The organism is Acidovorax sp. KPB24-07, assembly GCF_057543315.1.
In genome coordinates this window covers 1-43999 of the sequence record NZ_BAAJYS010000011.1, presented here as the reverse complement: position 1 = coordinate 43999, position 43999 = coordinate 1, and the positions used below count along the sequence as shown (strand labels likewise).

At 66.8% G+C, this 43999-nt stretch carries 45 protein-coding genes and 2 pseudogenes; 15 read left to right on the top strand and 32 right to left on the bottom strand.

Features of this window, described 5'->3' with window-relative positions; genetic code table 11:
• The 9 genes and pseudogenes from AC27IQ_RS03325 to apaG all read right to left on the bottom strand — a co-directional run.
• A pseudogene (locus AC27IQ_RS03325) lies at nt 1-436 on the bottom strand (AIR synthase related protein); the annotation flags it as partial.
• A gap of 36 nt (nt 437-472) precedes the next feature.
• Nucleotides 473-874 carry a GreA/GreB family elongation factor gene (locus tag AC27IQ_RS03320; RefSeq protein ID WP_487088185.1) on the bottom strand — a complete coding sequence of 134 codons (402 nt, stop codon included), beginning with the start codon at nt 872-874 and terminating at the stop codon, nt 473-475.
• Nucleotides 875-1285: 411 nt separating this feature from the next.
• A complete protein-coding gene (locus tag AC27IQ_RS03315; protein WP_284413396.1) occupies nt 1286-1636 on the bottom strand; it encodes an RNA-binding regulator in 351 nt (116 codons plus the stop codon).
• Between the two features lie 100 nt (nt 1637-1736).
• Nucleotides 1737-1946, bottom strand: a complete 210-nt coding sequence (locus tag AC27IQ_RS03310; protein WP_317353765.1) for a hypothetical protein — start codon at nt 1944-1946, stop codon at nt 1737-1739.
• A gap of 290 nt (nt 1947-2236) precedes the next feature.
• Nucleotides 2237-2758, bottom strand: a complete 522-nt coding sequence (locus tag AC27IQ_RS03305; RefSeq protein WP_487088182.1) for an O-acetyl-ADP-ribose deacetylase — start codon at nt 2756-2758, stop codon at nt 2237-2239.
• 23 nt (nt 2759-2781) lie between these two features.
• Nucleotides 2782-3906 carry a YbdK family carboxylate-amine ligase gene (locus tag AC27IQ_RS03300; RefSeq protein ID WP_487088180.1) on the bottom strand — a complete coding sequence of 375 codons (1125 nt, stop codon included), beginning with the start codon at nt 3904-3906 and terminating at the stop codon, nt 2782-2784.
• Entirely contained in the window at nt 3896-5155 is a 1260-nt protein-coding gene (locus AC27IQ_RS03295) for a cation:proton antiporter (protein ID WP_272565687.1), read from the bottom strand. Before AC27IQ_RS03295 ends, AC27IQ_RS03300 begins: the two co-directional genes overlap by 11 nt.
• 190 nt (nt 5156-5345) lie before the next feature.
• Nucleotides 5346-7325: a site-specific recombinase gene (locus AC27IQ_RS03290; protein ID WP_317353772.1), complete on the bottom strand. Its 1980-nt coding sequence runs from the start codon at nt 7323-7325 to the stop codon at nt 5346-5348.
• Entirely contained in the window at nt 7322-7729 is a 408-nt protein-coding gene (apaG, locus tag AC27IQ_RS03285) for a Co2+/Mg2+ efflux protein ApaG (protein WP_487088177.1), read from the bottom strand. Before apaG ends, AC27IQ_RS03290 begins: the two co-directional genes overlap by 4 nt.
• Before the next feature lie 69 nt (nt 7730-7798).
• Between apaG and rpe the strand changes: the two genes are divergently transcribed.
• Nucleotides 7799-8479 (top strand): ribulose-phosphate 3-epimerase, encoded by a 681-nt coding sequence (rpe, locus tag AC27IQ_RS03280; RefSeq protein WP_487088175.1) that lies wholly within the window; start codon nt 7799-7801, stop codon nt 8477-8479.
• 38 nt (nt 8480-8517) lie between these two features.
• Here the strand turns inward: rpe and AC27IQ_RS03275 are convergent, their stop codons facing one another.
• The 3 genes from AC27IQ_RS03275 to AC27IQ_RS03265 all read right to left on the bottom strand — a co-directional run bounded on the left by AC27IQ_RS03275 (nt 8518) and on the right by AC27IQ_RS03265 (nt 10579).
• Nucleotides 8518-8934 (bottom strand): hypothetical protein, encoded by a 417-nt coding sequence (locus AC27IQ_RS03275; protein WP_487088173.1) that lies wholly within the window; start codon nt 8932-8934, stop codon nt 8518-8520.
• A 202-nt stretch (nt 8935-9136) separates the two neighbouring features.
• Nucleotides 9137-10180, bottom strand: coding sequence for an NAD(P)H-dependent flavin oxidoreductase (locus AC27IQ_RS03270; RefSeq protein WP_487088171.1), 1044 nt, complete (start codon nt 10178-10180; stop codon nt 9137-9139).
• A 66-nt stretch (nt 10181-10246) separates the two neighbouring features.
• On the bottom strand, nt 10247-10579 hold the full coding sequence (locus tag AC27IQ_RS03265; RefSeq protein ID WP_487088169.1) for a hypothetical protein: 333 nt from the start codon (nt 10577-10579) through the stop codon (nt 10247-10249).
• 158 nt (nt 10580-10737) lie between these two features.
• Here AC27IQ_RS03265 and ku point away from each other — a divergent pair, with 158 nt between their 5' ends.
• The 4 genes from ku (at nt 10738) to gph (ending at nt 13870) form a co-directional block, all read left to right on the top strand.
• Nucleotides 10738-11655, top strand: coding sequence for a non-homologous end joining protein Ku (gene ku / locus AC27IQ_RS03260; RefSeq protein ID WP_487088167.1), 918 nt, complete (start codon nt 10738-10740; stop codon nt 11653-11655).
• A gap of 36 nt (nt 11656-11691) precedes the next feature.
• Nucleotides 11692-12504 (top strand): exodeoxyribonuclease III, encoded by an 813-nt coding sequence (locus AC27IQ_RS03255; protein ID WP_487088165.1) that lies wholly within the window; start codon nt 11692-11694, stop codon nt 12502-12504.
• Between the two features lie 88 nt (nt 12505-12592).
• On the top strand, nt 12593-13069 hold the full coding sequence (locus tag AC27IQ_RS03250; RefSeq protein WP_487088163.1) for an RDD family protein: 477 nt from the start codon (nt 12593-12595) through the stop codon (nt 13067-13069).
• Nucleotides 13070-13147: 78 nt separating this feature from the next.
• Complete coding sequence (gph, locus tag AC27IQ_RS03245; RefSeq protein ID WP_487088161.1) at nt 13148-13870, top strand: phosphoglycolate phosphatase; 723 nt, start codon at nt 13148-13150, stop codon at nt 13868-13870.
• Between the two features lie 30 nt (nt 13871-13900).
• Here the strand turns inward: gph and AC27IQ_RS03240 are convergent, their stop codons facing one another.
• The 6 genes from AC27IQ_RS03240 to AC27IQ_RS03215 all read right to left on the bottom strand — a co-directional run bounded on the left by AC27IQ_RS03240 (nt 13901) and on the right by AC27IQ_RS03215 (nt 17908).
• Nucleotides 13901-14542, bottom strand: coding sequence for an NrsF family protein (locus AC27IQ_RS03240; RefSeq protein ID WP_487088159.1), 642 nt, complete (start codon nt 14540-14542; stop codon nt 13901-13903).
• Nucleotides 14539-15147 (bottom strand): sigma-70 family RNA polymerase sigma factor, encoded by a 609-nt coding sequence (locus AC27IQ_RS03235; RefSeq protein ID WP_487088157.1) that lies wholly within the window; start codon nt 15145-15147, stop codon nt 14539-14541. The genes AC27IQ_RS03240 and AC27IQ_RS03235 overlap by 4 nt, the downstream gene beginning before the upstream one ends.
• 113 nt (nt 15148-15260) lie before the next feature.
• On the bottom strand, nt 15261-15545 hold the full coding sequence (locus AC27IQ_RS03230) for a pentapeptide MXKDX repeat protein (protein ID WP_487088155.1): 285 nt from the start codon (nt 15543-15545) through the stop codon (nt 15261-15263).
• 92 nt (nt 15546-15637) lie between these two features.
• Complete coding sequence (locus AC27IQ_RS03225) at nt 15638-16429, bottom strand: molybdopterin-dependent oxidoreductase (protein ID WP_487088153.1); 792 nt, start codon at nt 16427-16429, stop codon at nt 15638-15640.
• A complete protein-coding gene (locus tag AC27IQ_RS03220) occupies nt 16426-17046 on the bottom strand; it encodes a cytochrome b/b6 domain-containing protein (RefSeq protein ID WP_487088151.1) in 621 nt (206 codons plus the stop codon). The genes AC27IQ_RS03225 and AC27IQ_RS03220 overlap by 4 nt, the downstream gene beginning before the upstream one ends.
• 265 nt (nt 17047-17311) lie before the next feature.
• Nucleotides 17312-17908, bottom strand: coding sequence for a chalcone isomerase family protein (locus AC27IQ_RS03215; RefSeq protein WP_284426249.1), 597 nt, complete (start codon nt 17906-17908; stop codon nt 17312-17314).
• Between the two features lie 342 nt (nt 17909-18250).
• On the opposite strand from AC27IQ_RS03215, the gene trpE reads away from it, so the two are divergent.
• Complete coding sequence (gene trpE / locus AC27IQ_RS03210; protein ID WP_284431023.1) at nt 18251-19750, top strand: anthranilate synthase component I; 1500 nt, start codon at nt 18251-18253, stop codon at nt 19748-19750.
• Nucleotides 19750-20085: a chorismate mutase gene (locus tag AC27IQ_RS03205; RefSeq protein WP_284426251.1), complete on the top strand. Its 336-nt coding sequence runs from the start codon at nt 19750-19752 to the stop codon at nt 20083-20085. The genes trpE and AC27IQ_RS03205 overlap by 1 nt, the downstream gene beginning before the upstream one ends.
• Nucleotides 20086-20128: 43 nt before the next feature.
• Here AC27IQ_RS03205 and AC27IQ_RS03200 read toward each other — a convergent pair whose 3' ends face one another.
• The gene (locus AC27IQ_RS03200; RefSeq protein ID WP_284426252.1) at nt 20129-21556 is read right to left on the bottom strand and encodes a helix-turn-helix domain-containing protein; all 1428 of its coding nucleotides are present in this window, start codon (nt 21554-21556) and stop codon (nt 20129-20131) included.
• A gap of 634 nt (nt 21557-22190) precedes the next feature.
• Here AC27IQ_RS03200 and AC27IQ_RS03195 point away from each other — a divergent pair.
• On the top strand, nt 22191-22904 hold the full coding sequence (locus AC27IQ_RS03195; RefSeq protein WP_272565656.1) for a winged helix-turn-helix domain-containing protein: 714 nt from the start codon (nt 22191-22193) through the stop codon (nt 22902-22904).
• 311 nt (nt 22905-23215) lie between these two features.
• Here AC27IQ_RS03195 and AC27IQ_RS03190 read toward each other — a convergent pair whose 3' ends face one another.
• The 9 genes and pseudogenes from AC27IQ_RS03190 to AC27IQ_RS03150 all read right to left on the bottom strand — a co-directional run.
• Nucleotides 23216-23671, bottom strand: coding sequence for a type III secretion system chaperone family protein (locus AC27IQ_RS03190; protein ID WP_272549503.1), 456 nt, complete (start codon nt 23669-23671; stop codon nt 23216-23218).
• Entirely contained in the window at nt 23668-24672 is a 1005-nt protein-coding gene (locus tag AC27IQ_RS03185) for a hypothetical protein (RefSeq protein WP_487088147.1), read from the bottom strand. Before AC27IQ_RS03185 ends, AC27IQ_RS03190 begins: the two co-directional genes overlap by 4 nt.
• A complete protein-coding gene (gene sctS, locus AC27IQ_RS03180) occupies nt 24669-24932 on the bottom strand; it encodes a type III secretion system export apparatus subunit SctS (RefSeq protein ID WP_284431025.1) in 264 nt (87 codons plus the stop codon). The genes AC27IQ_RS03185 and sctS overlap by 4 nt, the downstream gene beginning before the upstream one ends.
• A 16-nt stretch (nt 24933-24948) precedes the next feature.
• Entirely contained in the window at nt 24949-25620 is a 672-nt protein-coding gene (gene sctR, locus AC27IQ_RS03175) for a type III secretion system export apparatus subunit SctR (RefSeq protein ID WP_272565652.1), read from the bottom strand.
• Nucleotides 25617-26471 carry a type III secretion system cytoplasmic ring protein SctQ gene (gene sctQ, locus AC27IQ_RS03170; protein WP_487088144.1) on the bottom strand — a complete coding sequence of 285 codons (855 nt, stop codon included), beginning with the start codon at nt 26469-26471 and terminating at the stop codon, nt 25617-25619. Before sctQ ends, sctR begins: the two co-directional genes overlap by 4 nt.
• A gap of 191 nt (nt 26472-26662) precedes the next feature.
• Nucleotides 26663-27427, bottom strand: a complete 765-nt coding sequence (locus tag AC27IQ_RS03165) for a type III secretion HpaP family protein (RefSeq protein ID WP_317353822.1) — start codon at nt 27425-27427, stop codon at nt 26663-26665.
• Nucleotides 27428-27438: 11 nt separating this feature from the next.
• The gene (sctV, locus tag AC27IQ_RS03160; protein ID WP_284406609.1) at nt 27439-29493 is read right to left on the bottom strand and encodes a type III secretion system export apparatus subunit SctV; all 2055 of its coding nucleotides are present in this window, start codon (nt 29491-29493) and stop codon (nt 27439-27441) included.
• A gap of 26 nt (nt 29494-29519) precedes the next feature.
• Nucleotides 29520-30008 (bottom strand): EscU/YscU/HrcU family type III secretion system export apparatus switch protein, encoded by a 489-nt coding sequence (locus AC27IQ_RS03155; RefSeq protein WP_487088187.1) that lies wholly within the window; start codon nt 30006-30008, stop codon nt 29520-29522.
• Between the two features lie 79 nt (nt 30009-30087).
• Nucleotides 30088-30594, bottom strand: a pseudogene (locus AC27IQ_RS03150) (EscU/YscU/HrcU family type III secretion system export apparatus switch protein); the annotation flags it as partial.
• Nucleotides 30595-30841: 247 nt separating this feature from the next.
• Here AC27IQ_RS03150 and AC27IQ_RS03145 point away from each other — a divergent pair.
• The 5 genes from AC27IQ_RS03145 to AC27IQ_RS03125 all read left to right on the top strand — a co-directional run bounded on the left by AC27IQ_RS03145 (nt 30842) and on the right by AC27IQ_RS03125 (nt 37541).
• Nucleotides 30842-31378 carry a type III secretion protein gene (locus AC27IQ_RS03145; protein ID WP_487088142.1) on the top strand — a complete coding sequence of 179 codons (537 nt, stop codon included), beginning with the start codon at nt 30842-30844 and terminating at the stop codon, nt 31376-31378.
• A gap of 7 nt (nt 31379-31385) precedes the next feature.
• Nucleotides 31386-32249: a type III secretion system export apparatus subunit SctT gene (gene sctT, locus AC27IQ_RS03140; RefSeq protein ID WP_487088140.1), complete on the top strand. Its 864-nt coding sequence runs from the start codon at nt 31386-31388 to the stop codon at nt 32247-32249.
• A 320-nt stretch (nt 32250-32569) separates the two neighbouring features.
• Entirely contained in the window at nt 32570-34618 is a 2049-nt protein-coding gene (locus AC27IQ_RS03135) for a pectate lyase (protein ID WP_487088138.1), read from the top strand.
• Nucleotides 34619-34870: 252 nt separating this feature from the next.
• Nucleotides 34871-35326, top strand: coding sequence for a hypothetical protein (locus tag AC27IQ_RS03130; protein WP_284431029.1), 456 nt, complete (start codon nt 34871-34873; stop codon nt 35324-35326).
• Between the two features lie 49 nt (nt 35327-35375).
• Nucleotides 35376-37541: a hypothetical protein gene (locus tag AC27IQ_RS03125; RefSeq protein WP_487088136.1), complete on the top strand. Its 2166-nt coding sequence runs from the start codon at nt 35376-35378 to the stop codon at nt 37539-37541.
• Between the two features lie 150 nt (nt 37542-37691).
• Here AC27IQ_RS03125 and AC27IQ_RS03120 read toward each other — a convergent pair whose 3' ends face one another.
• Nucleotides 37692-39155: a leucine-rich repeat domain-containing protein gene (locus tag AC27IQ_RS03120; RefSeq protein WP_284431031.1), complete on the bottom strand. Its 1464-nt coding sequence runs from the start codon at nt 39153-39155 to the stop codon at nt 37692-37694.
• 294 nt (nt 39156-39449) lie between these two features.
• On the opposite strand from AC27IQ_RS03120, the gene AC27IQ_RS03115 reads away from it, so the two are divergent.
• Both AC27IQ_RS03115 and AC27IQ_RS03110 read left to right on the top strand, forming a co-directional pair.
• Nucleotides 39450-40109, top strand: a complete 660-nt coding sequence (locus AC27IQ_RS03115) for a hypothetical protein (protein WP_487088134.1) — start codon at nt 39450-39452, stop codon at nt 40107-40109.
• Nucleotides 40106-40834, top strand: coding sequence for a metal-dependent hydrolase (locus AC27IQ_RS03110; protein ID WP_284431033.1), 729 nt, complete (start codon nt 40106-40108; stop codon nt 40832-40834). The genes AC27IQ_RS03115 and AC27IQ_RS03110 overlap by 4 nt, the downstream gene beginning before the upstream one ends.
• Before the next feature lie 34 nt (nt 40835-40868).
• On the opposite strand, the gene sctN is transcribed toward AC27IQ_RS03110, so the two are convergent.
• From sctN to AC27IQ_RS03095, 3 genes are all read right to left on the bottom strand, one after another.
• Nucleotides 40869-42191, bottom strand: a complete 1323-nt coding sequence (sctN, locus tag AC27IQ_RS03105) for a type III secretion system ATPase SctN (RefSeq protein ID WP_284406600.1) — start codon at nt 42189-42191, stop codon at nt 40869-40871.
• A complete protein-coding gene (gene sctL / locus AC27IQ_RS03100; RefSeq protein ID WP_487088131.1) occupies nt 42184-43326 on the bottom strand; it encodes a type III secretion system stator protein SctL in 1143 nt (380 codons plus the stop codon). Before sctL ends, sctN begins: the two co-directional genes overlap by 8 nt.
• Nucleotides 43320-43999 (bottom strand): type III secretion protein HrpB4 (locus AC27IQ_RS03095; RefSeq protein WP_487088129.1); only part of this gene is annotated, 680 nt, incomplete at its 5' end. The genes sctL and AC27IQ_RS03095, both read right to left, overlap by 7 nt.

The window sequence follows — 43999 nt, the reverse complement described above, 5'->3', positions numbered from 1 at the left end:
GCGCGAGCCGCTGCGCAGCAGGGCCTGGCCGGCGGGCACTTCGCCGAACACGGTGATGCAGATGTTGAGCGGCCCGCCCGTGGTGTCGCCGCCCACCAGCTCGCAGCCGTGCGCATCGGCCAGCGCCAGCAGCCCGCGCGAAAAAGCGCTCCAGCCAGTCGCTGTCGGCCCGCGGCAGCGACAGGGCGAGCGTGAAGGCCAGCGGCCGGGCGCCGCACGCGGCCAGATCGCTCAGGTTGACCGCCAGCGCCTTGTGGCCGAGCGCCTCGGGATCGACGTCGGCGAAGAAATGGCGGCCCTCCACCAGCATGTCGCTGGAGACGGCCAGGTGCATGCCCGGCGCGGGCGCGAGCAGCGCGCAGTCGTCGCCCACGCCCAGTGCGGCACGGCGCACGGGGCGCTGGAAGAAACGGCGGATCAGATCGAATTCACCCATGGCAGGAGCATACGGTGCGGCAGGCCACGGCCCGCGCTACGTCTGGTAGTCGCCGCTGGCCTCGGGCTGAAAGAGGATGGCGACGACCTGCGCCGCGCAGGCGTCGCCGTTCGGCGTAAGCCACTTCGCGACGTCCCCCACCTTCAGGCCCAGCAGGCTGCTGCCCACCGGCGAGAGCACGGAGATGAAGCCGGCCGTGGGCTCGGCATCCCGCGGATAGCAGACCGTGAGCGTCTGGCGCCAGGCGGTCTGCACATCGACCAGCTCCACGCGCGAGTACATCGTCACGACATCGCCGGGCACGGCGCGCGAGCCCGTCACCTCGGCGCTGGCCAGCAGCGCGGCCAGGGCGGGGGGGAGTTCGCGCCCGGGCAGTTTGCTCAGGCGGGCGAAATCAAGTTCGGTGAGCGTGCGCTCGCCGTGAATCGTTGCATGCATCGACACACTCCATCGAATGAATGCGGGCAATGCCCAAAAGAGGGTGCGCCCGCGGCCGCGCGAGGCGGGGGCCCGGCGGCGGAGGGTTGCGCTGAAAGAAGAGGAGAGGGGAGCGGACCGCCGGGCTCAGGAAGGTGCGGGGGGCACTGGCCGATGCGCTCTCTTGGCGGCCGCGTACGCGCCGGCCGCTGCGCGGGGCAGTGCGGCCAGAGTGGCGTGGGGGCCGGAGAGGGGGAGGGGCATGCGGGCAGTGTAGGCCGTCATGCGGGCGGCACCCGCAATGGCCTCACGCCCTTTGCCAGATTGGGTGCCCCCTCGCGCTGCGGCGCGCGCCCAGGAGCGGCATGCAGGGCGGCCAGGCAAAAAAAAACCGGCCCAGGAGGGCCGGCTTTTCGCGGAGTGCGGCAGGGCTCAGTAACGGCCACCGCCGAAACCACCCGTGCCGTAGCCCACGTCGGAGCGCTTGTTCGCGCCGTAGCCCGCTGCGCTGTAGCCGCCCGAGCCGCCGCCTTCTTCGCGGGGGCGGGCCAGGTTCACAACGATCGAGCGGCCGTCGACGGACATGCCGTGCAGTCCGGTGATGGCGGCCTGCGCGACTTCGGCGGACGCCATTTCCACGAAGCCGAAGCCCTTGGAGCGGCCGGTTTCACGGTCCATCATGACCTTGGCGGAGGAGACGTTGCCGAACTCGGCAAAGTTGCTTTGCAAGATCGCATCGGTCACGGAGTAGGGCAGGTTGCCCACGTAGATTTTGCTGCTCATGGAAAGAGCCTTTCTGAAAGAGGTGCGCAACGAATGGCGCGCCGTTGGAGGACGGTGGTGCGAAGGGGGAAAAGGGAGCTGCCTTGGCAGACCCTTGGCCTCAGCACGCCGGAGGATGCGGCATGCTCGTTTGCAGCCAGCCCTGGGTGATGGCAAAGAGCCGGGCGGCTTCGCGGGATGCAAAGGCTTTGTCGAAACGGAATACGCGGCAGTAGCTGCCGTTACCCTGGGATCGATGGACCGAGAAGGAGGCACGGAAGCGGCCACAGTCGGTCGGGTGTGTCGAGGGCGAGACGACGTATGGGCCCATGGGAATGGCGGTCTTGGAAATCTAATTCATTCAGGATCGCAGGCGGGAGAGGGCCTGCGTGAGCATCGAGGAACTCGGTCGGCTGCAGCTCGGCAGATCGACAGGGCGACGAAGGTCGCAAAAGGCGGCCTGCCGGGGGCCGATGGCCGGTTCCCAGCAAGCGTTGCGGTGACGGCACGGGTCAGGCGCCAAGACTGCAACAAAGGGCATTATATCACCATTGAGAATTTAAAAGTCAATTAATATTCTCGATGGTTTTAAAGGGGGTGCCTCCCAGCCACCCCTCGGGGCTATTCGGCCGCCTGCCCAAGCACCGCCCGGTATACGGACAGGTCCTGCTCCGAGAAGCAGCAGAAGGTCACCTCCCGAATACCGGGCGTCTGCGCGAGGGTGGCATGCACCGCATCGACGGCCACCACCGCCGCCTGCTCGATCGGGTAGCCGTAGATGCCCGTGCTGATGCAGGGAAACGCCACCGTCCTCGCCCCGCGTTCGCTCGCCAGCAGAAGCGACTTGCGATAGCAGGAGGCCAGCAGGCCCGCCTCGCCGTTCGCGCCGCCGCGCCACACCGGACCGACCGTGTGCACGATGACGGAGGCCGCCAGCCGGTAGCCCCGGGTGGCTTTCGCATCCCCGGGCTTGCAGCCGCTCAGCAGCCGGCATTCGTGCAGCAGTTCCGGACCGGCCGCGCGGTGGATGGCGCCATCCACCCCGCCCCCGCCGAGCAGCGACGAATTGGCCGCGTTGACGATGGCATCCACCGCCAGCTGGGTGATGTCGGCGCGCAGCGCGCGAAGCGTGGCGTTCGCCATGGGCACGGCCTGCCGTCGGCCCGTCAGGACACCGCGCCCCGAAAGCGCTGCGCCGCCTGCCGGCTCACCTCGCCCAGCAACTGCTCGTTGCGCTGGCGCTCGCGCAGCCAGCGCGCGTCGTTCTGGCCGGCGTCGGCCTCGCTGCGCAGCATGTGCAGGGCGCTCGACGCCCCGGTAACGCCCGCGTGCCGCGCGATGTGGTCGATCGTCTGCAGGATGTGGTCGCGCAGCGGCATGTGGCCGCCCGTGGCCGGGTCCACATAGACCGCGTCCATGCCGAAGCGGCAGGCCTGGAAGCGGTTGTAGGTGTAGACGAGGTAGTCGTCCTCGGTCGGCATGAAGGGCTGCTCGGCCAGGAACCACGCACCCAGCGACTGCACGAAGCCGGCGAGCGCGGCGGCGCGCTCCACGGTGAGCGGCGTGTCGAACACCCGGATCTCGATGGTGCCGAACTCGGGCTTGGGGCGGATGTCCCAGTAGAAGTCCTTCATGCTCTTGACCACGCCCGTGCGCGTCATCTTGTCGAAGTAGTGCTCGAAGTCGGTCCAGGTGAGCGCCATGGGCGCGCGGCCGGACAGCGGGAACGCGAACACCGAGTTGAGCCGGGCGGAATCGAACGCCGTGTCCTGCCCCTGCACGTAGGGGCTGGAGGCCGACAGCGCGATGAAGTGCGGGATGTAGCGCGACATGCGGTGCAGCATCAGCAGCGCCGCGTCGGCGTCCGGGCAGCCGATGTGCACGTGCTGCCCGAAGATCGTGAACTGCTTGGACAGGTAGCCATACAGCTCCGACAGCTCGCGAAAGCGCGGCTTGTCGTAGATGCGCCGCTCGTGCCATTGCTGGAACGGGTGCGTGCCGCCGCCGGCCACGGCGATGTTGAGCTTGTCCGCGCTCTTGACCAGCGCATCGCGGATCTGCGTGAGCTGGCCCAGCACCTCGCTGCTGCTGTGGCACACGCCGGTGGAGATCTCGATCATGCTGTTGGTCATCTCGGGCACGACGCTGCCGGGCAGCGGCGTCTTGTGCATGAGGCGCAGCATGTCCTCGGCATAGGGCGCGAGGTCGTAGTCGTGCGTGTTGACGAGCTGCAGCTCCAGCTCGACGCCCAGCGTCAGGGGCTCGGAATGGTGGAAGGCTTCAAGACTCACGGCTGTTGTCTCCGTTGGCGGCGCGCGAGAGCGGCGCCCAGGGTTTCGAACTCTCGCCCGCGCGGTAGATGGCGACGGTGGCGATCACGGCCCCGAGCACTTCCATGACCAGGATGGCCGGCAGCGCCACGCGGGCGATCAGCTGGCCGGTGGAGGCCGAGGCCACCACGAACTGCGATGCGATTAGCAGCGCGATGGACGACATCGGCGTCATCGCGCAGCCCACCCACAGGGCCTGGCGCCAGCTGGCGCCGCTGCCCACGTTGCCCACCGCCACGCCCAGGGCCTTGGCCGCCAGGCGCACCACGATCAGGGCCAGCACGACGCCGGCCACCGGGCCGCTCCAGTCGGCCTGCGCCGCCACGGTGGAGACCAGCACGAACATCAGCATGGTCAGCAAAGACGAGGCCGTGCCCATCTGGCGCGGCCAGGCCCAGGGGCGCGGATTGAGCTGCTTGAGCAGCATGCCGGCCAGGAGCGCGGCCAGCGGCGCGGAGCCGCCCATGTGCGCCGCGACGGCCGTGCCGGCGGCGATGAGGGTGAGCAGCAGGAACGAAGTGTTCTCGCTCGTGGGGCTCATGAAGCGCAGCGCCATGCGCAGCACCAGGGCCAGCACGGCGCCGACGATGATCGAGACGCCCAGCACCACCATGACCGGGTAGATGGTGTCCATGATGCGCGCGGCGGGGCGGTTGATCAGCTCTGCCGTGGCGCTGCCGAGCGTCAGGGCGTACAGCGTGGAGAGCGTGGCCAGCACCATGGCGCGGTCGGTCACCGGGCCGGCGGCGCGCGTGTCAGCCACCACGCGGCTGAGCACCGCGGGCGAGGCGGCCAGGGCCACCAGGGCGAGCGGGCCGGCAGCGCGCTGGGGCACGTCCAGCCACATCAGCACGTAGTACACGGCGAAGTAGGTCAGGGCCGATTCGGCGATGCTCTGCACCAGCACCATCGGGTTGTGGCGGAACCAGCGCAGCGGAATGCGCCCGCCCGCCTCGAACAGCACCAGTGCGATGCCCAGCTCCAGCAGGAACAGGCTGATGCCCTGCAGCGGCCACACGGCGCCGGTGAAGCCCAGCAGGCCGGCGATGGTGCCGACCAGGGTGTAGCCGACCACCTTGGGCAGGCCGATATGGCGTTGGAAAAGGTAGCCCGATACCGCGGCCACTGCGAGCAGCAGCGACCATTGCACGGTGGGCAACCCGGCCGAAGGGCGCAACCATTGCGCCCAGAAGCTCAGGATTTCATCCATTCTTTGTATGTCCTCTTCGCGCAGGCGCCAGGCCTGCAGGGTTGGGTCGGCCTTCGCGAAGCCCCCTCGGCGCGCAGCGGCCCGACCCCGGGGTCGCCCGAATTTACCCGCTGGGGTGGCCCCACCCTGTAGGACGGAGGCCTCCATTCCGGGGCGTATCGGGGCGGCGGAAAAGACCTTTTAACAGGGCTCAGGCCGCGCGCCGGGCGGGCATGAAAAACTCCAGCGGCGCGCGCCGCAGCCGCGAGCGCAGGGCCGCATAGACGCGGGCCCGCTCCACCCCCGTCACGCTGTGCGCGCGCAGGGCGAGCCGGAAGGCCAGGTAGAAGCTGACCGACACGTTCAGCGCGCCCAGCAGCGGGATCGTGGCCACGGCCCACCAGAACTGCGGCATGTGCAGCACCTGCAGGCCCAGCGCCGTGCTGGCCGCGCCCAGCTGGCCTGACGACAGCGTGACGTGGCGCACGTCCAGCCCGAGCCCGAAGAACGAGGCGATGGGCGGCACCAGCCCCAGCATGAAGCCCAGCGAGATGTTGGCGGCGAAGCCGGACAGGTTCTCGCGCAGGAAGTGCGCCCAGCGCGCGGCGCGCGCCGTGCCCAGCAGCCGGGTGATGCGCGGGTTGTACTGCACGGCCGAATCCAGGCGGTGCAGCACGAACCAGTTCTCCGCCCAGCCCGCGATGATGCTGGAGGCGAACAGCAGCACGCCGGTGAAGGCCGCGAACAGCAGCGAGGGCCCCAGCAGGTGCAGCGACTCCAGCACGTGGTGGGCCTGGGCCGTGCTGATGGCCGTCTGCCCGGTTCCCTTGGCGATCAGCAGCGTGATGCCGATCACGGTCGGGAACACCACGAGCACGTTGCCCAGCACCGCGGCCACCTGCGACCGCACCAGGTGCGTGACCTCGTCCACGAAGGACACCACGGCCTCGTCGGAGTGCAGGTCCTTGAGCTTGGCTGCCATGGCCGGCGCGGTCATCGCGGGCTGCTTGGTGGCCACCGTGAAGTGCAGCAGCAGGATCAGCACGAAGCTCACCGAATAGTTCACGCCCGCCCAGAAGCCGCCCCAGAAGGCCGACAGCGCCAGTGCCGCCAGGCCGAACTTCATGAGGGTGGTGAAAGCCATCACCAGGCCGCCGCCCGCGGCCTTGCCGACCATGGCGCGGTACTCGGCGCCGGTGCGCGTGATGTAGTGCTCGCCCGTCTCGGCGCTGCGCTCGGCCACCTTGGCCGCCAGCAGCGACGAGTTGGACGCCAGCAGCGCGCGCAGGCTGCGCCGTTCGCGGCCCACGGTGACCAGCCGCGCCATCAGGCGGGCGGCGGTGGGGGCGGGCGTGGGCGAGAGCAGGCAGTCCAGCAGCTCGCGCACGCGCAGGATGCGCTCGCGCAGCTGCCGCAGCCGGAACACCAGGCCCACCGAAATGCCGTTGTCCTCGAAGTGCGAATACACGGTGGCCGCGGCGGCGCGGCAGGCATCGAGCCGCTCGCGCAGGCGCTGCACGGATTCGTCGAGCCGGTCGGTGGTGCGCAACTGGTGCATCACCTCCACGCGCACGCTCTCCACGTCGCGGATCAGGGCGTGGAACGGCTGCGCGTCGCGCGCGGCTTCGCTCATGCGCAGGCGCAGTTCGGGCGCGAAACCGGTGGACAGGATCTGCCCCGCGCAATAGGTGATGGCGTCCAGCAGGGCGCGCTGCCAGCGGGTGGCGCCCGGCGCCTCGGCCGGGGCCATGGCCGACAACAGCCGAACGAGCAGGGCCTCGTCCAGGGCCGCGAGCCACAGCGCATCGAAATCGTAGGGCAGCGCCAGCATGAACAGCTCGGACGCGTCGATGGTCTCCGGGCTGCCCGGAAGCAGCTTGTAGCGCAGGCGCTCTGCCACCTCGCTGGCGAGGGCCGTGCGCGGCGCGAAGCCGAAGTCGGCCAGCAAGGTGGTGATGTCCACCGTGCCGACGAGCGCGCTCCACCAGTCCTGCAGGCGCTGGCGCGCGGCATCGTCCTTTTCGATGGCCTCCACGAACAGCTGCATGCGGCCGACCGCGGCCTCGACCGAGCGGCGGTTGCCCCGCACCCAGTCCAGCAGCGCAATCAGCCAGAGGTGGCGCTGCGCCAGCGGCGCGCCCGCATCCAGCTGGGCCAGCAGGTGGCCCAGGTCATTGGCGTGGCGCTTCAATGCAGCACTCTGCCGTTCAGGGGGGCGCCCGAGGCGTCGCCGGACACGGCTTCCAGCACGAACAGCGCAATGGGGCATTCGAACGGCTCGCCGTCCTCGGCCACGCAGAAATAGCGGCCGTGCATGCTGCCGCTGGCCGTGCGCAGGCGGCAGCCGCTCGTGTACTGGAAGGATTCGCCGGGCTTGAGCAGCGGCTGCTGCCCGACGACGCCCAGGCCCTTGACCTCTTCGGTGTGGCCGCGCGCGTCGCTGATGACCCAGTGGCGGGAGATCAACTGGGCGGGGATGTCGCCCATGTTCGTGATGGTGATGGTGTAGGCGAAGCCATAAAAGCCCTCGTCGGGCGTGGATTGCTCGGGCAGGTACTGGGAATGCACCTCGGCCTGGAACTGGTACTTCGGCATGGGCGCAATGGTACCCGGGCCGGCGGGCAAGCCTTCCGGATCGCCGCGGGCTGCTGCGACAATCGGGGGATGAGCCGCACCTACCGCATCGCCCCCTCGATCCTGTCCGCCGATTTCGCCCGCCTGGGCGACGAAGTGAAGAACGTCATCGCCGCTGGCGCCGACTGGATCCACTTCGATGTGATGGACAACCACTACGTGCCCAACCTGACGTTCGGGCCCATGATCTGCCAGGCGCTGAAGCCCCACGCCAAGACCCCGGACGGCCAGCCCGTGCCGATCGACGTGCACCTGATGGTCCAGCCCGTGGATGCGCTGGCCGCCGCTTTCGCCGATGCCGGCGCCGACTACATCAGCTTTCACCCCGACGCCTCGGCCCACGTGCACCGCAGCGTGCAGGCCATCCGCGCCAAGGGCGCCAAGCCCGGCCTGGTGTTCAACCCCGCCGAACCGCTCGACGTGCTCGACTGGGTGATCGACGACATCGACCTCATCCTCATCATGAGCGTGAACCCGGGCTTCGGTGGCCAGAGCTTCATCGACTCCGCCCTGCGCAAGATCGAGGCCGTGCGCCGGCGCATCGACGCCTGCGGCAAGGACATCCGCCTCGAAGTGGACGGCGGCATCAAGACCGACAACATCCGCCGCGTGGCGGATGCGGGCGCGAACACCTTCGTGGCGGGCAGCGCGATCTTCGGCAAGCCCGACTACGCCGGCGTGATCGGCGCCATGCGCACGCAACTGGCCTGACGCGGCCCGGCCGCAGTCTGGGCCTGCATTCACATCGATCAGCGCGCTGGTGGCGCTGGGGGCGGTGGCACGATGGTGGTCGTGGTGCTCTCGCGCAGCACGCCGCCCGCGGCGGGCGAGCCGGACACGGCACTCGGGCCCTTCACGCGGTCCAGGCAGGCGGAACGCTCTTCGGGCGTCTTGAACACGGCGCAACGGTCCACCGCATTGCTCTGCTCGGCCTGGGCGCCCGGATTGGTCAACTGGCCGGTGCGCGACGATTCCAGGGCCGCACCCGTTTCCTGCAGGCACACGGCCTGGGACTGCTGCGTGTTGCCGCTCAGGCAGGCCTGGCGGTCGCGCTCGTAGCGGGCCCGGGCGGATTCGTCCGGCGCGGCGTGCGCGGTGGCGGCGGCTGCGGCCAGCAGGGCGGTGGTGACGAGAACGGAAAAGCGGCGAAGAGAAGACATCGGCATGGTGATCCTTTGGTATGCGAACAGCCCCTGGCAGCCGGGCGAAGGCCCGGCCGGGGCAAGGTTTGCAGACTAGGCGTACACCGAGGGAGCGTCTGTCGGACGGTGCGCAGCCGCCGTGCGGGCCGTTCGCCCGCCACAGGGCGGCCGAGGCCCCCGTCCCCGATGAAAAGCGGGAGGCGCAGCGACCGAAAAGGTCGGCCGCTTACCGCAAACCCTGCGCCAACGCGCGCGTCAGGTCGGCCGCGGGCGCCTCCCGGCAGCCGCTCGCGTTCTGTCCGGACCACAGTGGTGAAAAGTCGCTGCGCGCCAAGGCTTCCGCCTTGGCGCGCAGCGGGGCCAGCGCGGCCGTCGCGAGAGGGAACTCCGGGGCCGCGGGGTTCAGTGGCCCCAGTTCGTGCATGACGCGGTTCATGATGCCGCGGGCAGGGCGGCCGGTGAACAGGTGGGTGAGGGCGGTGTGGCGCGCCGCGTCGCTTTGCAATGCGGCGCGGTGCACTGCGCTGGTGGTGGCCTCGGTGGCCAGCATGTAGGCGGTGCCGACCTGCACGCCCGAGGCCCCCAGCGCCATGGCCGCGGCCACGCCCCGGGCGTCCGCGATGCCCCCGGCCGCGATGACCGGGCACTGCACGGCGCCGACGATCTGGGGCAGCAGCGCGAAGGTGCCGGATTGCTTGGTCAGGTCGTGCGACAGGAAGTGCCCGCGGTGCCCGCCGGCCTCCAGGCCCTGCGCGATGACCGCGTCCACGCCCCGCGCCTGCAGCCAGAGCGCTTCTTCCACCGTGGTGGCCGACGCGAGGACTTTGGAGCCCCAGCTTTTCACCTGCGTCAGGAGGTCGTCCGGCGGCAGCCCGAAATGGAAGCTGACCACCGGCGGCCGGAACTCCGCCAGCAGGCCGGCCACCTCGGCGTTGAACGGATGGCGTCCCGCACCGGCGGGGATGTCCTCCGAACGAAGGCCGAATTCGGCGTAATAGGGCGCCAGCGCCGCACGCCATGCCGCCTCCCGCTGCGGATCGGGCTGGGGCGGCGTGTGGCAGAAGAAGTTGACGTTGTAGGGCCGGCGGGTGGCCGCGCGGATGGCCGTGACTTCCTGGCGGATCAGGTCGGGCGTGAGCCCGGCGCAGGGCAAGGAGCCCAGACCCCCGGCTTCGCTCACGGCGATCACCATGGCGCTTCCCGACACCGCCACCATGGGCGCCTGGATGAGGGGAAATTCGGTGCCGAGGAGGTGTTGGAGCGTGGTCATCGGTGGGGCCTGTAGGGACGTGGTGGGCATTCTGCACCACCTCCTCCAGCCGCCACGCGCGGCGGTTCAGCGGGCGGGGCCGAATCCGAACAGGGAGGGTTTGGAGGGGGCCGGGGGATCGGCTGGCGGGCGCTCCGTCTGGGGCGCATCGTGCGATGGCGACACCCCTTTCGCGGCCCGCTTCACGGCAAGGCGAGGGCCGATGTCCAGGTCTTCGATCATGGCTTGCAACACCCGAAGCCCATCGGCCAGGGCCTGGTGGTAGGTGCCCGTGGCCGACGCGGACCGTTCCATCTCCGCCCAGGCGCCGCCGCCTTCGCGCTCCATCAGCACCCAGCGGAAGTCCCCGGGAGACGGCTCTTGCACATGGATGGCGATGGGGCGGAGGGGGGAAGGCATCACTCCAGCATAGGGGATCGCGGGGGATGGACCAAGGCCGTGCCGCCACCCGATTGGCAGGCAATGCCTACCGATGCGGCAAGCGGCCGCCTACAAGGGTGGCAGACCGATCGACGCAGACTGGGACGCACGGGGTTTCCCCTTCGGAGAAAAGTCACATGGCAACTGGCAGTCGCACGCTCTGGAAGGGCGCCATCACTTTCGGCCTGGTCCACATCCCTGTCGGGCTGCACACGGCGGCGACGGAGCAGGGCGTGGACTTCGACTGGCTGGACAAGCGGTCCATGGACCCGGTGGGCTACAAGCGCATCAACAAGAAGACCGGCAAGGAAATCGACAAGGACCACATCGTCAAAGGGGTGCAGTACGAAGACGGCAAGTACGTCATCATCAGCCCGGAAGAGATCGAGGCGGTGTTCCCCAAGACCACGCAGACCATCGAGATCGAGCGCTTCATCGACGCGAACGACATGCCGTTCATCTTCCTGGAGCGGCCGTACTACGTGGCACCCGTCAACAAGAGCGACAAGGTCTATGCGCTACTGCGCGAAACCCTCATCGCGACGGGCAAGGTTGGCCTCGCGAAGGTCGTCATTTCGACGAAGCAGCACCTGGCCGCGCTGGTGCCTTCGGGACCGGCGCTGGTGCTGAACCTGCTGCGCTGGGGCGACGAGGTCAAAACGCTCGACTCGCTCGAACTGCCGGCCGCCGGCAAAAAGAGTGTGAGCGCCGCGGAACTCAAGATGGCCAGGCAGCTGGTCGAGGAGATGTCCGGAAAATGGGACCCCGCCGACTTCAAGGACGAGTTCCGCATCCAGGTGATGAAGCTCGTGGACAAGAAGGCGAAGGCGGGCGAAGGCCACACGGTGATGGACCCGGAGGAAGAAGCGCCGCAGACCGGCGAAGTGATCGACCTCACGGCCCTGCTCAAGCGCAGCCTCAAGGGTGGCTCCGCGCCTGCGCGCAAGGCGGCGGGCAAAACGGCCGGCAAGGCGGGGGCCAAGGCGCCTGCCAGGAAGGCCGGTGCCAAAAGCGCCGCCGCCAGGAAGAGCGCACCGGAAAGAAAAGCGGCGTGAGCGATTGCTCGCCCGCGTGTTCAGACCGGTGATGCCATGCGCGTCGCCACGTGGAACATCAACAATGTCAACAAGCGGATCGACCGGCTGGTCGATTGGCTGCAGCGCACGCGGCCCGATGTGGTCGCGCTGCAGGAACTCAAATGTCCCACCGCGCAGTTCCCGCATGAGGCGCTGCGCGCGGCGGGCTACCGCGGCATGGCCGTCGGCCAGCGCACCTGGAATGGCGTGGCGCTGCTCGGCCGCGGGCACGATCCCCTGCCCGTGTTGACCGCGCTGCCGGGCGACTCGGCCGACAAGGAGGCCCGCTACCTCGAAGCGGCGATCCACGGCGTGCTCTATGCCTGCCTGTACCTGCCCAACGGCAACCCGCAGCCCGGTCCCCGATTCGATGCCAAGCTGCGTTGGTTCGAGCGGCTGAACCGCCGCGCCCAGGCGCTCTGGGCGTCTGGCCATCCCGTGGTGCTGATGGGCGACTGGAACGTCGTGCCGACGGATGCGGACATCTACCGGCCCGACACGTGGGCGGACAACGCCCTGTTGCAGCCGGCGCCCCGGCAAGCCTATGCCGACCTGTTGGCCCAGGGGTGGACGGATGCCATCGCCACGGTGCACCCGAAGGACGTGCCGTTCACTTTCTGGGACTACCGGCGCCGGCGCTGGGAGCGCGATGCGGGACTGCGCATCGATCACATCCTGGTGAGCCGCATGCTCCGGGTGGCGGATGCCGGCGTGGACCGGGACGAGCGCGGCAAGGCCAACGCCAGCGACCACGCCCCCGTCTGGGCGGAACTGACGGTGGCGAAGGCGCCCGCGCGGCGCCGGGCGGCCAGGCCGGCCGGCGTTTGAAGCGCCCCACAGGCCGGTGATCGCTGCCAGAATGCAGGGTGCCTCGACCCTTGGGGTTGCAAGCGTGCTTCACAAGGACAATGCTTTCATGAACGATCCCGGCGGCTTTCCCGATCTCGAATATGTCGGCTTCTGGGCGCGCGTGGGCGCGACGCTGATCGACACCCTGCTGCTGATCGTCGTGACGGTGCCGCTGCTGGTGGCGTTCTATGGCTGGGCGTATTTCGAATCCGAGCGCCTGGTCTTGGGGCCTGCGGATTTCGTCATCTCCTGGGTGCTCCCGGCCGTGGCGGTGGTGCTGTTCTGGCTGAGCCGGCAGGCCACGCCGGGCAAGATGGCCATCGGCGCCCGCGTGGTGGATGCCGCCACCGGCAAGCCGATGACCCCCGGGCAGTCCGTGGGCCGCTACGTGGCGTATTTCGCCTCCGCGATTCCGTTGGGCCTGGGCCTGCTGTGGGTGGCGTTCGACAGCCGCAAGCAAGGCTGGCACGATAAGCTGGCGGGCACGGTGGTCGTGCGGCCGAAGCGGCGTGGGACGCAGGCGGTGGGTTTTCCGCAGGGTTGAAGACCTTCTCCCCCCACCAGGACCGCCACGGCGCCACCCGCCTTCATTCACTGCACGCCTGTTTTCATGGCCATGACGATGCAATCTGCCCCCTTTTCAGACTGGATTCCGCTGCCCCCCGCACAAGCCGATGCCGCGATCGTGGACCTGGACGGCACCATGGTGGACACGCTCGGCGATTTTTCCGAGGCGATCAACCGCATGCTGCGCGAGCTGGGGCTGCCCGGCATCGCGGCGCCCGACATCGAACGCATGGTGGGCAAGGGCTCGCAGCACCTGATTCATTCGGTGCTCAATCACGTTCTGGCGCATGATTCACTAGGGCGTATTGCTATCAAAACAGAAGCAATCTATCCGCAGGCCTGGGAAAGCTACCAGCGCCATTACGCCGCCGTCAACGGCCAGTTCGCCGCGCTGTACCCCGGGGTGGTCACCGGACTGCAGGCGCTGCGGCGGCAAGGCGTGCGCCTGGCCTGCCTGACCAACAAGCCCACGGCGTTCGCCGTTGCGCTGCTGGAGGCCAAGGGGCTGGACGGCTTCTTCGAGAAGGTGTTCGGCGGCGATGCCTTCGAGCGCATGAAGCCCGATCCGATGCCGTTGCTCCGGACCTGCGAGGCGCTGGGCACCGTGCCCGCGCGCACGCTGATGATCGGCGACTCCAGCAACGATGCCCGGGCGGCCCGCGCCGCCGGCTGCCCCGTGGTGCTGGTGACCTACGGCTACAACCACGGGCAACCCGTGCGCGAGGTGGATGCCGACGGCTATGTCGATTCGCTGGAGGCGCTGCGGCCCGGCCCCTGACGCGCCCCGCAGCGGCGGGGCGATGGCCCGCTACCAGCGCAGCAGCCGAGGCCCCAGCACGGCACCAGCGGCCACCGGCAGCGACATGCCCAGAACGTACCAGATGGCAATGAACGGTGCGGCCAGCTCCGGGCAGTGCAGCGCATAGACCGTGGCGCCGGCCGCGCCGCCCAGGGCGCCGGCCCCTGCGCCGGCCCAGGCCGGGCGGACGGGCGCCATGCCCCGCAGCACCCAGATCGCGGCCAGGAACACCGGCAGCGACAGCATCGCGATATTTTCCGCGCACACGCGCCAGGTGCGGCTGAGCACCAGCTCCGGCAGTTGTGCCGCGGGGGCCTGCCACACCGCCATCAGCCCCAGGGCCCATACCAGGCCGATCGGGGTGGCCCAGCCCAGCCATGCGAGGCGGGTGACAGAGCCCGGCTTCCCGAGCCGGGCGACCAGCGGCAACGCGGCCAGTGCCATCAGCAGCGGAGCGCCGAATTTCACCCAGAACATGGGCAGGGTGGCGTACTGGCCGAGCGCTGGATTGAGCCCGAGCCCATACCCCATCAGCCAGCCCGAAACCGGCACCGACAGGAGAAGGCCGAGCGCCAGGCGCTTCGCTGCGGCATGGCGAGGGACCGGCACCGTGTCGGCGGCCAATAGATGGATCAGATCGTCGGTTTTCATGGGAAGGCCTTTGGCTTCGCCGTGGGTGGGGACGAAGACGCGATGCGGCTCGCCAGCGCCTTCAGGCCCTGGTGGATGCCGATTTTCACGGCGGATTCCGTCATGCCGGTTTCCTGGGCCACGTCGGAGACCGACCGGCCATGCAGCTTGACCTGCTCGATGGGCAGGCGCTGGCGGTCGGGCAGGGTGGCGAGCAGTCGCCCGAGATCGCGCCGGGCCTCGGCGGCCGTGTCCTCGGTGTGATCGAAGAGGCCGGTGGCATCGTCGTCCAGAGGGTCGTGCAGCGCTTCGCGCGCCTGGCGCGCGCGCAGCAGATCGATGGTCTTGTAGCGCGCGATGGCGTGCACCCAGGCCGTGAGCGGCTCGGTGTGCTGGTAGGTATGGCGCTGGTTATGCAGGGCCAGCAGGGTGTCTTGCACAAGGTCCTCCACGTCGTCGGGCCAACCGGACAGCCGCCGGCGGTAGAAGGACCGCAGGCGGGTTGCCATTTGCTGCAGGAATTGCCGGTACGCCGCCGCATCGCCCTCCAGCCCGGCGAGCATCAGGCTTCGCAGGCGCTGTTCGGTCTGGAGGTGCGCAATATCTCGAGGCGGTCGGGGTGCCATGGCCGCCTCAGGGTACACGGCATCGGCGCCACTCGCGCGCATCGCGCGATGGCGTGGGACACGGCCTGCGCTGACGGCCTGCATGGACCCGTTGCGTGCAGGCATGCCGTGGCTTATTTCTTCATCTCGTCCTTCTTCATCTCATCCTTCTTCATCTCATCCTTCTTCATCTCATCCTTCTTCATCGCGTCCTTTCCCATGGAATCCTTGGCCATGGTGTCGTGCTTCATGCCGTCTTTCTTCATTGCATCCTTCTTCATGCCGTCGTGTTTCATGGCGTCTTTCGGCATGCCGTCCTTGGCCATGGGGTCCTTTTTCATCATGTCGTCCGCCGCCATGGCGGAGACGGAGGCCGCGGTCAGGCAGGCGGCGAGCAGTGCGGTCGTGAGCTGGTTCATGTCGAAAGTCCTTTTGTAGAGGGAAGAGAAAAATTGCGCCGCACCCGGGAATCGGGCACGGCCGCGCCGTCTGCGGCGCCGAGCCCGATCGCTCAGCTGCCGCCGAACCAGTTGTAGCCCTGGTCTTCCCAGTAGCCGCCTGGATAGGTGTTGGTCACGGACATCGCCATGACGTGTTTCGGGTTCTTGTAGCCCAGCTTGGTCGGTATGCGCAGCTTCAGCGGAAAGCCGTATTTCGGTGGCAATGGCTCGCCGTCGCAGGTCAGCGCGAGCAGCGTCTGCGGATGCAGCGCGGTCGCCATGTCGATGCTGGTGTGATAGTCGTCGGCACATGCGAAGCCGATGTACTTCGCGCTCAGGTCGGCGCCGATGCGCCGCAGAAAATCGCCGAAAGGCACGCCGCCCCACTTTCCGATGGCGCTCCAGCCCTCCACGCAGATGTGGCGGGTGACCTGCTCCTGCTGCGCGAGGGCGCGCAGCGCCGCAAGGGTCCAGGGGCGTTTTTCGGCCACCAGGCCGGCCACTTCGAGCCGGTAGCCTTCCTCTTTCACGATCCGGACTTCGTCTTCGCCGTAGTACGCATTGAAGGGAAACGGCCGGACGATCATGGATTCGGGATAGGTGGGTGCCAACCGGCCGGGGTCGAACAGCCATCCCTGGGCCCGGTCGTTCCAGCGCGAGATGCGCTGGAGCATGGCTTCCACATCCTCGTTGTCGCTGATGCTGCAGCCGGCCAGCAGGGACAGTCCGCCCAGCGTCAGGCTGCCGCGCAGGAAATGGCGGCGCGCGGCGGGCGCCATGCGGCGCTCAAGGAGCTTGCGCGCGTCGGCCACGGCCAGGTCCGCATCGGCATTGGACAAGCTCCGGCGTCTGAAGAGGTTCATGCCGCACTCCCTTGGCGACCGGCGCTCAGCATGGTGAGCAGCGTGCGCGGCACCAGGGCCACCATCACACCGTGCAGGGCAATGAACCCGACCAGCAACCCCATGGCCACGAAATGGATGCGGCGCGAGAACTCGTAGCCCCCCAGCCATTCCCGCAAGACGGGGAACTGCACGGACTTGAACAGCACGAGCCCGGACAGCACCAGGACGAGAAGGTCCAGCATCACGAACAGATAGGCCAGCCGCTGCACGCTGTTGTACTGGCGCGCATCCGTGTGGGCGAGCTTTCCGCGCAGGGCGTCCATGGCATCGCGCAGCACGGCGCGCGGCCAGACCGGAAAGAACCTGCGGGCCAGCCGGCCGCTGGCGAGGTTCATCACCAGATAGAACAGGCCGTTGGCGGCCAGCAGCCACATGGCGGCGAAATGCCACTGCAGTGCACCTCCGAGCCAGCCGCCGAGGGTCAGCGCGTTGGGCAGCGTGAAAGGGAAAAACGGCGCCGCGTTGTAGATGCGCCAGCCGCTGGCGATGAGGATCAGCACCGCCAGGGCGTTCAGCCAGTGGCTGATGCGTATCCACAAGGGGTGGATGGGCTGTGGTTTCGCGGATGCCGCCATGAGTGCTCCTGAAAGAGGGCCCGGCGATCGGGCCTCGTCCAGTAGTTCGGGCGGAATGCGCCGCGGGTTACAGGCGGGTGAAAAAATTCCTGGAATTCAGGTGCCGTGCCGGCATCGCGGTTTTCTTCAAAGCGGTCAAATCATGCTCTGGCGCAATATGTACTAGGGCATGTAGCTATAAAATCAATAGCATCCGGGTTGCGAGGCGGGTAAAGCAGGGGCCGGACGCCGTGCGCCGCCAGCCGGAGGGCCGCGAACACCTGGGTCAGCCGCCCGCCTTGCCCAGCAGGGCGTCCTTGAGTTTCCAGTCCGCCGGCCGCTCGCCCAGCCAGATGCCCATCAGGGCATCGAAGAATTCGGGCTCGCGGAACGGCTCGCCCTGCGCCACGCCCTTGACGCTGATCACGGTGCCCGTGCCGGGCAGCCAGTCCACGGTGAAGGTGTCGCCGGCCGAGAGCTTCTTGTGCTGGGAAAAGATCTCGCTCATGCGCAGCACGCCGGGCACCAGGCGGGAGAACGAGGCCTTGTCCATGTTGTCTTCCATGCCGCGCGAAAACAGCTTGCCCAGCTCGGCCGATTCGATGTCGCGCAGCATGGTGATCGACAGCCGCTTGGGACCGCGCAGGGCGGCCACTTCCTGCGGCGTGCCCGCCTTGCGCTCCAGGTACAGGCCCGCCGTGTACACCTTGAACACGGCCTTGTAGCGGATGCCCGCACCATTGAGCAGCAAGGGGCTGCCTTGCAGTGGCAGGGCGGTGGCGTACTTCACATCGGCGACGGTCACGACCTGGGCCCAGGCGGCCCCCATGGTCACAAGAAGGCCGGCGAGGGTGGCTGCCAGCCACCGCTGCAGAAACATCATGGCAACTCCCAAAAAAAGAACGATCGTTCGTTTCTGATTGTTGCCGCGTGTCCGGGCGCGCACAACAGGGTTTTCAGCAAGGATTGCGGCAGGGCCCCTGGTTCGCCGGCCGCGGCGGGCGGGCGCAGGCGCTTTGCTACACTTTCTCCCCATGTTCATTCACCACGTGTTCATCACAGGTTGCAGCGACCGGGGAGCCTGGCCCTGGCGCAAGCCAGCCGCATCGAACGCCTGATGGCACCTGGGGCAATCCCAGCTGCACCCGTGGCCCTGACGGGCCGAACGCAATGAACTGCGGCGCCCCACGTCCTTGTGCTGGCGCTGCCCGACTGGGAAATTCCCGTGATTACAGAACTTGAATTCAAAAGCCTGGCCAGCGAAGGCTACAACCGCATTCCGCTCATCGCGGAGGCCTTCGCCGACCTGGAGACGCCGCTTTCGCTGTACCTGAAGCTGGCCTACAGCAAGGACGGCGGCAAATACAGTTTCCTGCTCGAATCGGTCGTGGGGGGCGAGCGGTTCGGCCGCTACAGCTTCATTGGCCTGCCGGCGCGCACCTTGCTGAGGGCCAGCGGCTTCGGGGCCGACGCCAAGACCGAGGTGGTCACCGATGGGCAGGTGGTCGAGACCGCCGCCGGCAATCCGCTGGACTTCATCGAGGCGTACCAGAAGCGTTTCAAGGTGGCGCTGCGCCCCGGCCTGCCGCGGTTCTGCGGCGGCCTGGCGGGGTACTTCGGCTATGACGCGGTGCGTTACGTCGAAAAGAAGCTCGAAGCGAGTTGCCCGCCCGACACGATGGGCATGCCCGACATCCTGCTGCTGCAGTGCGAGGAACTGGCGGTCATCGACAACCTCTCGGGCAAGCTGTACCTCATCGTCTACGCGGACCCGGGCCAGCCCGAGGCGTATTCCAGGGGCAAGCAACGCCTGCGGGGTTTGAAGGACCAGCTCAAGTATTCGGTGGCCGCGCCGGTCGTCAAGCCGACGGAGAGCCATCCTCCCCAGCGCGACTTTGCCAAGGCCGATTACCTGGCGGCGGTGGATCGTGCCAAGGAGCTGATCGCCGCGGGCGACTTCATGCAGGTGCAGGTGGGCCAGCGCATCCACAAGCGCTACACCGAATCGCCGCTCTCCCTGTACCGCGCGCTGCGGTCGCTGAACCCCTCGCCCTACATGTTTTACTACCACATGGGCGACTTCCACATCGTCTCGGCGTCGCCGGAGATCCTGGTGCGGCAAGAGAGCACCCCGCAAGGCCAGAAGGTCACGATCCGGCCTTTGGCCGGAACGCGCCCGCGCGGCAACACGCCCGAGCATGACAAGGCCACGGAAATCGAACTGGTCAACGACCCCAAGGAGCGCGCGGAGCACGTGATGCTGATCGACCTTGCGCGCAACGACATCGGGCGCATCGCCAAGACGGGCTCGGTGAAGGTGACGGAGGCGTTCGCCGTGGAGCGCTACAGCCACGTGATGCACATCGTGAGCAACGTCGAGGGCCTGCTCAATGACGGCATGACCAACATGGACGTGCTGAAGGCGACGTTTCCGGCAGGCACGCTCACCGGCGCGCCCAAGGTGCATGCGATGGAGCTGATCGACCAGCTGGAGCCCGTCAAGCGTGGCCTGTATGGCGGGGCGTGCGGCTATCTCAGCTACGCCGGGGACATGGATGTGGCCATTGCCATCCGCACCGGCATCGTGAAGGACGGAACGCTCTATGTTCAGGCCGCGGCCGGCGTCGTGGCCGACTCGGTGCCCGAGCTGGAGTGGAAGGAAACGGAACACAAGGCCCGCGCTCTGCTGCGCGCTGCCGAACTGGTTGAGGAAGGACTCGAATGATGACCCGGGCGATCGACAAGGTGGAGCGCTGCAGCAGCATGGCGCAGGTGCGTGCGCGCATCGACGCGCTGGACGACATCCTGGTGCCGTTGCTGGTGGAGCGCGGCGGCTACATGACCCAGGCCGCATTGAACAAGCAGCGCGAGTCCCAGGTGCGGGACGAAGGCCGCATCGAATTCATCGTGCGCCGGGTGCGCGAGCGTGCGCTGGCCGAAGGCGGCCAGCCCGAGGTGATCGAGGCCATCTACCGCAGCATGATGGAGACCTACATCGCCTACGAACATGAAGAGTTCGCGCGGCTGGTCGAGCAAGGCGCCAAGACCTCCGTGAAGTGACGGCAGGGCGGCGGGCGGCTGTCGCGTCCCGCCAGCCGTGATATCAGTGCGCATCGGCGGGACGCCCGGCGGACAGCTTGAAGGCGTTGGCCAGCGTGGACCGGTTGCAGATGCCCCAGCGTGACGCGACGTCCAGCATGTGGGCCCGTCCGCCGGTTTCGCTCATCTCGCGCAGTTCGTCCTCGATGCGCTTCACGCGCTCGGTCCGGATCAGTTCGGCAGGCGTCATGCCCAGGTGGTTGCGGAACGCCAGTTGCAGGGCGCGTTCGGTGACCCCCAGGCGGCCTGCGATTTCACGCACCGAAAGGTTGGCGTCGTGCAGGTGCTCGACGATGTAGCGGTAGGCCGCGCGGTAGCGGGGCGGCAGGCGCAAGCCGGTCGTGTCCTGGGCCTGGGAGGGCAGGGTGGACGCGGCGCTGTTCATGCGCGCCAGCACCGTGTTGTGCACCACGCGCATGGCCTGGGCCACGTGGCGCTTGTACTGGCGCAGTGACTCGCCCAGCCGCCCTTCTTCCATGTGGATCTTGGACAGGCAGTATTGGATGTCCGACGCGTAAGGGTGCCGATCGACCTCGCGTTCGACGCTGGCCAGCGGCTGGATCACATCGCGGGCACCCGTGGCCGCCTTGTCGGTCAGCAGCGCGAGGCAGGCTTCCACCCGCACTTGCGATTCCAGGCCCGCCAGTTCGTGTTCGCGCAGCCAGCGCACGAAGCTCGCCACCGCCTCTTGCCGGCTGGCAGGGTGGTGTCCCAGCAAGCCGCAGCGCAGGTAAGCCAGGCGGGCCCGCAGCAGTTCGGGCGCGTGGGGGCTTGACTCGAGCGCCGCCAGTTCGGCCACCATCTCTGCCTCGGTCGGCAGATCGCGTGCCAGTGCCATTGCGGACTCCGACAGCGCATGGTCTGTCAGTTCTTCATGGCGCAGCAGGTGCACCCGGGCCAGCACCTCCAGGCGGATCGCCCTGGCGTGCGGCTCCAGCATGGCTGCGGGAGCTGACTGGCAGAGCGCTTCCGCCTGGCGTGCGGTGGCCAAGGCTTCGGCATGCTGGCCCAGGGCCTGCATCGACAGCGCCTTGCCGCAATGGCCTTCCACACGCAATTCGAGCGGGGCTTCGTGGTCGCTGGCCACGATCGACCAGCAGGCCACGGCACGGGCGGGCTTGTTCAGATGATGAAAGAGCCAGGCCTGGTCCAGTGCCGACTGCCAGCGCACGTTGCTGCGCGATACCTGGTCATAGGCCTTGAGCTGCTGGTGGAACACTTCGCTGGCGGCCTCTTCCATGCCAACCAGCAGCAGGCTGCGCCCGAGCAGCGCGCCTTCCTGCGGCGTGCCCGTATCGCGGCCATTGCGCTCCAGGCGCCGGCGGCCGATGCCCGCCGCGTCCTTGACGCGCATGGCGTGAATGAGATTGGAAAGCTCTGGCGCCTGGGCTTGGGCGCGCTGGCAGGTCAACGACAGAAGTGTGAGCAGCATGGGTCTTCGCGGTGTTGCCGCGCCTTTGATTGATGACCAGTCAATGCTAGGAACGGGCGTCCGGGCAATGCTCAACTTCCTTACGTTCAATCCTCAACTTTTGCTAATTGCCACGTTTTATGGTGAGTGCCTTCGGATACCTTTGCACGCGTTGCCTGAAGCTATTGGCAGCACATCCGCTCCCCTGTTCATCCAATGTTCATCGGCAAGTCATCGGTTTTTCATGAAGGGCTGCTTCGTCGTTCATGCGAGGTGCTTAGAGTGAAATCAGGCCGTCGAGGACGGGATTTGCAGCGAGAGAGGGGAGGGCGGCGAATTCAGAACGGCCAGTAAAAAAAACAGGGACTGCTGCGCCAGCCAATTGAGCGCACAAAGCCTGGACCGGAGACTGATAAGGGACTGCTATGGCGTCGAATAGTTATTGCCTATAAGCAATTGACCTATCGAAAGGGCATACTGCAGAGAATATTTCGCTGATTCTGTTCCGCGGAAGGTTGGGAAAAAATTGCAAAATCTGTGACTATGTGTAGCAACCGGATGGCGCTTTTTTGGCACCCACGGTCCAGCTGAACAGGCCAAGGGGGCAGCGTGATGCGCCGCCATTTGTCGATATAAATTTGCGTCGAGGGATTCCATGAACATTGCTCTTCTTTCGCGTCGATCGACGGTGAACCAGTTCCTGGTGGACCTGCTTTCCCGTGGCGGAATTCAAGCCATGCTGCACGTCAGCATTGCGGCTTTTCGCATGCAAGTGAGACAGCAGGCCTTTGATGCCGTGATCCTTGAAGACTGCGGAGGCACTTTGGCGGAAGATCTGGGACTGATCAAAACCTGCGTCTCCGATCAGGTTCCCGTCGTGGTGGTGGGGGCCGAGTTGCACGCCGGCTTCGGCGTGGCCCTGGCCTGCGGTGCGGTGGACTACATCAGCCTTTCCCGCGTCGGGCATGACGAACTCAAGACCCGGCTGCGCGGCCACATGGAAGCCCAGGCGTTCCAGGCCGCCCACCCGATCGATGTCGACGGCTGCCGGCTCGACCCCGCCAGGCTTTGCCTCGTTCATGGAGACAAGACAGTGGGCCTCACGCACCGCGAATGTGAACTGGCCTGCCTGCTGTTTTCCAAGCCCAACCAGGTGGTGTCCTTGCCTACGATCATCGCCAAGGTGTGGGGGCGCTCGGTCGAGTCCAACAAACGCACCCTGGAGCAGCACATCTACAAGCTGCGCACCAAACTGCGAGAGGCCGGTTGCCAGTTGCGCGTCCAGGCGGCTTATGGACGGGGCTACCGGCTGCTGTCCCATGAGGGGACGGAGGCGGTCGGCAACGAATACACCGCGCTTTACTGGTAACGGCAGCAGGACCGTGCTCAATGTCTTTTTCGGGCCGTGCAGGTGACGTTTCGCAATCGGGTGCAAAGCGTGGTGCGCCACCCATTGCCTCGGACTTCGGCCAGCGCCACCACGCAGGCCGCTTGAAAAGGCATGGGTCCCGCGGGTTGGAGCGCAACTGGATGACGCAGCGTTCCGGCGGCTTGCGTGGGCACCCGCCCATGCGGTGCCACGGACCCCCACCCCGTCCAATTGCGTGCCAGCACGTGCTCCAAAAAAGACCTTGAACACGTTCTAGCCCGATCGGGGCATGGGCGGCGGGGGCCTGGGTTTCACACCTTGAGCCAGATGTAGTCCCCCGCACAGATGCCGTTGAAGGCTTCGTCGGTGGAACTCAGCACGTTGTCCTTCCAGTACCGTCCGTGCTCTGTGTAGTGGGTCAGTGTTTCGGCCAGCCAGGTCCCGGTGATTTCCGGCGTCATCGGCACCCGCACGATCAGGATGATGCCTCCTGTATCGGGGTTGATGCCTGCCTGGGCCTGATCCTGCGCATACACGGTGAGATTGGCCTCCAGCAGGAGCCGAAAGATGGTCAGCGTGCGCCCTGCGGTGACGATGCCGAAATGGAAGTTGAGATACAGCGCGGCAGGGTCGTTCTCGTAGTGCGACAGCAGAACCTCGAATCCTTCGACCTCGATCCAGCCCTGCGCGAGCACCGCCTGCGGATCGGGCAAGTCGATGGCCTCGCACAGCTCGGTGACCAACTGGTTGTATTGATCGAGACTCATGGGCGAACGGGCCGTTTCAAGGATTGGCTGGCCTGCAATTGCCGCTCTGCAGCGATGCTTGCCTGGGACGGCGTGCGTGGGAGATCGGTGCTCAGCAAAGCCAGCGGCAGCAAGGCCTTGAGGTCTTTCATGCGAACGGTGTCACTGGCTGCATCGGGTGCGGGCCCCCCGCACAGCAACAACGCCATCTTGACCCGTTGCAGGGTGCCCAATGCACCCCGTTCTTCGTGGTTTTGAAGGTACGCCGCCATCTCCGCCATGCCCCGCGTGGGGGTGGCAGCGAAGTGGGGCTTTCGGCTGTGATCCCAAAGCCGCCGTGTAAGGACATGGGCCCGGTCTTGCGCCGTGCCGGCGTAATGCTGCTGCAAAACATGCTGGGCCGCCATGGCACCCCCAGCCAGGCCTGGCTTGGCCATCCGGCTGGTTTGCGGGTTGTCACGCGAACTTCCTTGATCGCCTTTGCCGGAGCCCGACCCGGAGCCAGAACCCGATCCCGATCCCGATCCGGACCCTGATCCGGAATTGCCGCCTTCGGAATTCTCCTGGGAATCCCCCTTGTCACGGCTGCTGCCTCCTTGTCGCAGGAAACTGTCCAGCGCCGCGGGCTCGTTCCCGGTGTCCCGGAGTGATTCCCGGTACCGCGCGTAGCGTTCTCCACGGTCGTCGTCGAGGGCCGCCTTCCACCGCTCCGCAGATCCTTGCCTTGCTTCGGATTCTTCGGGACCGGCCTGCAGGATTTCGAGCGGAATGTCTTGTCCCGGTGCCAAGAGCGGGGCATCGGGCTGGCCGGGGAGCCGGGCCTGCTTGGGTGGCAAGGGCAGCGGTGGGCGGGGAACCGTGCGGAAAATGTAGTCGCCGAACCGGCCCTGCTGCATGAGCGAGGCGTTGCGCGCGGCCTGCTCATGCTGCACTGCGATCAAATGATTGTGCTCGCGCAGGCGCAACTGCTTGAGCCGCTGCAGCTGTTGCAGCCCGCGAAAGAGCGGCGCATTGGGGTTCATGGCGTGAACGTGGCCGCGAGCAGCCTTTGGGAGAACTGCAGCACGGTGTTCCCGACCCACGGGGCGGAAACCGCAACAGTGACGGTCACGCAGATCAGCTTGATGCCCTGTGAAATGGCAGCATCCTGGAGCGATGTCACGGCTTGCACCAGCGCCACCAGCAAACCGACGATGGCCGCCACGGCCACCGCGGGCAGCGACAGAATGAGGCACAGCATGAGTGCCTCGGACGTCAGTTGAACGATGTTGTCGTGCGTCATGGGGTTGCGTCCTCCGTCATCGGTAGGTCAGCACGAGTCCGTGCATGACCTGGGACCACCCGTCGAGCACGACGAACAGCAGCAGCTTGAACGGGATGGCGATGTTGGTGGGCGACACCTGAGACAGGCCCATGGCCAGCAGCACGTTGGCGATGACGAGCTCCACGATCACGAAGGCCAGATACAGCAGGAAACCGATGCGAAAGGCGGCCGTCAGCTCCGTCAGCAAGAAAGCCGGGGCCACCACGATCAGGTCGTCGACCAGAAGCGCTTTTGCGCGTTCCTGGGGCCATATCGCCTGTGCCGACTTCAGGAAAAATGCCTTTTCGGCCGGGTGCGCGTGCTTGACGAGGAATTGCCGGAACGGCTCCTTCGCGGCGGAGGCGGCTGCCAGCAGCTGCTGGGTGTTCGACGTCTGCGATGACGGCGGCCCGTTCTGGATCTTGTCGGCCGCCTCCATGGCGACCGGCGCCATGACGTAAATCGAAATGATGATGGCGATGCCGTTGAGCACCATGTTGGGCGGCACCTGCTGAATGCCCAGCGCGTTGCGCAGCAAGCCCAGCACCACCACCACCTTGGTGTACGAGGTGACCACCATGGCCGCGAACGGCAGCACCGCCAGCGCCATCAGGGCGATGAACAGCGAGATGGGGTCCAGCCCCTGGACGGATGACAGCGGGGTCATGGCAAATCTTGTGGTGGTGCTTCGGCCGCCAGGCTGAGCCCCATTCGCTCGATGCGCACGCCGAGTTGCTCGCCGATGACAATCAGGCGGCCGGTACCGATCACCTGGTCGTGGCACACGAGGCGCACCAGTGCTTCGCGCACGGGCATGTCCAGCGTGATGACCGAGCCCGGACCGAAGGCCGCGAGATCGTCGAGCCGGACGCGGGCGCTGTCTATCTCGAAGGCCACGGGGATGGACAGCTTTCCGATGGCACCGATTTCCGCACCCGCTGGCAGGTCGTGCTCCGGAATGGGTTCGCTGCCGGGCTCAGGTGTGCCGTCGAGCGTGGCTTGGTGCGAGTCGATATCGAGTTGTGCAGTGGTTTCCATGGAGACGCCCATTCCAAAAGACAAGTGGCAATGCAAAGAGGCCGAGGCGCCGGCGGGCAAGCCTGTGAGCAGCACATCGCCCGCACTGACCGAGCCCAGTTCGGAGGCGCAATACGTTTTGCGCGCGAGCCGGATGCGGCAGGCCACGCGCAGGCCGAGCAGGTGGCTTGCGTCGCTTCGGACCGAGGCAGCCAGCAACGCCTGGATCTGTCCTGCCATCGCTTCGTCGATGGCCTGCAGCTCGATGCGGCGATTTCTTGCGGTGATCTCGAAAGGGGCAGCGCCGGAGTCCAGCTGCATCCCATGCAGCACCAGGCCGGCAAAGCGGGACTGGAACGGGGCGAGCAGCTGGGCCAGCAGCGAGTGCACAACGTCCCGGGCCAGCGCGGGGTCTGGCAGGCGCGCCGCCATCTCCAGCGCAGGCCAGTCGGTCCTGGGTACCGACAGCCGCATCGTGCCCTGCGCCGACCGAAATTCCATGCTGATGCGTTTGCCGGATCGGCGGCGCCGGCTGACCGACGCACCCGTTTGTCCCGAAAGGGCCCGAACCCACCGCACGAATCGCCGATCGAACATCACCCGCGCCAGACGGGCTTCGCCGTGGTCCATGGGCGGCAGATACCTTGCGAGGTCGCTTAAGGGGAAAGCCAGTGGCTTGACTGCGTTCAAGGTCATTCCAGGTCAATGTCGATGCTTCGGTGGGCCGTGCCCAGGCGGGCAAGCAACCCGTGCAGTTGATCGCGATGCTTTGAGATTAGGTGGCGGGACTCGGACGACATCGTTCGGAAGCGAAGCGTCATGGCATAGGACGAAAGCCCCAGGGCCAGCTCGCATTCCGGCAGCACCTTGGGGTCCATGGGCACCGTGACGGCCCAGGATTGGAAAGCCGGGTCTGCCCGCAGGCACAGATCGGTAATGGTTTGCGCGGTATCTCGCAGCCACTGCGGCGGCTCCGCATCCGTGGCGGTGCCGGTGGCACCGACGGCGTGCACGGGTGGCCGGTCGTCGGGCAGATCCTGCCCTGCTTCCCCGGGGGCGGGTGTGCGTGCCAGCGGTGGCGGAACGGTATCGCCCTGGATGAAGAAGTATTGCGGCGGCAAGGGGTCGGATGTCGCAGCCTGCGGCGCAGGAGCGGGTGGTGCGTTGTTGTCCCGCTCTTCCTCGTTCGGCGAATCGCCTTGCGCATCGGCCTGCTCCCGAGGCTCTCCGTCGCTCGAGTCCATGGGGTCGGGCGGGGTGCCCTCCGCAGCCGTGGCGAAGGGATCGGTGGACTCGATCACTTCGTCTTCGGCGGGGTCGTCCTGCGGGAGTGCGGGTGGAAACAGCTCGCGGCGAAACCGCTCTTGCGAGTTCGGCCGCAGCAGCGCGGGGGTGGCTGCCACTGCAGGGTGCGCGACGTGGCGCAGGGTGTGATCGGGGCGCTGGAGAGAGGTCATGGCCGCGGTCCTCAGGAAACGCGGCCGATAGGCCGCAGTTCCACCTGGGTTCCCAACTCCTGGAACGAGTACACGCGCAGCCAGTCGAGGCGGCTTTCGATCATCTTCTTGACATAGCGGCGAATGTCCATCGACGTCACCAAGGCCACGCCGGGCTGCCTGGCGGTATCGGCGACCGCGGCGATGCGCTCGGTCAGGTCGCGCGCGTCGTCGGGCGACATGGCCAGGTAGTTCCCCGCCGGCGTGGGCTTGATGCAGCCGCGGATCGCCTGTTCGATGTCCGGATCGAGCAAGATGGCCGACAGATGCCGCTGGCCACTGGTCGCTTCATGCGCGAGATAGCGGCCGAGGTCGGAGCGCACGTACTCCGTGAGCAGCAACAGGTCTTTTTCCTTGGGCCCCCAGACGATCAGGCTCTCGAAAATGCTGCGGATGTTGCGGATCGGCACCTGTTCTTCCAGCAGCCTGCGCAGCACCTCGGCCATGCGCTGCAGGGGCATGATCTTCTGCACCTCGGCCACGAGACCGGGGTATTCCGGCGTGCTGCGCTCGATCACCCACTGCACCTCCTGAACCCCCATGAACAGGTGGGCGTGCCGCTGCAGCATGCCCACGACTTCGCGCGCGATGACCTGCTCCACATCGATGCATGCGCCTTCTCGCTGGGCCATGGGCACGGCCTCCGGCGCCAGCCACAGCGAGACCTCGCTGCCCAGTGCGGGCCCGTGTGGCTGGGCCGATGCGGCCAGGGGCGATTGGGGGTCGAGCAGCAGCAGCATGCGGCCCGGCAGTTCGGGCTGCGCCACCGGAACGTCGTTGATCAGCACTTCGTAGCGCAGGCCGGTCAGTTCGATGTCCACCCACATCGCAGCGCCGGGAAACGGCAGGCCCAGCCTGGACTGCAGTCCTTCCCGTTCCTTGTTGAGTGCGCCGTTGAGCCGCTCTGCATCGATCAGCTTGCCCAATGCATCCGACATGCGGATCGACAGCGGCTTGGCGAACTCGGGGGCTTTTTGCTGGATGGAGGGCGCGTCTCCCTTGGCCCCTTCGCGCATCAGGGCCGCGATCGGCTTGGACAGCGAGTTGCCCGCGAGCTGGGTTCGTTTCTTGGTGAGGAAGTGCCCGCCAGCCACCAGACCGCCCGCCAGCAGGGCGAAAGGCACCATCGGAAAGCCCGGAATGAAGCCGAAGCCCGCCGTGAGCGCCGCGGCAAGGTACATCGAACGGGGGTTGCGGGTGAGTTGCTCGGTCATGTCCTGGCCGAGCGAGGTGGGCTTTTTCTTGTGCTCGTCGGTCACCCGGGTGGTGAGAACGCCGGCCGCCATACAGATGAAGAGGGCAGGAATCTGCGACACCATGGCATCGCCGATGGACAGCACCGCGAAGCGGTTGGCCGCTTCGCCGGCGGTCATGTTGTGGTACATGATGCCGACCACAACCCCTGCGAGGATGTTCACCATCGTGATGATCAGCCCGGCGATGGCGTCGCCTTTCACGAACTTCATCGCGCCGTCCATGCCGCCGTGCAGCATGCTTTCCATTCCGAGGTGAGCGCGTTTTCGCTTGGCTTCATCGGGCGTCAAAAGGCCCGCGCGCAAGTCGGCATCGATGCTCATCTGCTTGCCTGGCAGGGCATCCAGCGTGAAGCGCGCGCCGACTTCCGCCACCCGCTCCGAGCCTTTGGCGATCACGATGAACTGGACGATGGTGATGACCAGGAACACCACGATCCCCACCACCAGATTGCCGCCCACCACCAACTGCCCGAAGCTCTCGATCAGGTGGCCTGCATCGGCATGCAGCAAGATCGCCTTGGTTGAGGCGATGTTCAGCGCCAGCCGGAACAGCGTGGTGAACAGCAGCAGCGAAGGAAAGGTCGAAAGCGACAGCGCGTCCGGTATGAACAGCGTGGTCATCAGCAGCAGGATGCTCACCGTGAGGTTGATGGCCAGCAGCGCATCGATGAGCATGGTCGGCAGCGGAAGGATCATCAGTGCGATCACGCCGACGAGAAAGCCCGCCATCGTCATGTCGTTGACCAGGGTGGAGTCGAAGCGTTTGGCCATGGGGTGTTCCTGGTGGTGAAGGCTTGTCAGGGAGGAGAGGTGTTTGCGGCCGTGCCGCCGCCGAATTGGTCGAGTTCTGCGACCCAGCGCAGCACGACGGCAACGGACTCGAGCAGTTCTTCGGAAATGGGTTGGTTCAGCGGCAGGCGGTGCAGCGCGCGGGCCAGGGGCGGGTTGGCGATGATCGGAACACCATGCGTTGCGGCCAGGCCGCGGATCACCGCGGCCTGTGCATCCATCCCCTTGGCCACCACGATGGGCAGGGGCGTGACGCCTTCCTCGTAGAGCAGGGCCACGGCGTAGTGGGTCGGGTTGGTGACCACCACGGTGGCGCCGGGCACGCGTTCCTGCGGTGGACTGTTGGCCAGCTCGTCGCGCAGCGAGCGCTGCTGGCCCTTGACATGGGGGTCTCCGTCGCTGTCCTTGCGCTCCCGCTTGATATCGTCCTTGCTCATGCGCTGGTCGCGCATGAACAGCCAGCGCTGCAAGCCGAAGTCCACGGGACCGATGATCACGAACACCAGGCACGAAAAAACCGATCAACCGCAGGATGGCGCTCCACGCCACCTGACCCGCGCCTTGGGCAGAAAGGTAGGCCGAGCCCACCAGCAATGGCACGAGGCTGAGCACGATTTGCCAGATCACGGCCCCCAGTGCCACGGCCTTCACCACAGACTTGCAGAACTCGATGATCGAGCGTGCGTTGATCAGTTTCTTGAGGCCTTCGGCGGGGTTCAGTTTTTCGAATTTCGGCTGGATGGCTTCGAACGAAATGATCACCCCCACCTGGCCCATCATGGCAATGATCGCCACCAGCACGGAGACGATGACCAGGGAGAACGCGGCGATCGCGCCGTCCAGCACCATGGAGGAAATCAGCGCCAGAACCTCCTGCGTGTCCTGCGCCTGCATGCCTTGGTGCATGGCGGTTTTCACCACCTTCGCGATGTGGTCGTAGAGCATGGGGCCGGAGCCGATCAGCACCAGCAGCGAGGCCACCAGGATGGCCGCGGCCACGACGTCCTGGCTTTTGGGAACCTCTCCCTTCTTGCGGGCGTCCAGGAGCTTCTTGTCTGTGGGTTCTTCCGTTTTTTCTGACATGGCGTGGGCTCGTTGGTCGCGGTGCGCGATGGGTTCTTGCAATCTAGCTTTGCACGCCGCCTGGCATGCGATCCATGCGAAGTCCTTGCCCTCGCAGACGAACGTGACGGATCGCAGTCCTGCGCTGCGTGCCCACATTCGCATTGCCGTGACTGCCTTCGTTCGGGTTCCATGGCGCGAGGCCGCGCGCTTCTAGTCTTGCCGCCAGAAGGTCAATCGATGTCGGTTGGCCGCTGGAGAGGGATTCATGAGCACGATCAAGGGGTTGCGCATCCTGGTGCGCCTGAAGAAGCGGCGTGTCGAGCAGAGCGAAGCGGCATTGCAGGAGAGCGCCCGGCAGCGCGATCGCGAGCAGGCCGCGCACGAAGCGGCCGTGGCCGAGGAGGCGCAGGTGCGCCAGGCCGAGAGCGACCTGCGCGGCCGCATCGCCTCGACCACGGAGCGTCCGCAAGGCTTTCATGCGCAGGACGTGGTGACGCTGCAAATCCTGGTCAAGGAGGCGGAAGTGCGCAGCGCCGATGCCGGCAAGCTGACGCAGCGCGCGGCAGCGCAGGTGGAAGCCGCCGTGCAGCGGGTGGCCGAGCGAGAGTTCGCGCTGCGGCGCGCAACGCAGCAAATGGAGGCGACCGAGGCCCGGCTGGAGCGGGCCGTGCAGGAGGCTGAACGGGCCCAGGAGGACGCGCAGGACGAGGAGGCAGAGGAAACGGCCGTTGCTCGCATGCTGGCCTGCTCCCGTGCCGCTGCGCGCACGCGATTGCAGTTGGCGCGCGGCGCCAGGGCATGAGGTGGCGATGGACCCCTCCATGCAGCAGGGGCTGGGCCTTTTCCAGCTGACCCTCGATCTCAAGGGCTTCTTTGCCGTGCTGGCACTGTCCACTGCGCGCATCTATGCCGCCATGCTCGTCATGCCGGCGACGAACGACATGCTGCTGTATGGGCGCACTCGCGGTGGGCTCGTGCTTGTGCTGGGCGCCTTTGTGGCCTGGGGCCAGCCGACCGAACTGCTGCATTCGCTGACCGCCGTGGACATGGCGGTGCTGGTGCTCAAGGAGGGCGTCATCGGAATGCTGATCGGGTTCGCGGTCGGCACCGTCTTCTGGGTGGCCGAGAGCGTGGGCATGCTCATTGACAACCAGACCGGCTACAACAACATCCAGCAGACCAATCCGCTCAGCGGCCAGCAGAGCACGCCGGTGGGCAACCTGCTGTCGCAACTGGCCATCGTAGGCTTTTACATGCTGGGGGGCATGCTGGTCTTCATCGGCCTGCTGTTCGATTCGTACGAGTGGTGGCCGCTCACGGGCGTCATGCCCAGTTGGGCGGTGCTGATGGAGCGGTTCCTGCCGACCGAAGTCACCAACTACGCCGAAACCGTGCTCAAGATCGCCGGACCGGTGATCGTGATCCTGATGCTCATCGACCTGGGCATTGGCTTGCTGGGAAAGGCCGCAGAAAAGCTGGAGCCCAACAGCCTCGCGCAGCCCATCAAGGGGGCGACGACCATGCTGCTGTTGGTACTCCTGGTGGGCGTTTTCTTCCAGCAGGTGCGGCCGCAACTCACGATGCGGCCCGTGGCCGAGCGCATCAAGCGTTTGCTGTCGCCTGCGGCCTCGCCCCCTGCCTCACCCCAATCGCCGGCGGTGCCCCATGGATAACGCTGAGGGCAACCGGCAGGCCGCGCAGTCCCGCCTTCGCAGCTGGACTGCCAGCCTGTCCTGTGCACTGGCGGCGCGCCGATGCGCTGTGTCGGTGAGGTGTGGACGGCCCCTCGTGCCGTCGCGCCTGCAGTGTCCCAGCGATGTGCACCGCGGGGCCGGGGTTTCCCACCACGTGTCGATCCGGTCGCCACCGCAGTCAGTCGCTTTCTCTGAACCCACGCCGTCGCGCAACACGGTGGATCCCTCCGCCGCATTTCTCTGTCTGAGCCGCCATGGGGTGGGCAGCTTTTTTTTTCACTTTGCCTTAAGGAGTCAGTATGTCAGTCAATTTCCAAACCCAGACCACATCCCGGTTCAACAACAACCTGGACTCTCTGTCGGACAACCAACAGAACTCTTCCCAGAAACTGCAGGACGAACTGCTCCAGCTGGTCGTGCTGGTGCTGCAGCAAGTCATGAAAGCGATGGACAAAGACGGTTCCGACAGCAAAGCGGGCGGCACGGATGGTGTGTCGGGCAAGGGCGGCGCGGGCGGCGCCAACGGAGGCGGCGGCGCGAACAAGGGCCAGGGCGTGGCCGGCCTGATCCAGCAGTTCGGCGAGTTGCTGCAGCAGATCGCCAAGTCCATGGAGCAGAACTCGCAGAAGAATCCTGCCAGCGATCTGGCCAAAAGCATTGCCGACAAGCTCGGCGGCGGTGGCGGCAACACGCTCGATGAAATGGGCAGGGACAGCGGCAGCGGTGGCAACCTGCTGGAGCAACTGGGCGAAAGCTATCTGCGCCAGATCCTGGACAAGATGACCACAGGCGGCACGGGGCAAACCAACGGCGGCGGCAGCGGTGGCGACGGCAATACAGGCGCCAGCGACATTGGCGATCTGGCCAAACAATTCATCGAAGCACTGCTGTCGGGTGGCTCGGGTGCGGTGGAAGACCTGGGCAGGAAAAACGGTACGGGTGGCACCGGAGGCACAAACGGTGCCGGCGGCACTGGCGGCACTGAGGGCGCGGACGGCACGCAAAGCGGCGACGGCCAGTCGTCGATCCAGCAGCTGCTGCAGGTGCTCGAGCAGATTCTGCAAATCCTGCAAACCCTGCAGGGCGGAAAGGCGGAAGGCTCTGGTGGTGGCGGTGGAGCCGGCGGCACCAAGGACTCTGGCGGCACCAGCAATGCCGGTGGAACTGGCGGAACTGGTGATTCCGGTGGAGTCGATGGAACTGATGGTGCAAAAGGGCAGGGCTCGCCGGGCGACATGCTCAAGCAATTGGTCGAGGCCCTCATCAAGGGCGACAGCAGCGCACTGGACAAGCTGGCCAATGGCGACAAGCAAAATGGTGGCGCACAGGATGCAACCCAACAACTGATGGAGTTGCTGCAAAAACTGATCGAACTCCTGACGGGCAAGAAGCCGGACGAGTCCGATAGCGAGTCGGGTGGAGGCGGTGGCGGCGGCGGCGGCACGCAGCCTTCTGCTGGTGGTGGCGGTGGTACGCAGCCTTCTGCTGGTGGTGGTGGCGGCGGTACGCAGCCTTCTGCTGGTGGTGGCGGCACGCAGCCTTCTGCTGGTGGTGGCGGCGGCGGCACGAAGCCTTCTGGTGATGGTGGCGGCACGAAGCCTCCAGTGGGTGATGGCGGCGGTACGGAAAAGCCTTCCACCGACAAGCCTTCCACGACGGGCCCTTCTACCGGCACCAAGCCTTCCGAGACCCCTTCCACTACGGGTTCTGGCTCTGGCGGCAAGGTAACTAGCATTCCACCCGCCAGCGGCGAAAAGATCGTCAATGAGCCCATTGTGGTCAAGGCCGGCACCACCTTCGACGGCGGCAACGTGCATTACAAGGCGGGGCCTGCTCTTGGGGACGGCGGCCAGAGCGAGAATCAGAAGCCGGTATTCATCCTGGAACCCGGTGCTACCCTTAAGAACGTCCAGATTTCCGGCGGCGATGGCATTCACACCCAAGGCAACGCCACCCTCGACGGCGTGTTTGGCCGCGATGTGGGTGAGGACTTCATGACGAAGAAGGGCGAAGGCGACGTGGTGTTCAAGAACGGCGGCGCGGCGAATGCCACCGACAAGACGTTCCAGCTCAACCACGGCGGCGCCTTCTCCATCGACAACTCCTTCTTCGATGGCACCAGCAAGCTGGTCCGCACCAACGGTGGCAAGGACTTCGCGACCGACATCTCGATCACCAACTCGACGATCAGGAACGTCAAGGAAGCCGTGGTGCGTACCGACGCGACGCAGGCCAACATCAAGCTGGCCAACAACGACATCGTTGGCGCGCCCCACGATGTGCTCGCACCCGCAGCCACCAAGGTGGAAGGTGCGGAAAACCGCGGTACGAAGGCCTTCACGGGCTGATGAAAAAGAGGCTGGAAGTCTGCTGCGCCATGCCAGCGGATCTTCCGGCCTTGCTTGGCCACAGCGGCTGGTGCATGCAGGCGTTCGCCTGCCCTGCCAGCCGCTGCGCCTGCGTGCGGCGCATCCCGCCGCCACACGGCCTGCTGCCTCGTTTTCAGCAGCAGCGGCAGTGCAATGTCTTTCCGTCGGTGCCACCTCCGTGCCCTGATTTCTCTCCCACACCCCCCACTCAATTCGTCATAGGACACTCCCATGAGCGCCCCATCCACCGTTGCCCGCGTGCCCGAGGCCGCGACGCGCGCCCAGATCGATTTCCTGACCCAGTTGGCCGTGCACATCGGCCTGCGGGCGGAAGACGGCCTTCTCCTGGTGGCCCCACGGGTTATCAGCGGGCCGGCCGGCTTGGCCGGCCGTTTCCACTTGCACCCCGAGCATGCCGCGGTGCTGCCCGAAGTGCTGCTGCCGGTCGCGGCGCAAGAGCTTGCCGGTCCGGAGGTCTTGAAGCTTTTGACGCTGCAGGCCGTGGTCCTGAAGGAGTTTGGCTGGTATCTGGGAGCATCCGCTGAGGGCATGCTGCAGCTCAGTTCGCTGTCCTGGATCGAGGCGCCTCAAGACGCGGCCACCGCCATGGACATGCTCAATGGCATCGGGGCCAGTGTGCTTCAGGCACTGCTGGACGAACCCGCGCCAGCGCCTTCCTCGGCTTGAGACCGGCGGACTCTCCGTTTCACGAACTTCTGGACCCAAGGACACTCCCATGGACCACCCGAACATCACTGGCCGCAGCATCCGGACCATCCCCCATCGGACCGATGCCAACACCACGGCCGCCAGCCACACGACCGAGCGGCCCCCGACGCAAACGCTCGAGCACCAGGGCTTGAGCCCGCGCGCCACGCCAGGCACCACCGAGTCGGCCACTCCGGTGCGCCGGACAGTGTTGCCCGGACGGAGCACCAACTCCCCGTCGGCGTCCGGAAGCTACGTCGCCATCGACATGCCATCTCCGAATGAAAGCCTGGCCAACGCCGGGACCTCCCGCAGCTGGATGGAAACCATTGGCCAGACCTTGCAGTCGGGTGGGTGGCGCATGGCGCAAGGCGTGGGGGCTGCATGGACCGGCGCCCATGCCCTGGCGGGACAGGTGGGATGGCGAGGCCAGACGCCAGAGCCCGCGACGGCCCAGGCGGCCGATGTGCAGGCGCCGGTGCAAGACATCGCCGTCGACAGGGTGGATCTGGAGGCCAGCATGCCGCATGTGGTCGTCGACCCCCCGACCTCAGACCGTACCGCTCTGTCCGCGGGCGACCGCTTGGTGGCCTTCCTGCGTAACATACCGTTTCGCACAGAAAACGAGCAGCAGCGCGAAATGGCGGCAGTGTACGAGGAATGGGCCCGGCAGCATGCCGATGCGCAGGAGGCTGCCGGGGCCGGGGGCTACTCGCTGCGGGCTGGCGATGCAGCCTTGCCTGCAGGGTACGATTTTGGGCGGCAGTTGTTGAGTTCGATGGCGCGTTCGCCTGCCACCAATGCGATGGCCACCGCGATCGGTCCACGCTCGGGCCTGAACGCCGAAGGCCAATCGGTGAACATCGGAGAGTTGAGCAACCAGTACGACCCGGCGCTCGCAGGCGGCACCCTCGGGGGGCTCACCGCGCACATGGTCGATACCACGTTGCTGTCGGCCATGGACCGGCGAGCGGCCTTGGCCAACTTTCCCCAGTTCAAGGCCATCGATCCTCACGTGCTGGTCCCCGACCCTTGCCCAGTACAGATCCGGGTGGTGAACGAACGCAAGGAGTTCTGGAGGCCGGTGACGGCAGACTCGCTCGGTGGTCCGCGGCATTTGCCCACGATGAACGAGCTGAAGGCCCAGGCGGACCTGCGGCGCAAGTCGGTGACCGCGCTGCAGGTGGCACTGGATGGCAAACAGTGGGGGGTATTGGCCCAGCCGCTGATGACGGCGGGCTTCAATGTGCTGCGCCGGCAGGTGATGCCGATCTACGCGTTCACCAATCCCGCCTTGGTGTTCGCGCACTCGCTATGGGCTTCGGGGCTCGGAGGGGGCATGACCAAACTGGCATTGGGCATGGGCAAGTCGGTGGCCTATGCGAATCTGGATGATTTCGCCGGAGGAACGCGAAAGGCCAACGTGTTTGCCAGAAGCTTGCCCCAGCCCGGGTTGCCAGCGGCGGGGCTGGCCGACATCAAAGGGTTGCCTGGCTATGGAGCGGAGGTGGCCAAGGAAACGCTGGCATTGACGCAGCACTTTTGGGTCGGCCCCTGGCGCACCAGCGGATCATGGTTGCCCAATGGCGACGACGTTCGTGCCCGGATCAGCGACATGGGCCGGTCGCTGGCGTCCAATGTGATGGCGGGCGTTGCCTCGACCGGCATCGGCGCCTTGGTCGGGCAATTGGGGCGGGGCGGCTCCAATTCCGCCTTGCCAGGCGAATCCCTGCGATCGCAGGGCTACATGCTGCAGCAGGCTGGCCAGAGCTCCTCCAACGATTTTGTCTGGCAGGCGAGCAAGGAGTACCTGGGCGGTGCATCGCACAGCCTGACGGACTCCCTGGACAAGTGGCGAGACAACAAGCTGGTACGGCTGTCAAATGCGGCGTATCACGCGCAGAATGGTTTGGTGGCCCTGGCTGAAGAGCTGCAGGGCGTGATTTCCGAGCAGGGGGGCGATGACGCGATGTACCTCAGTGCGGCGATTGACACGCTGGCTGGACTACGGGACGCCAGCAAGCCGGAATTGGCCGACCTGCAGATCGCTCAGCAGCTGTTGCGAGGCGGTGCGGCTGGCGCTGGTATCCACCGAGGCGAGATCGCGCAAATCCAGGGAATGGTCGATCAGACCCTTCGCACCCTGCAGCACCGGGATGAACTGACCCATTGGGTCAAGCCCAAATCCGATTGAGTGAGGGAGTGGGGGCCCTGCGGGCTGGCAACTGTTGCCTGCCCGACCATCGGACTGCACGCCAAGCCGAAGCAGGCATGCCTCAACGGCCGGGCCCTGCCCTGGCTTTGCGGCAGGAGCCTTCGGTTGATCCGGCGCTGCCGGAGTTCCTCAACCGAGGGCCGTCATCAATGCGCGATGCGTTTGCGCATACGCGCGGTTTCCCCGCTCGGAAAACGGGTTGCTCCAGAGGTCCAGCGATGCCAGCGTGCGGTTGCCAGCCAACGCATGCGCGCCCGACTCGCCGATCCGGTTGCGGGCCAGATTCAGCTTCTGCAGCCGGGGATTGGCCGCCAGGGCCCGGGCACCGCCGGAGCCGATCTGGTGGCCCTCCAGATCGAGTTCGGTCAGGCAGGTGCTGGCCGCCAGGGCGCAAGCGCCGGCTTCCGTGATCTGCACGGTGCCGGCCATGTCGTTGCGCAGGACCAGGCGCGTCAGCGTGCGGGAGCGGCCCAATGCGCACGCGCCGGCATTGCCCACCTGGCAACTGCCCACATCCAGGCAGACGAGGGACGGGGCGTCGGCCAGCGCCTGGGCACCTGCATCGCCAATCGGGTTGTGGCGCAGGTCCAAGGTGGTCAGGGCGGTGTGCTGTGCCAGGGCTTGCGCACCGGCCGTGCCGATGCCGTTGCCCGATGCCACCAGTGTGTGCAAACGTGGCATGCGCGCCAGAGCGCCAGCGCCCTGGTCCCCGATCCGGTTGCGTTGCATGTTCAGCGATTCCAGGAACGGGTGTGCCGCCAGGCTGCGGGCACCGTCTTCGCCGATCAGGTTGCCGCCCAGTACCAGGTGGGTCAGGCTGCGGTTGCTGCCCAGCGGGGCAATGGCCGGGTCGCGCAGCCGGTTGTCGCTCAGGTCGAGCGAACGCATGCCGTGGCTGCGGGCCAGGGCGCGGATGCCTTCGGCGCCCAACGTTGGGTTGCTGCGCAGCTCCAACACCTGAAGGTGGGGGTTGGCGGCCAGGGCGGTGGCGCCCGCATTGCCAATGCCGCAGTCGTTCAGCCGCAACGTTTGCACGCCGGGGTTTCGAGCCAGCGCGCGAGCGCCTTCATCGCCAATCGGGTTGTGGCTGAGGTCCAGGCAGCGCAGCGTGGGATGGCCTGCGAGGATCGCGGCGCCTTGCGCATCGATGTGAAGATGGCGGGCCGTGAGCGAGCGCAGATCCAACTGGCAAAGTTGTGCAAGGCCTGCGGAACTGATGCCTTTGCAATGCAGCAGTTCCAGCTCCTCAAGCGACCCGGGCAGGTGCTGCAGATCCGCGTCGCTGAACTCACCCCGCAGCACCATCTTGCGCAACCCGGGGAAAAGTCCGTCCTCGCAGATGTCGAGCAGGCCCTGTGTGCCACGCACCACCGGCACGCCAGCCTGCCCCTCGGACAGGTCCCGCACGGGATGCTCGGCCGGCCGGGCGGCTGCTTGCTTTGCGGCAGGCGCCAAGGACGCGCCACCCATGCGATGGGACGATGCGCGGCGCAGGCGATGGGCGCTGGAGGCCTTGGCGCTCAGCCAGGCGAAGAGGCCGCCCGCTACCGGGCGCAGTTCTGTAGGGGGGCTTTTCAGGATAAGGCTGTTCATGGCGTTCTCGCGTTGATCGGGATGCCTCCAGGGTAGGCAGCCATACCCAGCGCAGGCAGCCGGCATGCGAAGCGATCGACCGACAAGCGAGCGGGCCAGGCCAGCGGTGGCCGATTGCACGGGGTGTCATCAGCCTTTCATACGGGCTGGCGATCATCCGACCCCATGTCTTTCGATATGCAGATTCGGCGCGCTGCGCCGGCGGGCTCCTGGATGCCGTCGCGCAGCGTGCGTTCGCCAGCCATGGCGCCCCAGGGCATTGCTCAGGTGGCGAGCAGGCCCCGTGCGCGGTTTTTGGGGCTGGACGACATTCCGCAATTGCTGCGCCTGGAAGCCCGGCAATGGACGCCGGAGCAAGCCGCCGACAAAGCGGCTCTGCGCAGTCGCATCCTGGCCCATCCCGATCTGTGCGTGGGTGCGTTCTGCCCGAAAACAGGAGAGGCGCTGGCGTCGCTCTTCATGAAGCCGGCCTGCCGCGAGGCGTTGGTGGCCGCCCGGTCCTGGCACGATTGCGCAGGACAACCGGTCGGCGCGAAGCCTGGCCGCAGCCTCTTCGGGATCAGCCTGACCAGCGTGGACCCGGAAGCGGCCTGCCAGTTGATCCGGTTCTTCTGGCCCCATGCGCTTCGGCATGGCTGGCGCGACATCTATCTGGGATCGCCAGTGCCCGGATTGCGCCGGGCCTTGCAGGAAGGGCTTGCGCCCGATGCGGAAACCTATGTGCATTCGCGCCGCGGCGGCCTGCCGGCCGATGCCCAGCTGCGGTACTACCATCGCAAGGGCTTTCGCGAGATCGTCGGCGTGCGGCCGGACTACTTCCCGCATGCGGAATCGCTGGACCACGGCGTTCTGCTGCGTGGTACCGTGCCGCTCGCGGCGGCATGGCCGCTGTGGCGCATCCTGCCGTTTGCGGTGCTGCGACGTGCCACGCACTGGGCCGGAGCGCTGCTTTGAGCGCTACGCAAGCCCGTGTGGTGCCCTGGAATGGAGACATGTTCCGCACGCGGTTCTTCGACGCCCTGTCGCTGTTGCTGCCGTCCGGCGAAGCCTTCGTGATCGATGCCATCTCCGATGCGCTCCAGGCCGACGGCGGGCAAGGCGTCTCGGCTCCCGCATTGCGTGACGAGGCCCTGCGCTTCGTGCGGGAAGAAGCCACCCACCAGCGAGCGCACCGCCGTTACAACGAGCGCCTGGCGCAGACCGGCGTGCCGGTATCCAAATTGGAGGGGCGGGTCGCGGCGGCGGTCCAGGACCTGGCCGGTCTGCCGCTGCCGACACGCCTGGCGCTGGCCGAGGCGTTCGAGCACCTGACTGCGCTGCTCTCAGCGCAGGTGCTGCAGGGAACGGCCTGGCTGCAGGGCGATGGCCGTGAGGCGCGGATGTGGCGCTGGCATTGCGAGGAAGAGGTGGGGCATCGCCATGTGGCCTCCGATGTGGCCCGCGCGTTCGGTATTGGCCATGTCCGGCGTGTGGCATGCCTGGCGCTGGCGGCGCTGTACCTCGGCATCGATCTGTCGCGCCTGCTGACGGGGCTGTTGTGGCGGGACATGGTTGACGGCCACGTGCGCCCGCTGGGCCTGCTGGGGCAGGCAGCGCGGTTCGCATGGCGCACGGCGCCCGGCGTGGGCCGCATGGCCATCGCTTCGCTCGCCGGTCTCTTGCCCCGCCGCCTGGCCTGACCGTTGGCCGGATCCCGGCTGGCGGGCCGTGGGGTCAGCCGTTGGCCACGTGTGCCAAGGTGCCCACCGATCGGTCGAAATCCCAGAGATCCGATGTGGCCTGGTTCAGGAAATCCAGGATCTGGGGCATTTTCTGCATGGCCTCGTCCGCGAGCGCATCGTTGCCGGGCTTGTATTCCCCCATCTGCACCAGCGGTTCGATCTCGTCGTATTTCGCCATGAGGCGGCGAAAGTGCCCCCCAGCCTGCTGATGGTCCTTGGGCACGATCTGCGACATCACGCGGCTCAGGCTGCCCAGCACGTCGATGGCCGGGTACTGGTTGCGGGCCGCGATCTTGCGTGACAGGATCATGTGGCCGTCCAGAATGCCTCGCACTTCTTCGGAGATCGGGTCGCCACCGCTCTCGTCCTCGTAAAGGATGGTGTACAGCGCCGTGATCGAGCCCACCGCACCCATGCCGGCCCGCTCCAGCAGGCGGGGGATCTCGGCGAACACCGAGGGCGGGAAGCCGCGCCGCGCAGGGGGCTCGCCCGCAGCCAGGCCGATTTCCCGCTGCGCGCGGGCGAAGCGCGTGAGCGAGTCCATCATGAGCAGTACCTTCAAGCCCTGGTCCCGGTAGTACTCGGCCACGGCGGTGGCCACATGGGCTGCTTTGGCGCGTTCGCTGGACGACCGATCGGAGGTGGCGCACACCACCACGGACCGCGCCATGCCTTCTTCACCCAGAATGAACTCGACGAATTCGCGCACTTCGCGGCCCCGCTCGCCGATGAGCGCGATCACGCTGATGTCGCACTCCGTGCCACGTGCCAGCATGCCCATCAACGTGCTCTTGCCAACCCCCGCCGGCGCGAAGATGCCCATGCGCTGGCCTTCGCCCAGGGTGAGCAGGGCATCGATGGCCTTCACGCCGGTGGGCAAGGGGTGCTCGATCATTTCCCGCTCCATCGGCGTGGGCGGAAGGGCGAACACCGGGCGCCGCTCAAGGCAATCGAGCGGACCCTTGCCATCGATGGGCTGGCCCAGGCTGTCGATCACCCGGCCCAGCAGCTTGGGTCCCACAGGGACGGACAGCACCTCGCCCAGGCCGACCACCGCCGAGCCGCCCCGCACGCCGAGGATCGATCCGAACGGTGACAGGATGCTCTGGCCGTTGGCAAAGCCGATCACTTCGGCGGCCTGCAGCAGGCCACCGCTTTCATCGAGCACATGGCACAGCTCGCCGAGCTTGGCGTCCAGGCCGGTCACGCGCATCAAGGTGCCGATCACCTCGACGACCTTGCCACTGCGGCGAACGATGGTCGCGGAGGCAATTTCCTGCTCCATCCATTGGGGCAGTCCGGAGACTTCAAGCATGGTGCTTTTCCTCGTCGTCATCGTCATCGCCGTCGCCGGCAGTCCCGCTCATCGGGTCCAGGGTTTCGAGCCAGTCCACCGCATCGTCGTCGTTGTGCAACGGCTTGGCGGATGAGAACCAGTTGGGCGAGTCGTCTGCCCTCTGGGCCAGAGGCGGTGCAACGGATGCCAGGGTTTGCTCGGGCACCGACTCTTCGGTGTCCAGCGGGTCCTCGGCTACGAGAGGCTCCTCCGCTTCCGCTTCCGCTTCCGCTTCCGCTTCCGCTTCCTCGGCTTCGGCTTCGGCTTCGGCTTCGGCTTCGGCTTCGTCCGCCTCCAGCCACTCCGTGGCTTCGTGGGCGGACGTCAGCTGGACCTCATGCAAAGGTTCCATCTCGATCTCTTCGGGGTCTGGCGGCGTGCTGGCTTCCTGCGAAGCATTGGCCATCGCCAACCGGGTGGCCCGCTCCAGTGCAGAGCGCACGCCAGCGAGCTGCACACCGAGGCTGGTGTCGAGCCGGCCGATGTCGGACTCGAAGATGCAGGAGCCCAGCGCGAGCGATGCATCGGTCTCGACGCGCACCTCGGGCTCGTTCGGCCCACGCACGGCCGAGGCGATGGCGGTGCGTGCCGCCTCGGCCTCGTCCGGATGAACGCGCAGGCTGGCCGTTCCTGCCTGGCGCAGCGCATCCTTCACGGTCCACAGGGCGCGCTGGAACAGGGCTTCGCGCGATTCGGATTGCACGATGCGCTCGACGGCCAGCGCGACCACGCCGGCCAGTTGGGTGTCCATGGCGTGCCAGGCGGCTTCATGCGTGGCCTTGAGCTGCGCGAAGCGGCCATGCCACCGCGCGGCGGCTTCGCGCTCGCCGTGGGCATAGCCCAGCTCTCGCTCGGCAGCCGCCTCGCGCCGTGCCTCGTCCACCAGGGCTTCGGCCTCTTGCCGCGCCTGCTGCAACAGGGCCTGGGCCGACTGTTCGGCTTCGTCGGCGGTGCGTTGAGCCTGGGCCCGGGCTTCCTCGCGGATGGCGGCGCATTCATCCCGGACGCTCTCCAGCAGCCCCAGTACGCCGGTCACCGTGGGGATTTCATGGGCCCGGAGGATGCCGGTGTCGGTGCGCAGCTGGGCGCGGTTCGGGTTGGACCAGATCAGCATGGTGTGCCTTCGAACAGCGATTCCAGCCGCTCCAGGCGGGCATGGGCCGGGCTGAGTGCCGCCGGCACATGCCGGGCGCGGGGCTCGTCCTGCCGCGACAGGGGCAGAGACAATCGGGCCAGCCGGCGCAATCCCCGGTCGGGCCACACGCCTTCCCGCACCAGTTCGCGGTAACCGACCCAGGCCCATGCGAGGGGTGTCCACGATGCGACTTCACTGGGCACGGGTGTGCCTTCCTGAAGGCCTCGCAGGGCCCCGTAGGCCGGCCCCAGGCATTGCTGCAGCGCGGCCCGCGACGTGCGCTCGACGCAGCAGCGCAACACACCGGGCCGGCCCATCAGGGCGAGAGCGCACAATCGCGACAGCATCTTTGTCCGGTCCATCAGCGCAAGCCGGCTGGCAGGGTGCTCCAGGGAGGGCAGGGGAGGCAGGGGGCCACAGCTGCGTTCATACAGCGCAATGGACATGCGCTGTCCCACGGCACCCTGGTCCCAGTCCTGGGCGGATTGCGCCAGGCCGAGCGGGGCGCGCCAGCTCGGGTCCATGCCTTCGTGCAGGGCTTCGAGCCGCAACTGGAGCGCCTGCGCCAGCGAGGCAAGTTGGCTGGCCCGGCTCATGGCCGCCGCCCCAGGCCATCGGCCGTGTCGGGGAGGGGGGGTCATGCCGAGGCTCC

What these genes read in the sequence shown, in the direction of transcription:
- AC27IQ_RS03320 (WP_487088185.1), bottom strand. Translation starts at nt 874, where the DNA reads ATGCATGCAACGATTCACGGCGAGCGCACGCTCACCGAACTTGATTTC.
- AC27IQ_RS03315 (WP_284413396.1), bottom strand. Translation starts at nt 1,636, where the DNA reads ATGAGCAGCAAAATCTACGTGGGCAACCTGCCCTACTCCGTGACCGAT.
- AC27IQ_RS03310 (WP_317353765.1), bottom strand. Translation starts at nt 1,946, where the DNA reads ATGGGCCCATACGTCGTCTCGCCCTCGACACACCCGACCGACTGTGGC.
- AC27IQ_RS03305 (WP_487088182.1), bottom strand. Translation starts at nt 2,758, where the DNA reads ATGGCGAACGCCACGCTTCGCGCGCTGCGCGCCGACATCACCCAGCTG.
- AC27IQ_RS03295 (WP_272565687.1), bottom strand. Translation starts at nt 5,155, where the DNA reads ATGGATGAAATCCTGAGCTTCTGGGCGCAATGGTTGCGCCCTTCGGCC.
- apaG (WP_487088177.1), bottom strand. Translation starts at nt 7,729, where the DNA reads ATGCCGAAGTACCAGTTCCAGGCCGAGGTGCATTCCCAGTACCTGCCC.
- rpe (WP_487088175.1), top strand. Translation starts at nt 7,799, where the DNA reads ATGAGCCGCACCTACCGCATCGCCCCCTCGATCCTGTCCGCCGATTTC.
- AC27IQ_RS03275 (WP_487088173.1), bottom strand. Translation starts at nt 8,934, where the DNA reads ATGCCGATGTCTTCTCTTCGCCGCTTTTCCGTTCTCGTCACCACCGCC.
- AC27IQ_RS03270 (WP_487088171.1), bottom strand. Translation starts at nt 10,180, where the DNA reads ATGACCACGCTCCAACACCTCCTCGGCACCGAATTTCCCCTCATCCAG.
- AC27IQ_RS03265 (WP_487088169.1), bottom strand. Translation starts at nt 10,579, where the DNA reads ATGCCTTCCCCCCTCCGCCCCATCGCCATCCATGTGCAAGAGCCGTCT.
- ku (WP_487088167.1), top strand. Translation starts at nt 10,738, where the DNA reads ATGGCAACTGGCAGTCGCACGCTCTGGAAGGGCGCCATCACTTTCGGC.
- AC27IQ_RS03255 (WP_487088165.1), top strand. Translation starts at nt 11,692, where the DNA reads ATGCGCGTCGCCACGTGGAACATCAACAATGTCAACAAGCGGATCGAC.
- AC27IQ_RS03250 (WP_487088163.1), top strand. Translation starts at nt 12,593, where the DNA reads ATGAACGATCCCGGCGGCTTTCCCGATCTCGAATATGTCGGCTTCTGG.
- gph (WP_487088161.1), top strand. Translation starts at nt 13,148, where the DNA reads ATGCAATCTGCCCCCTTTTCAGACTGGATTCCGCTGCCCCCCGCACAA.
- AC27IQ_RS03240 (WP_487088159.1), bottom strand. Translation starts at nt 14,542, where the DNA reads ATGAAAACCGACGATCTGATCCATCTATTGGCCGCCGACACGGTGCCG.
- AC27IQ_RS03235 (WP_487088157.1), bottom strand. Translation starts at nt 15,147, where the DNA reads ATGGCACCCCGACCGCCTCGAGATATTGCGCACCTCCAGACCGAACAG.
- AC27IQ_RS03230 (WP_487088155.1), bottom strand. Translation starts at nt 15,545, where the DNA reads ATGAACCAGCTCACGACCGCACTGCTCGCCGCCTGCCTGACCGCGGCC.
- AC27IQ_RS03225 (WP_487088153.1), bottom strand. Translation starts at nt 16,429, where the DNA reads ATGAACCTCTTCAGACGCCGGAGCTTGTCCAATGCCGATGCGGACCTG.
- AC27IQ_RS03220 (WP_487088151.1), bottom strand. Translation starts at nt 17,046, where the DNA reads ATGGCGGCATCCGCGAAACCACAGCCCATCCACCCCTTGTGGATACGC.
- AC27IQ_RS03215 (WP_284426249.1), bottom strand. Translation starts at nt 17,908, where the DNA reads ATGATGTTTCTGCAGCGGTGGCTGGCAGCCACCCTCGCCGGCCTTCTT.
- AC27IQ_RS03205 (WP_284426251.1), top strand. Translation starts at nt 19,750, where the DNA reads ATGACCCGGGCGATCGACAAGGTGGAGCGCTGCAGCAGCATGGCGCAG.
- AC27IQ_RS03200 (WP_284426252.1), bottom strand. Translation starts at nt 21,556, where the DNA reads ATGCTGCTCACACTTCTGTCGTTGACCTGCCAGCGCGCCCAAGCCCAG.
- AC27IQ_RS03195 (WP_272565656.1), top strand. Translation starts at nt 22,191, where the DNA reads ATGAACATTGCTCTTCTTTCGCGTCGATCGACGGTGAACCAGTTCCTG.
- AC27IQ_RS03190 (WP_272549503.1), bottom strand. Translation starts at nt 23,671, where the DNA reads ATGAGTCTCGATCAATACAACCAGTTGGTCACCGAGCTGTGCGAGGCC.
- AC27IQ_RS03185 (WP_487088147.1), bottom strand. Translation starts at nt 24,672, where the DNA reads ATGAACCCCAATGCGCCGCTCTTTCGCGGGCTGCAACAGCTGCAGCGG.
- sctS (WP_284431025.1), bottom strand. Translation starts at nt 24,932, where the DNA reads ATGACGCACGACAACATCGTTCAACTGACGTCCGAGGCACTCATGCTG.
- sctR (WP_272565652.1), bottom strand. Translation starts at nt 25,620, where the DNA reads ATGACCCCGCTGTCATCCGTCCAGGGGCTGGACCCCATCTCGCTGTTC.
- sctQ (WP_487088144.1), bottom strand. Translation starts at nt 26,471, where the DNA reads ATGGAATTTCGGTCGGCGCAGGGCACGATGCGGCTGTCGGTACCCAGG.
- AC27IQ_RS03165 (WP_317353822.1), bottom strand. Translation starts at nt 27,427, where the DNA reads ATGACCTCTCTCCAGCGCCCCGATCACACCCTGCGCCACGTCGCGCAC.
- sctV (WP_284406609.1), bottom strand. Translation starts at nt 29,493, where the DNA reads ATGGCCAAACGCTTCGACTCCACCCTGGTCAACGACATGACGATGGCG.
- AC27IQ_RS03145 (WP_487088142.1), top strand. Translation starts at nt 30,842, where the DNA reads ATGAGCACGATCAAGGGGTTGCGCATCCTGGTGCGCCTGAAGAAGCGG.
- sctT (WP_487088140.1), top strand. Translation starts at nt 31,386, where the DNA reads ATGGACCCCTCCATGCAGCAGGGGCTGGGCCTTTTCCAGCTGACCCTC.
- AC27IQ_RS03135 (WP_487088138.1), top strand. Translation starts at nt 32,570, where the DNA reads ATGTCAGTCAATTTCCAAACCCAGACCACATCCCGGTTCAACAACAAC.
- AC27IQ_RS03130 (WP_284431029.1), top strand. Translation starts at nt 34,871, where the DNA reads ATGAGCGCCCCATCCACCGTTGCCCGCGTGCCCGAGGCCGCGACGCGC.
- AC27IQ_RS03125 (WP_487088136.1), top strand. Translation starts at nt 35,376, where the DNA reads ATGGACCACCCGAACATCACTGGCCGCAGCATCCGGACCATCCCCCAT.
- AC27IQ_RS03120 (WP_284431031.1), bottom strand. Translation starts at nt 39,155, where the DNA reads ATGAACAGCCTTATCCTGAAAAGCCCCCCTACAGAACTGCGCCCGGTA.
- sctN (WP_284406600.1), bottom strand. Translation starts at nt 42,191, where the DNA reads ATGCTTGAAGTCTCCGGACTGCCCCAATGGATGGAGCAGGAAATTGCC.
- sctL (WP_487088131.1), bottom strand. Translation starts at nt 43,326, where the DNA reads ATGCTGATCTGGTCCAACCCGAACCGCGCCCAGCTGCGCACCGACACC.